Consider the following 56,956-nt stretch of genomic DNA (forward strand, 5'->3'; position numbering starts at 1 on the left):
ATACGGAAGTGGCTCGCGAGTCTGGCCTGAAGTTTCGGGGTGGCGGAACTGATCGAGAACATTTTGCCCGCCGGTGTGGCGTCGGCTGAGCTGCTGGAGTATCCGGAGGACCTGAAGGCGCATCCGGCCGAGGAGCATCTCATCGCGAAGGCGGTGGAGAAGCGGCGGCGGGACTTCATCGGGGCCAGGTATTGCGCGCGGTTGGCGCTGGCGGAGCTCGGTGAGCCGCAGGTGGCGATCGGCAAGGGGGAGCGGGGCGCGCCGGTGTGGCCGCGCGGCGTCGTCGGCAGCCTTACGCACTGCGATGGGTATCGGGCCGCCGCCTTGGCGCACAAGATGCGTTTCCGTTCGATCGGGATCGATGCCGAGCCGCATGCGGCGCTGCCCGAGGGTGTGCTGGATTCGGTGAGTCTGCCGCCGGAGCGGGAGTGGTTGCAGTCCACCGGTTCCGCGCTGCACCTGGACCGGCTGCTGTTCTGCGCGAAGGAAGCGACCTTCAAGGCATGGTGGCCGCTGACCACACGCTGGCTCGGCTTCGAGGAAGCGCACATCACCTTCGAGATCCAGGACAGCTCAGGCACTTCCGGTCGGGGCACCTTCCACAGCAAGCTGCTGGTGCCCGGGCAGACGAACGACGGTGGGGTGCCGCTGCTTTCGTTCGACGGCCGCTGGCTGATCACCGACGGCTTCATCCTCACCGCGATCGTGCTCGACTGATGAACGGTCTCGGCGGACTGCTGATCGTCGACAAGGACGGCGGCTGGACCAGCCACGACGTCGTCGCGAAGTGCCGGAAGCTGCTGCGCACCAAGAAGATCGGCCACGCGGGCACCCTCGACCCGATGGCGACCGGGGTACTGGTGCTCGGCGTGGAACGCGCCACCAAACTGCTCGGCCTGCTCACGCTCACCACCAAGGCGTATACCGCGACCATCCGCCTCGGTCAGGCCACCACCACCGACGATGCCGAAGGTGAGGTGCTCTCGACCACTCCGGCCTTGCACCTCGTCGACACCGACATCGCCGCGCACACAGCGAAACTCACCGGCGACATCGAACAGGTGCCCGCCACCGTCAGCGCGATCAAAGTGGATGGCGAACGCGCCTACGCCAGGCACCGCGCAGGCGAAGACGTGCAGCTGGCCGCCCGCCCGGTCACGGTGTCCCGCTTCGACATCCTCGCCCGCCGCGACATCCAGGACGGTGCGTTCGTCGACCTGGACGTGCTCGTCGAATGCTCCTCCGGCACCTACGTGCGCGCTTTGGCCCGCGACCTCGGGGCCGCGCTCGGCGTCGGCGGCCATCTGACGGCGTTGCGCCGCACCAGAGTCGGTCCGTTCACCCTCGAACACGCCCGCACTCTGGACGAATTGGCCACCGCCGCCGAATCCGAGGCCTCCCTGCTCAGCCTCGACATGGACGAGGCGGTCCGAACCGCCTTCCCGCACAGGGAGATCGACGAAAACCAAGCCAACGACCTCCGCAACGGCCGCTGGCTGGACCCCATCGGCCTGCCCGGCGTCTACGCCGCCATCGACCAGGAGGGTCGCGCGATCGCCCTGCTCCAGGAGAGCGGTAAGCGCGCGGCATCCGTCATGGTCGTCCGCCCGTCCAACCTGTAGGCCGCGACTCGGCCGGTTCGGCATTCGGCGCGAATCCGCGCGTCGCGGAGTGGTCGGGGCGACGGATGAGCCGGTCCACGGCTACGTCGGCAGGGCTGGTCGAAGCGGCTCGCTGATCCCGACCACGGCCGCCGGCCTCGATACCCGCAGCAACCTGTATGCGCTCGGTGGTGATGGTGCCGGTTCTCTGCTGGGCGCATCGGTCGATTCGCGGCCCGATTGGTTGTCCAGGCAGGGCGGGGGCTGGCGGCCGTGGCCTGCCAGTGGCTCCGGGGTTGGTTGGTTGACGGCGGCCCGGTCGTTGCCGCAGCCCGTCGTGGTAACCGCGACCCGGCCTGAGCGGACACTTCTCTCGCGAGCCGGTCGAATTCGCGGCTTCGGGAGCCAAAAGTGGTAGCTCAGGCCGGGTTCTCCGCATCGAGCTACCTGCCCGGCGGGCTGGTGGCCGGCCTGCCGACGACTCCGAGGGTCGGTTGGTTGTCGGCGGCGCGGTCGTTGTGCCGCCCAGCCCGGCCTCGGTCTGAGTGGCCACTATCCCAGCGAGACCGGCGAATTCGGGGCCTCGCGAGCGAAAAGTGGTGGCTCAGGCCGGGTTCTCACCTACCTGACCGGCGCAAACTCTTCCCCCAGGATCGGTCGCAGGGCACCGAGGAGTGCGCCGACGCTGATGTCGAGCAACTCCGTGCGGGAGAAGTGCTTATTCTCCAGCCATTCGACGGTGAGTACGCGGACGAAAGTCAACCAGCTCATCAGGATTGAGGACACCTGGGTGCGGGTGGTGCCTTCGACGCCCATGACGTCCAGCAGCCGGTGGCGGAGTTCGCCGAGTTCGCCCGCGATGATCGCCTGAATGGTGGGATCGCCTGCGAGCACGCGATTGGCCGCGAGCACGCTGTGGGCGTTGGCTTCGAAGTAGTCGAAGTGCGTGTTGAGCCCTGCGGCGAGTTGCTCGGCGAGGGGTCGTTCGGTGTCGAACGTCGTCGCGACCAGCAGCTGGTCGGCCGCCTCTTCGTAGACGCCCGCGAAAAGGTCCCGCTTGCTGGGGAAGTGGCGGTAGAGCAGTGCGCGCGAGACTCCGGCGGCCGCCGCGACGTCCTCCATCAGTACCGCGTCGTAGGAGCGTTCGGCGAACAACCGCGCACCGGCTTCGAGCAGCACCTTGCGGCGCTCGTCGGGGGAGAGGCGGCGGCGAGTACTCATTCGGAAAAGCCTAGTTGACGTTTGTCTACTAAGCGTCGTAGGGTCTCTTAGTAGACAACCATCTACTAGCGGATGGCTGGCGGAACGCACTGCGCACCAGCGGTATTCGCACACCCACGGGGAGAAACACATGGCTGCAACACTTAAATGGCTATCCATGGTGATGGGAGTCGCCTGCGTGGCGATCGGCTTCCTGCACATCGCGCTCGGCAACGACGCCGTCCCCGACATGGGCGATTTGGGCGCCACCGCCGACAGTCAAAGCCGCTTCTTCGGCGCGATCTTCGTCGGCTACGGCGCGGCCTGGATCTGGGCGGCCCGCGAATCCCCGATCCCCTCGACCGTGATCCGCTGGCTGGCCGGCATCTTCCTGCTCGGCGCCGTCGGCCGCGCCGTCTCCGTGGCCGTCTACGGCTGGCCGCACTGGTTCCAGATCGTCCTCACCGCCGTCGAAGTAGTCCTGCCGCCGATCTTCTGGCGGCTGGCCACCGCCGACGAAACCCGCACTCCTACAACCCGATCCGCCCCCACCTATGCCTGATCGAACCGACGGCAGCGCTGCCCGCCACCGAACGGGGCCGGTGTCCCGCTCGGTGGTTCGCCTGGCTGGTCGTGCTCCTTCTTGCTGGTCGTGCTCCCTCTTGAAGTTTCGCTCTTGTGCGAATCCCCCTCTTGCGCAAAGCAGCTCACGCAGAAACGGTCGGCGCTCGCTCGAACGGGCACCCATCCGCCGTCATGCGGGACTGGACCCAACGGTGCGGTCGGCCTGATTCGCCGGATCAAGTCCAGGGGCGCAGGCACCGCGCGACGACACACCAGGCCACCCGCACTCTCGGCGGCGAGTGGCACATGGCTGCGGCAAAGTGCGAGAACAGGTCTCCGCCATGTGCCACTCGACGTGACCGGAACGATTTCGAGTCCAAAGCGGGTATGAGGATTTACCTGGGGTAACCATGGCGTGGGTTACGGCGATAGGTCGAGTATCTGGTGGCCTGATCGGGAGGTGAGGGCGATGGTTGTCCGCAGAATGGTGCAGCAGGGGTTAGCGGTCATCGCGGTGGCGGTGCTGGCGGCGGCCTGTGGTGGGAATGGCGACGAGCCGACGACTCCGGCGCCCGATCGGTCGACGACCGTGCCGACTGCCACGTCGGCGTCGAACGTACCCACCACCGCACCCACCCAAATCGTGCCGCCGCCACCCGGCAATCCACCGCAGGGCACCGGCACCGTGGTGATCCGGACGCGAACCCTCTCGGGCACGCCGGTCCCGAACGTGCCGGTCAACCTCAGCTTGATCCAGCCTTGCGACCCGGCGAAGCGCGACATCCCCCTCGGCAGCACCGAAGTGCTCCGCCGCGACGCCATTACCGACGGCAACGGTGCCGCCACCTTCTCGGTCCCGATCGGCTGCTACCACTTCGGCATGGGCACCCCGCCACCCGGCACGACCCCGGTCCCCGAGGGCATGCACAGCCTCTTCCTCGTCCGCGACGGTGAGCTCGCCGCAGGCGAACTGCGCTTCCAAGAACCAGACCTGCCCGCCCCGTGCGCCGCGCAAACGATCGTGCACGACCTCGACGACATCGGCGAACTCGGCAGCCACAACGCCACCGTCACCGAATGCGACGGCAACTGGGCGATCATCGCCTGGGACGCCCCCGGCGACACCCAGCGCATCGTCCGCCGCACCCCCGACGGCTGGGCCACCTACGTCTACTTCCCCCACAACGTCTGCTGGACAAAGGCTTCCACCGACGGCGTCCCCACCCGCCTGCAGAAGTACTTCAACTGCTGACCGCGCCATCGAACGGGACACGACGGCGCGAAACTGCGAGTAGCCGCTCCCCCACGTCCCGTTGGGCGGCTAGGCAGTGAGCCAACGGGACATTGCGGCGCGAAACCGCGAGTAGCCGCTCCCGTATGTCCCGTTGGGCGGCTAGGCGGTGAGCCAACGGGGCATGGCGGTTTGAACGTGCGGGTGGTCGCTCGGTGGTGTCCCGTTGGGTGGCTGGGTGGTGAAGCCGACGGGACGTGGCGGCGTGAACGTGCGAGTGGTCGCTCCGTGGTGTCCCGTTGGGCGACTACGGGGTAAGCCAACGGGACATGGGGCGGCGCGGACGTGCGAGTAATCGCTCCGCAGGTCCCGTTGGACGGCTAAGTCGTGAGCCAGATGGCTTCGGCGGCGGGACTACCGAGGTCGGTGGGCGGCTAGGTGGTGAGCTGACGGGACGTGGCGGCGTGAACGTGCGAGTAACCGCTCCCTCACGTCCCGTTGGGCAGCTAGGCAGTGAGCCAACGGGACATAGCGGCGCGGAACCGCGAGTAACCGCTCCCGTATGTCCCGTTGGGTGGCTGGGTGGTGAGCGGACGGGGCATGGCGGCGTGAACGTGTGGGTATCCGCTCCCGCATGTCCCGTCGGACGGCTAAGCGGTGAGCCAGATGGCTTCGGCGGCGGGACTACCGAGATCGGTGGGCGTCTCGGTGGTGCCGATCCGAATCGCCATGGTGCCGGCGAAATCTCGGCGTTCCAGCACGGTGATGGCGGTGTCCAGCGCAATACCGACGGAGTCGAAATAGCGGAGCATGTCGGGGTCCGAGTCGGAGATGCGGGCCACCCGGCCGGACTCGCCCGCGCGGAAGTCGCTGAGCTGGCGGGCCGGTGGGGTGGGTACGGCGCCGTCGACGGACGGGATGGGGTCGCCGTGCGGATCGCGGTCGGGGTAGCCGAGTTTGGCGTCGATGCGGGCCATGAGAAGTTCGGAGACGGCGTGCTCGAGCACCTCGGCTTCGTCGTGCACCTCGTCCCAGCCGTAGCCGAGCTCGTTGACCAGGAACGTCTCGATCAGCCGATGCCTGCGCACCATGGCGATCGCGGCGCGGCGCCCGCCCTCGGTGAGGGTGATCGAACCGTAGCGGGCGTGCTCGACCAGCCCTTGGTCGGCGAGCTTGCGCACGGCCTCGGAGACGGTGGACGCGGACACCCCGATGCGCTCGGCGAGCAGCTTGGTCGACACCTTCTCCTGTGACCACTCCTGTGCGGTCCAGATCACCTTGAGATAGTCCTGGGCGACCGAGGAGAGCACCGGCGCGATCGTCGCGGTGCCGCTGGTGGCCGGGGTCGGCGCGGCAGCGTCGGCTAGCTCACGGCGGGTGGCGATGTCTCGTTTACCGGGCACATACCCGAGCTTAAGCACATGCCTGCCGATTGACACAGCTCGCCGCACGGGGAAACTCGGGATTCACCACGCGTACACACCCCTGGAAGCGTGGCGTGACCTAGGCGGCCGCACCCGGGCTTCGGTCGAACCCCGTTCAGCTGCGCGATATAAGCTGCCGACTGTGCAGAGATGGCGAGGTCTGGACGACGTGCCCGCGGACTGGGGTCGGTGTGTGCTCACGATCGGTGTGTTCGACGGCGTGCACCGCGGTCACGCACAGCTGATCAGCCGAGCTGTGAAATCGGCGGCGGCGCGCGGTGTCCCGGCGGTGCTGATGACGTTCGATCCGCACCCGATGGAAGTGGTGCGCCCCGGCTCGCACCCGGCGCAGCTGACCACGCTGACCCGCCGGGCGGAGTTGGCCGAGGAACTGGGCATCGACGTGTTCTGCGTGATGCCCTTCACGCAAACGTTCATGAAACTGACCCCGGCGCGCTACGTGCACGACCTGCTGGTCGAGCGGCTGCATGTGGCCGAGGTCGTGGTCGGCGACAATTTCACCTTCGGCAAGAAAGCTGCGGGCACCATCGAAACCATGCGTGAGCTCGGTGGCCGCTGGGGCTTCGAGGTCGACGGCGTCAAGCTGCTCGGCGAGCACGCGGTCACCTTCTCCTCCACCTACATTCGCGCCTGCGTCGACGCGGGCGACATGGCCGCCGCGGCCGAGGCGCTCGGCCGTCCGCATCGGGTCGAGGGGGTGGTGGTGCACGGCGACGGTCGCGGCCGCCAGCTCGGCTTCCCGACCGCGAACGTCGCGCCGCCGATGCACGCCGCGATCCCGGCCGACGGCGTGTACGCGGGCTGGTTCACCGTGCTCGGCCCCGGCCCGACCATCGGCACCGTCACCCCGGGTGAGCGGGCGATGGCCGCCATCTCGGTCGGCACCAACCCCACCTTCTCCGGCCGCGCCCGCACCGTCGAGGCCTACGTGCTCGACGGCGAGGCCGATCTCTACGGCCAGCACGTCGCGGTCGATTTCGTCGACCACGTGCGTGGTCAGCGCAAGTTCAACTCGGTGGACGAGCTCATCGAGCACATGCAGCGTGACGTGGAGAAGGCCCGCAAGATCCTCGCCGCCGTGGACGACCGGTAGCCGGCCAGGCCGAGCCGTTGTGCGCCGCGGCTGAGCAACGCAGGCGCCGTAGCCGGTGCGAATCCGATCGGCCCGGCCTCCATGACCGGCGATCACCTAGCCGATTCGGCCCAGCGATTGCGATCCGGTAAGGTAGATCCTCGGGTTTGCTGCGGTCCGCGGTGGCACCCATCCCGGGTAACCGGAAATTCGAGCGCGGTACTGAAATAGGGAGTGGATGCCTCATGGCTCTGACCACTGAACAGAAGTCGGCGATTCTCAAGGAATACGGCCTGCACGAGAAGGACACCGGCTCGCCGGAGGCCCAGATCGCGATGCTGTCCAAGCGGATCTCCGACCTCACCGAGCACCTGAAGGTGCACAAGCACGATCACCACACCCGGCACGGCCTGCTCGCGCTGATCGGTCGTCGTCGTCGGCTCTCGAAGTACCTGGCCGCCAACGACATCCAGCGCTACCGTTCGCTGATCGAGCGTCTCGGCCTGCGCCGCTGATCGCTCCACACGCCGGCTACCCGAGGTAGCCGGAGACCCGGCCAGCGGGGAGACGTACAATCTCCCCGTTGGCTATTCGTGTATATGGGCGACCGCATTGGCATAGGCGGTCCGATACACGACAACATTGCACAGCCGTATGCACCCGCCTGCGTGGCGTCGGTCTTCGGTAGTGGCCTCCCGGCAGGGGATATACCGCCGGCGGGCTTCGATCGATGACCGCCTCCGCGTCGCCGTGATCCAAGGGGATTCGGCCGGGTGTGCGCGCCGCGGCCAGGATGGTTGCCGCGCGTCCGTACCAGGTATGGCTGACGAAGAGTCGGATCGCGCCGTTGGGCGCTCGATCCGGCGAAGACGAGAGGTTGAGAGAAGAGAATGTCCGAAACAACTGAACGCAAGTCCTCGGCCGTAGAGGTCGAGCCCGGTGTGTTCGAGTCCGTCGCGCTGATCGACAACGGCAGCTACGGCACCCGCACCATCCGCTTCGAGACCGGCCGGCTGGCCCGTCAGGCCGCAGGCTCGGTCGTCGCTTACCTGGACGACGAGACGATGCTGCTGTCCGCAACCACCGCGGGCAAGCACCCGAAAGACCAGTTCGACTTCTTCCCGCTGACGGTCGATGTCGAAGAGCGCATGTACGCCGCCGGCCGCATCCCCGGCTCGTTCTTCCGTCGTGAGGGCCGTCCGTCCACCGACGCGATCCTGACCTGCCGCCTGATCGACCGCCCGCTGCGCCCGTCGTTCGTCGACGGCCTGCGCAACGAGATCCAGGTCGTCGTCACGGTCATGAGCCTTGACCCCAACGACCTGTACGACGTGGTGGCGATCAACGCCGCGTCCGCGTCCACCCAGATCTCCGGTCTGCCGTTCTCCGGCCCCATCGGTGGCGTGCGTGTCGCGCTGATCGAAGGCCAGTGGGTCGCGTTCCCGACCGTGGAGCAGCTCGAGGGCGCCGTGTTCGACATGGTCGTCGCGGGCCGCGTGGTCGAGTCCGGTGACGTCGCGATCATGATGGTCGAGGCCGAGGCCACCCTCAAGGTCATCGCGCTGGTCGAGGGCGGCGCGCAGGCGCCGACCGAGGCCGTCGTGGCCGAGGGCCTGGAAGCCGCCAAGCCGTTTATCGCCCGACTGTGCAAGGCGCAGCAGGATCTGGCCGAGCTGGCCGCCAAGCCGGTCGGCGAGTTCCCGCTGTTCCCGCCGTACCAGTCCGATGTCTACGAGGCCGTCGAGGGCACCGCGAAGCGTGAGCTGAGCGAGGCGCTCGGCATCGCCGACAAGCAGGAGCGCGAAGCGAAGATCGACGAGATCAAGCTCGACGTGCTGTCCCGGCTCGGCGACGACTTCACCGGTCGCGAGAAGGAACTGGGTGCCGCGTTCCGCTCGGTCACCAAGAAGCTGGTGCGCCAGCGGATCCTGACCGACGGCTTCCGCATCGACGGCCGCGGTCTCGCGGACATCCGCGCGCTGTCGGCCGAGGTCGCCGTGGTGCCGCGGGCGCACGGTTCGGCGCTGTTCGAGCGTGGCGAGACGCAGATCCTCGGCGTCACCACCCTCGACATGGTGAAGATGGCCCAGCAGGTCGACTCGCTCGGCCCGGAGACCAGCAAGCGCTACATGCACCACTACAACTTCCCGCCGTACTCGACCGGTGAGACCGGTCGCGTCGGCTCGCCGAAGCGTCGCGAGATCGGCCACGGCGCGCTCGCGGAGCGGGCCCTGATGCCGGTGCTGCCGAGCCAGGAAGAGTTCCCGTACGCCATCCGTCAGGTGTCGGAGGCGTTGTCCTCCAACGGTTCCACCTCGATGGGCTCGGTCTGCGCCTCGACCCTGTCGCTGCTGAACGCCGGTGTGCCGCTGAAGGCGCCGGTCGCCGGTATCGCCATGGGCCTGGTGTCGGACACGGTCAAGAACGACAGGGGCGAGGACGAGGTGCGCTACGTCGCACTGACCGACATCCTCGGCGCCGAGGATGCCTTCGGCGACATGGACTTCAAGGTCGCGGGCACCCGTGACTTCGTCACCGCGCTGCAGCTCGACACCAAGCTCGACGGCATCCCCTCGCAGGTGCTCGCCGGTGCGCTGAGCCAGGCGCACGACGCGCGCACCGCCATCCTGGAGGTCATGGCCGAGGCCATCGACACCCCGGACGAGATGAGCCAGTACGCCCCGCGCGTCACCGCGATCAAGATCCCGGTCGACAAGATCGGCGAGGTGATCGGGCCCAAGGGCAAGGTGATCAACCAGATCACCGAGGAGACCGGCGCCAACATCTCCATCGAGGATGACGGCACGGTCTACGTCGGTGCGACCAGCGGCCCTGCGGCGCAGGCGGCGATCGACCAGATCAACGCCATTGCGAACCCGCAGCTGCCGAAGGTCGGCGAGCGCTTCCTGGGCACGGTCGTCAAGACCACCGCCTTCGGCGCGTTCGTGTCGCTGCTGCCGGGCCGCGACGGCCTGGTGCACATCTCCAAGCTGGGCAACGGCAAGCGCGTCGCCAAGGTCGAAGATGTGGTGAACGTCGGCGACAAGCTGCGCGTCGAGATCGCCGATATCGACAACCGCGGCAAGATCTCGCTGGTCCCGGTCGAGGAGAACGCCGAAGAGCCGGCCGAAGCCGACACCGTTGATGCGGGCGCGGCAGCGACCGAGTAGTACTTGTCTTTGTGACGACGAAGAAGACGACAGCCCCTCTGCTCCGACGCGAGCAGGGGGGTTCGTCACTGGAGCTGCGAGCCAACATGACCGACCCCGGCGTACAGCGCACCGTGCTACCCGGCGGGCTGCGTGTGGTGACCGAACATGTGCCGGGCGTGCGCTCGGCCTCGATCGGCGTCTGGGTGGGTGTCGGCTCGCGCGACGAAGGCCCCACCGTCGCCGGTGCGGCCCACTTTCTAGAACACTTGCTGTTCAAGGCGACACCGACGCGCACGGCGCTGGACATCGCGCAGGCGATGGACGCCGTCGGCGGTGAGCTCAACGCGTTCACCGCGAAAGAGCAGACCTGCTACTACGCGCACGTGCTCGACGAGGACCTGCCGCTGGCCGTGGACATGGTCTCCGACGTGGTGCTCAACGGGCTGTGCCGCGCCGAGGACGTCGACCTGGAACGTCAGGTGGTGCTGGAAGAGATCGCCATGCGCGACGACGACCCGGAAGATCTGGTCGGCGACGCGTTCCTGTCCGCGCTGTTCGGTGACCATCCGATCGGGCGGCCGGTGATCGGCTCGATCGAATCCATCGAATCGATGCACGCCGGACAGTTGCGCGGTTTTCACCTGCGGCGCTACCGGCCGGACCGCATGGTCGTCGCGGTCGCGGGCAATGTCGAACACGAGCACACGGTGGAGTTGGTGCACCGCGCGTTCGAGAATCGGCTCGACCCGGCGGCCACGCCCGCCAAGCGTCGCGAGGGGCGGTTCCGCCCGGCCAGCGATCCCGAACTGCACTGGAGCCACCGCGAGAGCGAGCAGGCGCACCTGGCGTTCGGGGTGCGCGCCTTCGGGCGGCACGAGGGGGAGCGGCGCTGGCCGCTCTCGGTGCTCAACACGGTGGTCGGCGGCGGGCTGAGTTCCCGGCTGTTCCAGCGGATCCGGGAGGAACGCGGGCTGGCGTACTCGGTGTACTCCAGCGTGGACACCTTCGCCGATACCGGCGCGTTCTCGGTGTACATCGGCTGTCAGCCGGAGAACCTCGGCAAGGTTGCCACTTTGGCGCGCGGGGTGCTCGAAGAGGTTGCGGCCAACGGCATTACGGATGCCGAATGTGCCCGGGCCAAGGGGTCGCTGCGTGGTGGGCTCGTGCTGGGGCTGGAGGATTCCGCGTCCCGGATGAACCGCATCGGGCGCAGTGAACTCAGTTACGGAAACCATCGGAGCGTGTCGGAGACGTTGGCGCGGATCGACGCGGTGACCACCGACGAGGTGTCGGCTATTGCCAGCACGCTGCTGGGACGTCCGTTTGCGGCGTCGGTTGCGGGGCCGTACAAGCGGACCCGCGAATTGCCTGCCGCGGTGCGGAGATTGGTCGAGGGCTGACGCGTCTCCTGCGGAGTGCCGGGTTGTCGTTGCGTCGATCCGTCACCTGCGGAGCCGCCAGGATGTCGTCGCATCGACCCGTCGCTGATCACCTGCCGTCTGCGGCTCGGCGCCCGAACTCGGCGAAGCGGAGTCAGTCTGTAGTCGCGCGGTTGGCGGCCTCGACGACCGCGGACACCACGCCGGGGAGGGCGGTTTCCAGGTCGCGAGCCCGTAGCCGCTGCCAGATCTGACCGTCGACGATCACCCGTTCGATGACCCCTGCCTCGCGCAGGATCTTGAAGTGGTGGGTCGCGGTCGACTTGTTGATCACGTCGTAGAGCTCGTTGCAGCGGACCGCGGTGCCGGCATTGCTCAGCCGCCGCACCATCTCCAGGCGGATGGGGTCCTGTATCGCGCCGAGCACGGTGGACAGCGCCGCCACCGGCGGGGCCTCGACTGCCGCTTCCTTAGCTTCGGTCATGATCTACCTCACTCCATGGTTTGATGATCGTCATACCAGCTGTAGTGTCGTACGCGGTTCGATCATCATCAAACCTACCGGATCGGAGTTTCGATGACAGCGACAGTGCTGCCCGCCGCCGACGAGCAGACCTCACAGCGCTGGGCCTACGGCCTGGTGCTGGCCGCGGGCGGGGTGGCGCTCGGCGTCTCCGGGGTACCGGCCCCGCTGTACGGCATGTATCAGCAGGAGTGGCATTTCTCGCCGCTCACGACGACCTTCGTGTTCGCCGTTTACGCGTTCGCGGCCCTGGGCGCGGTGCTGGTGTCCGGCAAGATCTCCGACGTGGTCGGCCGCAAGCCGGTGCTGCTCGGTGCCTTCGTGACGATGATCGCCGGACTCGCGGTCTTCCTGCTGGCCGACAATGTCGCGATGCTGTTGGTGGCGCGCGCGTTGCACGGCTTCGCGGTCGGCGCGACGGTGGTCGCCGGTGCGGCGGCCCTGCTGGATCTGCGACCCAAGCACGGCGCGCGATCCGGTCAGCTCACCGGTGTGGCGTTCAATGTCGGTATGGCAGTGGCGATTCTGGGCTCGGCCCTGCTCGCGCAGTACGCGCCGCACCCGCTGCGGCTGCCGTACGTCGTCATCACCGTCATCTGTCTGCTCATCGGCATCGGCGTCATCGCGTTGGAGGAACCGCACACCGGCCGCATCCCGGGCCGGATCCGGATCGCGAAACCCTCTGTGCCGCCGGAGATTCGCGGCGACTTCTGGTTCTCCGCGCTCGGCGTGATGGCGGCCTGGTCGGTGCTCGGCGTGCTGCTGTCGCTGTACCCGTCGCTCGCCTCGGCCGAAACCGGCATCCACAACTTGGTTTTCGGCGGCGCGGTGGTCGCGTCGACCGCACTGGCCGGCGCCACCTCGCAGCTGTTCGCGACCAAGATTCCGGCCCGCCGCGCGGCCATCGGCGGCGACACCGGGATGGCGGTGGCGCTGCTACTCACCGTGCCCGCCCTGCACACCGGCAACTGGGTCGTGGTGCTGCTGGCCGGTGTCTTGCTCGGCGCCACCTTCGGACTCGGCTTCGGCGGATCGCTGCGCCACCTGTCCGAGGTTGTGCCGCAACACAAGCGGGGCGAAACCATGTCGGCGTACTACCTGCTCGCCTACACCGCGATGGCGTTGCCGACCATCCTGGCCGGCTGGGCCGCCACCACCTGGAGCCTGAGCGCGGTGTTCCCCTGGTTCGTCGTGGTCGTGTCGCTGGCCTGCCTGACCGCCGCCGGACTCGGCCTGCGCCGCAACCCCGCGGCCGCCGAACAGGCCGCATGATCGCGGATTGGCATTTTCCGCCGCGCATCGGCTAAAGTTCCATCTCGCATCACCGAGTATTCGAGATGCGAACGCGGATGTAGCGCAGTGGTAGCGCATCACCTTGCCAAGGTGAGGGTCGCGGGTTCAAATCCCGTCATCCGCTCTTGTCGAAGCCCCGGTCACTCAGCTGACCGGGGCTTTCTGCATTCCTGAGAGGCCTGCGGGCTGGATCAGTCGGCGAGCATCCTCGCGACCTCGCGGGCGCTGCCCCATGAAAGGCTGACACCCCATCCGTCGTGGCCGTAGTTGTGCACGATCCTGGACGCACCGATGCGCTCCTCGTCGAGCCTGGCTTCGGCGCGACCGGGGCGGAGGCCGACCTCATGGCCGATCACGTCCGCTGCGGCGAGTTTGGGTTCGACGGCGATGCAGCGGCGCAGGATCTGGTCGGCCACCTCGGGGTCCGGGTCGAGGCTCCACTCGCCGCGTTGGCGCACGCCGCCGAGGATCAAACGGTCGCCGTGCGGGAAGAATCCGGCCCATTCGGTGGGAGCGCCGAGCTCGACGTAGAAGTCGGTGATGCCGGGGTTGCGGACGATCACGTGCTGTCCGCGGACCGGTTGCACGGCGTCGTCGCCGGCGAGTACGGCCGCTGCCACGCCGGTGCAGTTCACCACGATGGGCGACGCGGCCGCGGCCTCGGTGAGATCGCGCACCGTCCGCTGCTCGATCGTGACGTTCTGTGCCGCCAGCCGACCGGTCAGGTAGCGCAGGTAGCGCGGCAGATCGATCAGCGGGGCGGTGCTCCGGAACCCGATCAGCATGCCGTCGGGCAGTTCGTCGGGGGCGCACATTTCCAGGTCGGCCAGCTCGCCGATCCAGGCGGGCGGTTCGGACCAGAACCGTGAAACCTGAAGTCCGCGTTCGAAATGCAGGCCGGACGCCGGATCGTCGGCCAGTCGGGAGAACTCGGTGAACGTGACGCGGCTCCACGCCAGATCCCGTGCCGTGGCGCCGGGTCCCCACAATCCGCTCGCCACCGCCGAGGTTGTTCGCTCCGGCGGCAGTTCCGCCCACACCCGAACCTGATGCCCCTCCTCCGCCAGGCACACCGCGGTGGTCAGTCCGATGACTCCGGCCCCCAGTACCAACACATCATTCGCCATGATCGCGACCGTACCCACGAACCATGGTCTGCGGCTCGGAAAGCAGGAACGTGCAGGTGTCAGAGCGCTATTCGGCACCGATGGGTTGTCAGCCTCTCGAAGCGACTGTGACCGAGGCGAGCGGTGCCTGTTCGATGACGACGTCGCAGGTATGTCCGGCGAGGTCGGCGAAGAACCGGTCTGCCTCGAGGATCGCCTCGGGAGGATGCACCCCCGGACGTGTCGCCACACCGTCGACCAGCTGAGAAAGCCCGAGCGCCAACGGAATTCCGGTGGCTTCCGCCATGTCGTCGATCAATGCGGAGCCCACATGGGCCAGGATCGACAGCGGCACACCGTCTTTGGTACCGGTGGCGACCGCGAAGAACGGCGGCAGATTCCCCGGTGCGGCGAAGCGCCGGGACCGTGCCATCGACCGCAGCCCACGCCACAGGGTGGGCGCGGCCAATTCGGCGGCCGCGGTTTCGTTGGTGAGCGCGCCCTTGTCGATGTCGGTGCGCACCACGTCCAGGAAGGCTGCGGTGCCGGGCGTGACGATCATCAGATTCGCCACGCGTCCGGCCGGTTGCAGAGTCCAGTGCAGGGTGACCGGTTCGGGATGGCCGACGGTGTAAGCGGTGCCACTCCGCCCACCGGGCAGGGTCAACGGCACCGGCCGCAACGGCGGTTCCTGGACCAGCTGCCCTGCGCGGACCACCGTGATCGTTCCGCTGATCTGCTGCATCCAGTGCACGGCCGCCGCGCTCGGTAACCCGTTCGGGCCCGTGAGCTCGAGGCCGTCCGAGCTGCCGGCACCGGGCACATCCACCGGCCAGGCGGTGTAGATGTCCTCGACACGGTCGAGTTCGCGAGCGGCGCGGGCCGCCAGCAGATTGCTCACCCCGGGACTCGCGCCGATCCCGACGATCGCGCAGACGCCTGCGGCGCGCGCATCGCCGTCGTATTCGAGCATCTGCATCGTGGGTTCCCAGTCGTCGCAGATGTCGAGGTAGTGCGTCCCGGTATCGATCGCCGCGCGCAGCACCGTCAGGCCGAAACGGTAATACGGGCCAACGGTATTGAGCACGACATCGACTTCACGGAGTGCGGCGTAGAGCGCTGCGCGGTCGGTCACATCGACCCGGCTGGCCCGCAGTTCAGCGCCCGAACCGGACAACCTGTCGACGACATCCTGTGCCGCGACCACATCGCGGTCGGCCACGATGATCTCCTGCACGCCGGGTAGGCCTGCCGCGGTCCGCACCGCCACCGACCCCATCGCGCCCGCGCCGCCCAATGCCAGAACCCGCATGCCATCCTCCTTCGACTACGCAATACTGTTCATTACGTCTACGATCGACGGTAACATGAACGATTCAGAATCAAGGTCGCTGCGCGAGACGCCGATCGGGCCGGTGCGGCGGCTCATCCTGATCGAGGCTGCGGGCGGCGTCGCCTTCGCGTCGGTTGCGCTGCCGCTCAGCGGGCCCGACGTCGAGCTCCCGGACTGGATTCAGTTGCTCGGCTTGGGATTGCTCATCGCGATGTGGTTCCTGACGCTGCACACCTGGCGAGGCGTAGTAGGCCCGCGAGCATGGACGGGCGCGACCGCGCTCCGGCAACAGCTCCGGTGCGAGCGACGCCTATGCAGAGGTGTGGTGATCTACTCGGCGTTGCTGGTGCTGCTCACGCCGGTGCCGCCGACGTGGACGCGATTCTGGTTCGCGACAACCGTGCTGACCGCCGCGGCGTCGGTACTCGCACTGACGGTTTCGGTTGCTACGAAATATATTGGGGGGCAGCGTGTTCCGCGATACGGCTGAGGCCACCGGCGTAGGCCCGGAAAAGCCGAGGCGGCGTGGACGTCTAGACCGTGAGCACTCGGCCCGGTCGATACCGATGCGCTCAGCATGCAAACGATGGCTTTCAGAACGAACGATTGGAGTGGATATGTCCTCGGAAAGCTCGCGGGCTCAGCCCGGAGTCTCCCGTGCCGAACCGGGAACATCGCGCGCTCAACCTATTTCGCGACGCCGCCGAATGCTGTTGTCGCTCACCGTGGTCCTGGCGCTGATCGGGGCGGCCGGTGGCTGGGTCGTGTATCAGAACAGCTACGACCTGCGGGAACAACGCGTCACCATTCCCGGCGGCGCGCAGCCGCTGCATGGTGTGCTCGCGCTACCCGAGGAAGGCACGGCACCGTTCGGGTTGGTAGTTTTTGTTCACGGCGACGGGCCGATCGACGCGACGCACGACACGTTCTACCGCCCGATCTGGGAGTCGTTGGCGCAGGCGGGGTATGCGTCACTGTCCTGGGACAAGCCCGGTGTGGCGGGAGCGCCCGGTGACTGGCTGAACCAGACCATGGCTGACCGGACCGCCGAGACTCTCAACGCGATCGCCTGGGCCAGAACGCGTTCCGAGATCGATACGGCACGGATCGGGCTATGGGGTGCGAGCCAAGCGGGCTGGGTCTTGCCCGCGGTAGCCGCACGAGATCCGGGCTTGCAGTTCATGATCGCCGTTTCGCCTGCCGTGAATTGGCTCCAGCAAGGTCGCTACCACACGATTGCCAAGCTGACCGCCGAGCACGCCGGCCCAGCGCGGATCGACGCCGCGATCGCCGACAGCGAACGCCCCCGCCAACTATTGCGCGAGGGCGCGACCTTCGAACAAGCCCGTGCGGCAGGCGCCGTCACCTCGGACATGACCGCACAGCGCTGGCACTTCATCCAGCGGAACTACGCCGCCGACGCCTCCGCCGACCTCGCCGCGGTCCGTATCCCCGTGCTGCTCACCCTGGCCGACTACGACATCAATGTCGACGTCGCCGACACCGAAGCGCGCTACCGCCAACTGATCCCGGCCGATCTGCTGCGTATTGAGCATTACCGCAACGCCACGCACTCCTTGGTACGCAAGGACATCGAGGACAGCACGATCAAGACGATCGTTGTTGCCATCTCCGCGCCCCGATCATTGTTCGCCGCAGGCTTTCTGGACGATCAGTGCCGTTTTGTGCAGGACGTCGACGGCTCGAGGTGATCACGTTCCGCTTCGAGCTCAGCCGATGACGCCGACCTCTAGAGGTGCGCCGGTTCTGCGCTCGATCGCTGTGGTCAACAGTGCACGGCAATCACGAACCAGCTTGCCGCTCAGTAGCTTCGGCGGCCCCGGTGATATTACGAACCATCCCCCCGAACACGACGCGATGAAATGGAGAGATCGCCTTCCAATACGCATGCCCGGACAACCCGCGCGGTTCGAAGATGGCGCGCTGGCGATACATCGTCCCGCCACCGGCATCCGGCTCCGCCGACAGCTCCAGCCAGGCATCGCCCGGCACTCGCATCTCGGCGCGCAGCCGGAGCAGCCGCGGTCGTTCGATGTGCTCGACGCGCCACCAGTCCAGCGCTTCTCCCGCCCGCAACCGGTGCGGATCGCGTCGCCCGCGCCGCAGCCCGGCGCCACCCGCAACCCGGTCGATCCACCCGCGCACCGACCAGGCCAGCGGGAATGAATACCACCCGTGCTCACCGCCGATGGATTCGATGACCTGCCAGACGGTGGCGGGGTCGGCGTCGGTGTGGCGTTCGCGCACATCCTGGTACAGCGAGCCGCCGGACCAGTCCGGGTCGCTGGGCAGCGGGTCCGACGGTGCGCCGGGGGTGTCGGCGTCGGACCAGCGGGTCGGCACATCGAAGTCGCGGATCCGGGCCAGCGCGAGTTCCACCGCGCGCTCGAACCCGGTCAGACCGTCCGGCGGGTCCGGGATGTGGTCGGCGATGTCGTGGTCGCCGCAGACGACCTCGTGCACCAGTGACTCGATCAACGGCACGGCGATCGCGCGCGGCACCGGCGTGACCAGGTTGACCCACTGCGCCGACAGCCAGGGTGTCAACACCGGCACCGGCACCACCGCGCGGCGCGGCAGCTTGGCGATCACCGCGTATCTGCGGAGCATGTCGAGGTAGGTCAGGACGTCGGGTCCGCCGATGGCGAAGGAGCGGTTCACCTCCGGGCCGAGGGCGCCGGCGTGGGTGAGGTAGTAGAGCACGTCGCGGATCGCGATCGGCTGAATGCGGTTGTGCACCCAGCGCGGCGTGATCATCGCGGGCAGCCGTTCGGACAGATAGCGCAGCATTTCGAAGCTCGCCGACCCGGACCCGATGATCACCGCGGCCCGGAACTCGACGGTGGGCACGCCCGAGCCGAGCAGGATTTCACCGACCTCCGCCCGCGAGGACAGATGCGGCGACAGCCGCTCGCCCTGCGGAATGATGCCGCCCAGATACACGATTCTGGACAGTCCCGCGGTGGCGGCTGCGCTCGCCACGATGCGCGCGGCCCGGCGATCGATGTCGACGAAGTCGCGCTGGATCAGCGAATGCACCAGGTAGTACAGAATCTCCTGGTTCTCCAGGGCGGCGGTGACCGACGCCGCATCGGTGACATCACCGGTGACGATCTCCACGTCGTCGCGCCACGGGACCTCGTCGAGTTTGCCGGGCGTGCGCACCATCAGCCGCACCGAATGACCCGCCGCCAAGAGTTCCGGGACCAGTCGTCCGCCGATGTAGCCGGTCGCGCCGAACACAACACATCTCATGGACAGCCTCCGAGTCGCGGTGCGAGGGGTGGTCCGAGGCACGCCGGGTGCCGCACATCATGTCTACCGGACGGGGGTGACAGCGCAGGCGCGTCAGTCGGTGGGGGCTGCCGTTTCCTGCAGCACGCGCCAGCTGTAGCGGGGCGGGTTGCCCTCGGTGGTCAGCACCACGGTCGACCAGCGGTCGGCGTGCTTTCCGTCGCGATGATGGCGCTCCATGAAGCGGACCACCGTCACATTTCCTTCGTTGAGCAGCACCTCCGCCTCGGAGATCTCGATATCGAGCCCGGGCGCGGAATTGCGGGCGCGGCGCAGCCCCGACAGCAGCTCCGAGCTACTCACCCGGGTGCCCGCCATGGTCACCATGGAGAACGTGGCGTGCTGGGTCGCGGCGAAACGTTCCAGGACATCGGGCTCGGCGTCGGTCCCCAGCCAGGTGGACAGCAGCGCGTGTACGGTCTCGACCTCGGCGATCGGATCCAGCGAATCGTCAGCGGACATGTCCGCAGACTACTCGAGGAGCCCGGCCGAGCGGTCCAGCGACGCGGCTCGCACCTGTTGTCCGCGTTTGCCCGGCCGACGCAAGTGCGCCGTCGTCCGGTGGCCTCGGTCGAGTGCGGCTCTTCACGATGTGCGCCGCATGGATAGAGGACATTTGAAAGAGTTTGGGGCGCAGGGATAGCCGATCTTGTCCGGTAGTCGACGGGCGGCAATGCGGCTACCATGCGCTAATGCGATGGGGGCGGTTGGGCGACCGACTGCACCGCCAGGCGTTACTGCTTGCGGTGCTGGCGGCGGTGGTCTGCGGCCTCGGTATCGCGGTGCTCACCTGGTGGCTGCTCTGGCTGGCGATGGGCGCGGAGGCCGAGACGCCGAATCAGTTGGAGCTGACCAAGATCGCGTTGGCGGTGGTCGCCGGAGTCGGTGGCGCCGTCGCGCTCGTGGTGGCCTATCGGCGGCAGCGCGACCTGGAACGCGGACGCTTCGCCGATCTGTTCGGCGCCGCCTCGCGGCAACTCGGCGATGCCGACGTGGCGGTGCGGATCGCCGGGGTCTACGCGATGGCCGGGGTCGCCGACGAGTTCCGTTCGCCGAGCAGGCGTCAGCAGTGTGTCGACGTGCTCTGCGGTTACCTTCGTCTGCCCTACGATCCGGTGGCCGGTGCGAATCACCTTGTGTCGCAAGCGGAAACAGTGGACGAGTCGGGTCTCAAGGTCGAGCGGGTCTACCAGTTTCGGCAGAACGACCGGGAAGTGCGCCGCACCATCGTGCAGGTGATCGCCGCGCATCTGCAGCGGTCGGCCGAGATCTCCTGGTCGGACTGCGAGTTCACCTTCACCAACGCGGTCATCGAACGCGGCGACTTCCGGTACGCGGTCTTCCGGGGACGCAACATCTCGTTCGCCCGCGCGGTCTTCATCGGCCGCACCACGTTCGAGCACGCGCTCTTCGCCGGCCCGCACGTCACCTTCCGCGACGCGGTGTTCGAAGGCGGTCCCGTGCTGTTCGAGCACGCGCGGTTCGGCCCGGCTCGGCCCGAGAAGGTCGAAAGCGCTGGTTACGGCACCACCTTCGACGGCGCGATGTTCGACGGTTCGGTGTCTTTCGAGGACGCCGTCTTCACCGGCCCGCGGACGACGTTCAGCGGCATCCGCTGCACCGGCGCCCGAACCTCGTTCCAGGACACGAAGTTCCACGCCGACCTCACCTCGTTCGAACAGGCCATCCTGGACGGGCAGCACCTCGCCTTCACCGGCGCGGATATCTCCAGCCCACGAATCACGTTCGCGGGCGCCCAGTTCGAGGCGAACGCCGTTGCTTTCGACGACACCCGCATCGGCGCCCCGGCCCGCATGCGCAACCGGGGTACCCGCGAAACGGACTTCAGCGGAGCCGAATTCCACGGCACCACCACGTTCGCGGGCACTACGTTCGCCGGCCGCTCCGTCGATTTCACCGAGGGCGACTTCTTCGGCGACATCTCCTTCGTCGATGCCCGCTTCACCGCCACCGAAGTCACCTTCGACCGTCCGAAGGCCTGGGTCGGCACGCACTTCGACTGGGACGACATCCCGACCCGCAAACCGGCCAATATCAAACCCAACCCGTGGCCGCCGGAGCAGCCCGGCGAGTGACGGTTGCGCGAAGGAAGGGCGGCGTCCGGGTGGGACGCCGCCCCTCGATCGATCAGCTGGGCCAGCCGCCGTACGGGACGGTGATCAACTCCATGAAGTGGCCGTTGGGATCCAGGAAGTAGACGCCGCGGCCGCCGTCATTGTGATTGATCTCGTTGACGCCGTGCTGACGCGGGTCGGCCCAGTGGTCCAGTTTGTAGCGCTGGATCTTGGCGTAGGCCGCGTCGAATTCGGGCTCGGAGATCAGGAATGCGTAATGCTGCGGCTGAATTTCGGTGACATGCGGCGGCACATTCGCGAAATCGAAAGTGACCGAATTATCCAGCGGGAGCGGAATGAACGGGCCCCATTCGGCCCCGAGTTCCGCGCCCAGAATGTCTGCCCAGAATTCAGCGGTCACTCGACTATCGTGGCAACCGACAATGGTGTGATTGAACTGTACTGACAGTGGAATTTTCTCCTTGTGCGGTGACGGTCCCGACCCCGGGCTCGGTACAAGGCGGCCAACGGGAGCACCGTCACGGTCGAAGACGCTAGCAAACATTCCATGGATGTCGCCAGTATCCAGTGACAGAGACCATGTTTCGGGTCAGCGCGGCAGACGCAGCGCGACGCGATAGCCTCGATCGGCGGTCGGACCGGATTCGAAACTGCCACCGAGAAGTTCGGCCCGCTCGGCAAGCCCGACCAATCCGTGCCGTGAGCTGGGCAGGGACACCGCAGGCCGGGTCGGCTCGGTATTGCTGACCGTGACGCCGAAGTGGTCACCGTCGTGCCAGAGCTCGACGGTGGCGGCCGCGCCCGGTGCGTGCTTGCGGACGTTGGTGAGCGCCTCCTGCACCGTGCGATAGACGGTGCGCTGGCCCGGCGCGCTGAGCTCGTCGGGCAGCTCGCCGCGCAGCTCGACCCGAATGCCGCTGGAGTCGAGCAACTTTCGCAGATCGGCGAGCGTCGGCTGCGGGGTGAGCTCGGTGCTCTGGCCGCCCGCGGCGCGCAGCAGGGTGACCATGTGGCGCAGTTCGTCCAGTGTGTCGACGCTGAGCCTGCGGATGGTGCGCGCCGCCTCGGCCGCGTCGGCGTCGGTGGCCGCGACCTGGAGCGCGCCCGCGCGCACGGCGATCAAGCTGACCTGGTGGGCGACCACGTCGTGCATTTCGCGGCCGATCTGCGCGCGTTCCCGGGCCAGCACCGCTTGGGCGTGCAGTCGCCGTTCGTGGTCGCGCGCCTCCTCGATCTCGACCAACCGGGCGGACAGATCGCGGCGGGTCCGCACGAGTTGGCCGAGCAGCACCGGGACACCCGCCCAGGCCAGCGCGTAAGCGAAGGAAGTGACGATGTCCCGCTGGGCGACGGACTCGCCGGGCGGCCACGGCATGGACACGGCGATCGAGGTGGCGAGCACGGACGCGAGCAGCAGCGTGCGGTTGGTCGTGCGTTCGGCCAGCGAGTACAGCGCGATAGCGGGCGCGGCGAGAATGGCGAGCAGCAAGCTCGCGGGCAGCGTCAACGCGAAGACCACCAGGGGAAAGCGGCGGCGCAGCAGCAAGGCCGCGCAGGCGATAGCCGCCGCGACGAGCTCGACGCGCGAGGTGACTTCGCCGTCGGCGAGGACGTCGGCCACCGCCACCGCGACCAGTGCGAGGTCGATCAGCCACGGCGGACGCCGGTTCACGACAGCAGTCCCGCTCGTTGCGCGAGCAACGCCGCCTGCACGCGGCTGCTCACTCGCAACTTGGTGAAGATCGCGCTGACGTGATCCTTGATCGTGCCGACGCTCAGGTGGATCCGCTGACCGATCTCGGCATTCGACAGCCCCTCGGCGATCAGCACGAGCACCGCTCGTTCCCGATCGGTGAGCCGTTCGACGCGCGCCGCGTCCGCGTCGATATCGGCGGCGGTGGCGGGTTCGGCGTTGCGCAACAACGCGGCCGAGGCCTTGGGGGACAGCACGACGCCGCCCGCGGCGAGAGTGCGGGTCAGCTGGGCCAGTTGCTCGGGTTCGGTGTCTTTGAGGATGAAACCCGCTGCGCCGGAACGCAATGCGGACAGAATGTAGTCGTCGGCATCGAAGGTCGTCAGCATCGCGACCGCCGGCGGGTCCGACATGGCGCGCAACTGACGCAGCACCGTCAGCCCGTCGACGTCGGGCATCCGGATATCGAGCAGCACGACATCCGGCCGCGCCGCCGTGACCGCCGCCACCGCCGCCGCACCGGTCGCCGTCGCCACCACCTCGATGTCGGCGGCCGCATTCAGAATCAGCTCGAAACCGGACCGCACCAGCGCCTCGTCATCCACGACCACCACCCGAATCACCCGCCACACCTCCTCCGTCACCGCACCTGCCCGTGAGCCTAGATCCGGGTGCCGGGCACACCCGACCGGGAGGGGTCCGGGTAGCCGATCGGCGGGGGCCGTCCAGCCGGTCGGCGGGTGGCACGCCGCCGACCAGGGGAGATGGTCCGGACTCGTGCCGGATACCGGACAGGCGCGCTGCCCTCGACGCTGAAGCGATGGGACACAACGTGATTCCAGCACTGCCTGCTGCGTCGATCGGGGATGCGGTCGGGCAATCCGAGGGCGCGGCGCGGACGGGCGCAGCATTGCGGGTCGGCGATACCGCGCGGGTCGAAGGGGCGGTGGGCGCAGGAGGAGTGGGGGATACGGTGCGGCCGGGGGCCACGGTGCTGGTGAGTGACCACGTCCGGGTCGGCGTGCGGTTGGTGGGGGTGGATCTCGCGCGAGGGCTGGCGGTGCTGGGGATGTACGCCGCGCACGTGGGTCCGGAGCCGGGGCAGGGTGGTGTCCTCGGGTTCGCCATGGAGGTGACGCATGGGCGGTCTTCGGCGTTGTTCGCGTTCTTGGCGGGGTTCTCGATTCTGCTGATCACCGGGCGCCGGGTGCCGAAGACGGGGCGGGCGGGTCGGCAGGCGCGGGTGAAGATCCTGATCCGGGCGGTGATTCTGCTGGTGCTCGGCACCGCGCTGACCGCTTCGGGGACCAAGGTCGAGGTGATTCTGGCCTACTACGGGCTGTACTTCCTGTTGGCGCTGCCGCTGGCCCGGTTGCGCGCGGGCACGCTGGCGGTGCTGGCGGCGGTGAGCGCGCTGGTGCTCCCGCAAATCATGGCGGTCGTGACGGCCACGGACTCCGGTTGGACCGCCGCTGTCACCCGGTTCGATCCGCTCGCCTGGTTGAGCGGGCGCGGTGATCCGGGCAGCAGCAATGACGGGGTGGTCGGGCTGCTACTGACCGGCAGCTACCCGGCGCTCAGTTGGCTGCCGTTCGTCGTCGCGGGTATGGCTGTCGCACGACTCGACTTGGCCGACAAGGTGATTCGCGTTCGGCTCGCGGCCACCGGTCTTGGCTTGGCGACGCTCGGCTACGGCGGATCCGCGGTGGCGCTGCATTTCGCGTCCGATGCGACGGCGCCGGGAATCATGCACGCGCCCTGGTGGTCCGACATGGCCGAGGATCCGGCAGGCTGGCAATATCAGCTGAGCGCCATGCCGCACAGCGAAACCACCCTGTCGATCGTCGGCAACACCGGCGTCGCACTCACGGTGCTCATCGCCTCCTTGGCGGCGTGTGACGGGTCCCGGCGTTTCCTGCGGGTGGCCACACCCTTGATCGCGGTCGGCAGCATGTCGTTGACCGCCTACGTATTCCACGTCGCCGCGATCGCCGCGCTCGGCTTCGAGGTGCTGCCCGCTGGTTCGCTCCCGGTGCTGCTCGGACTGAGTGCGATCATCATGATGTTCGCGTACTGCTGGTCCCGCTTCTTCCACCGCGGACCCCTGGAATGGTTGCTCTACCGCGCCACCAGGGTCGCCGAGCGGGTGCGATAGCTCGGCCCCTGTCGCCGCCGTCCGCGTGGCCGCTGCGCAGGCGGTTGCCCGCTGATTCGGGCGGCGGCGGCCCGAAACGCGCGCGAGGGTGTGCTTCGGATCGGAACCCTGTGCCTGGGACAGCGTGGACGGTAGCGTCGGCGGAATGAAGATTCGTGGGGCGATCCTGGAGCGGATCGCGGCGCCCGTGCCGTTCGCCGAGTCGGCGCCGATCAGTGTGGGTGAGTTGGAGCTCGGCGAGCCGGCGGCGGGGGAGCTGCTGGTGCGGATCGAGGCGGCGGGGCTGTGCCATTCGGACCTGTCGGTGGTCGACGGTAATCGGGTGCGGCCGGTGCCGATGCTGCTCGGCCACGAGGCGGCGGGGCGGGTCGAGGCGATCGGCCCTGGCGGCAGCGATCTCGCGATCGGGCAGCGCGTGGTGATGACCTTCCTGCCGCGCTGCGGCGAATGCGCGGGATGCGCGACCGACGGCCGGACGCCGTGTGTACCCGGCAGTGTCGCCAACAACGCGGGCGAACTGCTCGGCGGCGGGCGGCGGCTGAGCCGCGACGGTGCCGAGGTGCACCATCATCTCGGGGTGTCCGCCTTCGCGACGCACGCGGTGGTGGATCGCAGGTCGGTGGTGCCGGTGGACGACGACGTGCCACCGGAGGTGGCGGCCGTGCTCGGCTGTGCGGTGCTGACCGGCGGTGGCGCACTGTTGAATTCGGCGAAGCCGGGGCCGGGGGACCGGATCATGGTGGTCGGGCTGGGTGGGGTCGGCATGGCGGCGGTGCTGGTCGCGGTGTCGTTGGCGGCCGACGGTCACGAGGTCATCGCGGTGGATACCGTCCCGGAAAAGCTGGCTCTGGCAGAGGAATTGGGCGCCACCGCGGCATACACGCCGGCGCAGGTGGCCGAGTCGGGTGTGCAAGCGGAGATCGTGGTGGAGGCCGCGGGCAACATCCGGGCCTTCGAAACCGCTGTCGCCGCAACGGCTCCCGGTGGCACCACGGTGACCGTGGGTCTGCCCGCCCCGGACGCTCGCGCCAGCATTTCACCGCTGGGCCTTGTCGCGCAGGGACGTTCGATCGTCGGCAGCTATTTGGGCTCGGCCGTCCCCGCCCGCGACATTCCGGCCTATGTCCGGATGTGGCGCGAAGGCCGACTGCCCGTCGAACGTCTGGTGTCCGCACACATCGGCCTCGACGACATCAACCGCGCCATGGACGAACTCGCCGCAGGGCACGCCCTGCGACAGGTCATCGTCTTCGACTGACGCCCCCACCAGGCCTGGCGCCACAGCGACCCGATAGGTACGCTGAACTGACCAGAATAGTCAAAGTGGTCGAAACGGGTGATCAGATGGCACGAAAGCGGTCGGAGCGACCAGACGTCGCATGGCCTCTCGCCGACGCGAAGGCCAGGTTGTCCGAGTTGATCGACACGGTGGAACGGGAGGGACCGCAGGTGATCAGCAAGCATGGACGTGAAGTCGCCGTTGTCGTACCGATCGACGAATGGCGGCGCCGGAACGCGCGCCAGGGCAGTCTGGCCGAGTTCTTCGCCGACTCGCCACTACGCGACCCGGAGCTGGTCGTGACTCGGGACAGGACGGATCCGCAGCACCGCGACGTGATCCTGTGAGGGCCATCGAGGACGAGCCGATGGGCTACCTCCTGGACACGAACGCCGTCTCGGAATGGATCAAGCCCCGACCGGATCCCGGACTCATCGAATGGCTGCACGACGCCGACGAGGAACGAATGTTCCTGAGCGTCATCACGATCGGGGAGATCCGCCGAGGCGTCGACCGGATGTCCAACGGGCGGCGCAAGGCACGCTTGACCACCTGGCTGTCCGACCAGATCACCGACCGATTCGACGCGCGACTACTGCCGATCGACCTCGGTGTCGCGCAGGCCTGGGGCCGCATCCGCGCCAGAGCCGAAGGCGTCGGCCATCGGGTCGACGCCGTGGACGCGCTCATCGCGGCCACCGCGGAAGCCCACGGACTCGCCGTCGTCACTCGCAACGAGAAGGACTTCCGCGGCACGGGAGTGCAGGTGCTCTGTCCATGGCGGGAATAGCTAAATGCGGCTGAGGAATTCGGTCACCGTGGCGACGTAGTCCGCAGTTCGACTGATCAGCAGGGAATGGCCGCCTTCCGTGAAGGTGCGGAATTCACAGCCGGGGTGCAGATCGCGCAAGCGTCCGGTGTGGGTGCCGGTGATCAGCGGATCGTCGTCCGCTCGGAAGATCAAGGTGGGCCCGGACCAAGCGGAACCGTGCATGAGCTCGTCCACCCCCTCGGCGAGCTCCAGCAACAGCCGATAGGAATTGGCGGCACCCGCACTACCCGCCGCATCGGTGGCCGCCACCACCTGCTCGATCCAGAACTCGGCCTCCTCGGAGTCCGCCCAGGTGCTGCGCAACGCGGTACGAATCGCCGCCTGCGTCTCGGGCCACGGCGTCGCCACGGTGATGTCGACCCGCATCCGCAGCCGGTCCACATCCTCCGGCCCGTACAACCCGGTACTCGACAAGGTCAGCGACCGGACCCGATCCGGCGCCCGACGCGACAGGAGTTCTGCGAACATGCCACCCGCCGACTGCCCGACCACATGCGCCCGATCGACCCCCGCCGCATCGAGCACCGCGACCACACCGTCGACCAGCTCGGCGACGGACCCGACACCCGACGGATAGTCGGGAGCGATGGTCCGGAACCGCGGAATCAGCGCGCTCGCCACATCGAGCCAGCTGATACCGATGCCCGCCCCACCGCTGAGCAGCAGCACCGGATCCCCCGCGCCACCGGTGTAGTACCGCCAATCATGCTGCCCGACACCAAGGTTCTTACTGTCGTGCGTCCGTAGAAAATCCGCTGCCCGCTGATGAATCGAAGTCACGCCCGCGACGGTAGGGCAGCGGGTGCACCATTTGCAAACATGCGCATATAGCAATGTGAATCACAGAGGTCAGCGGACCGCCGCCCCGGCACGGTCGATAGGCTGACACCGACGAAAGCGGAAAGAGGAGGTGCGGTGACCACACGGGTCGGAGTGCTCGGAGCGCGCGGCAAAGTCGGACAGGCGATCTGTGCGGCCGTGGAAGCGGCGGCCGATCTGGAACTGGTCGCCGCCGTCGACAAGGACGATTTGCTCGACGCGTTCACCGCGGCGAACACGCAGGTAGTGGTCGACTTCACGCATCCGGATGTGGTGATGGCGAACCTGAAGTTCCTGGTGCAGCACGGCATCCACGCGGTAGTCGGCACCACCGGCTTCGACGCCGCCCGCCTCGACGAGGTGCGCGGCTGGCTGGCCGACCGCCCCGACACCGGCGTGCTGATCGCACCGAACTTCGCGATCGGCGCGGTGCTGTCCATGCGCTTCGCCGAACAGGCCGCCCGGTTCTTCGAGTCGGTCGAGGTGATCGAGCTGCACCATCCGAACAAAGCCGACGCGCCGTCCGGCACCGCATACCGCACTGCGGGCTTGATCGCCGCCGCCCGTGAGCAGGCAGGCGTCGGCCGCAGCCCTGATGCCACCAGCACCGAACTGGACGGCGCCCGCGGCGCCGACGTCGAGGGCGTCCGGGTGCACTCGGTGCGCCTGGCCGGCCTCGTCGCCCACCAGGAGGTGCTGTTCGGCACGCAAGGCGAGACGCTCACCATCCGGCACGACTCCATCGACCGGTCGTCGTTCGCCCCCGGCGTCCTGCTCGGCGTCCGCGAGATCGCCAACCGCCCCGGCCTGACCGTCGGCCTCGACCCCTTCCTCGACCTGTGAACGAGAACGCGGGCCAGGTGCACGCGTGAACGCCGCGGACTCCGCCGCCGACGGCGGCGGCGGACAGAACAGGGAAGTCGTCAAGGTCGTCGCGCTGCTCGCGGCCCTCGTCCTGGTGCTCGGCTTCTACTTCCTGTTGCTCGGCCGAATCTCGTTCAGCCTCATCGGGTCCGGTGGGATCGCCGCGATCCTCATCGGCATCGGCGTGCTCATCCTGCCGTTCGTCGGCGTCTGGGTGGTCGTGGCCACCGTCCGCGCCGCCCTGGCCCACCAGCACCTGGCTCGCCGCATCCACGAGGAGGGCCGCGAACTGGACACCACCGATCTGCCCCGCCGCCCGTCCGGCCGGATCGAACGCGACGCCGCCGACGCGCTGTTCGCCCAGGTCAAAACCGAATGGGAAGCCGACCCCGACAATTGGCGCGTCTCCTATCGCCTGGCCCGCGCCTACGACTACGCAGGCGACCGCACCCGAGCCCGCGCCACCATGCGCCGCGCCGTCGCGCTGGAGAAACTCGAACGCGACCAAGCGCGGTAGACCCGCACCGCTTGCCGGCTCCAGTACGCACGACCGCTCCCGCTTCGCGAATTCAAGCGACGAGTCGCTGTGTTCGGCGCAATAGAAGGTGTGCGGGCCAGCGGATCCGGCGGAATTCGGCGCAAACCGCGCGGTACACCGCTCGCCGAATTGTCCGGGTCAAGGCCGGTGAACAGGTGAAATTTCTCTCACCCGAGGATGTTTCACGCCAGGCGTTCAGTGGACGGCCGAGCCATCATGCGGGATTGCGAATACTTCGACCGCAATCCGCGCGCCACTCGACGCGCCGATTCGAGCAAAGATTGGCAGCCCGCCCCGGACCGGCCGCGCCGACCGGTGGCCACCGGCGCACCGCATGGCGCGCACTAAGATCCTCGTGTGGCGCAGTTGCTGATCATCCATCACACGCCGTCCCCGCACATGCAGGCGATGTTCGAGGCGGTGGTGTCCGGCGCGACCGATCCGGAGATCGAAGGCGTGACCGTCGTGCGTCGCGCGGCACTGTCCGTCACCGCGTCGGATGTGCTGGCAGCCAATGGTTTTCTGCTCGGTACCCCGGCGAATCTGGGCTACATGTCCGGTGCGCTGAAGCATGCGTTCGACACGTTCTACTACCCCTGCCTCGATTCCACCCGCGGTCGGCCGTTCGGTTGCTATCTACACGGAAACGAGGGCACCGAAGGCGCTGAACGCGGCATCGAACGCGTCACCACCGGCCTCGGCTGGGAGCAGGCGGCCGCACCGGTTATCGTGTCCGGCGCGCCGACCAAGGACGACATCCAACGGTGTTGGGAGTTGGGCGCAACCATTGCCGCACACGTGATGGGTACCTGACAGTTTTTGTCCCCGAAATAGCTGGCAGTGACAATCTCTGCCGAGGTCGAATGTGGAACGGCCCCGATTTCTGGTGTCTGACCATTCGGTGCTTCGGCCCGGCATACTGGCAGAACGTTGTTGCGGTGGGGATGTGACGAGTTTGCTCGGGAATGGAGATTTCAGGTGACGTTGGCCGAAGGGGGCAATAACGCACCGCGCCGGATCGGAGTGGTCGAAGACCACGAATCAGTAGCGATCGGACTGGCCGCAATGCTCGCGCCCGAACCCGATCTCGACCTGGTACTGACCGCGGGCACGGTGCCGGAATTATTGGCCGCCGCTCAGGATCTACCGCAACTGGACCTGGTCGTCCTCGATCTGCGATTGGCCGATGGGTCGACACCCGAGGACAACGTGCGCGCACTGCGCGACCGTGGCATCGAGGTGCTGATCTTCACCGGCGCGGACAACGCGTTCCTCGTGCGCTCCGCCGCGCGGGCCGGTGTGCTCGGTGTGGTGCGCAAGTCCGAGGACGTGCAGACCGTGGTCGCGGCCGTGCGCCGCGCGGCGTCCGGCGAACAGGTGGTGACAACCGACTGGGCCGCCGCCATCGACGGCGACCCGCAGTTGTCCGACGTGGGCCTGAGCCCGCGTCAGGAAGAGGTACTCACGCTCTACGCGTCCGGCGAGAAAGCCTCCCGGGTCGCGCGATTGACCGGTCTGTCCGAACAGACGGTCAACGACTACCTCGGCCGCATCCGCCAGAAGTACGCCGACGCGGGACGTCCGGCGCCGACCAAGACCGACCTGTACAAGCGGGCTGTGGAGGACGGCTGGCTGCCCGTGCCCGAGCGGCATCCACGCGCATGAGCGCCGGCGAGGCACAATCGTGATCGCGTCCAGCATGCTGGACACCTCGAATGCTCCTGTGACACTCGACCGCATCGCGCCGAGTCGTTGGCGCAGGGGAGCGGCTCCGGTGCCGAAACGGAGCGCGTACGAGGGTGCGTCCGATCGAATTCTGCGCCGCTTCGGGCTGGCGATCGGCATCGCCGGAGTGATCGTCGCGGTGGTGGAACTGCCGGAGATCGCGGACCAGAGCCGGTTCATCGCGGGCGGCTGGACGATCCTGATGGTGGTGCTGGCGTTCGGGTTGTTCCCGGTGCTCGGCGCGGTGTCGATCGCGTCGAGCAGGCAGCTCATCCAGCTGGTTTCGGGTGCGGCGGCGGTGAGCTTCCTCGCGGCGATGATCGTGATCCCGTTCGCCTATCCCGATCCGGCGCCGGCCACCGCCTCGGTATGGCTGTATCGCGTGCTCGCACTCGGTGTACTCGCGGCCGTGCTGGCGTGGCGGCCGCTGTTCGCGGTCGCCTACCTGGTGGTCGGTGCGGCGCTGTCGGCGTTCGCCAAGTCGCTCGTGGTGCCGGATGCGACACCGGTGGTCACCTGGGCCGGCGACTTCGTGCGAGCGGCGGGCTTGTGCGCGCTGTTCCTGTGGTGCGCCATCTACGCCAAGGCCGCCGCGGACCGGGTCGACCGGGAGTCGGCGATCGAGAGCAGACGCGCGGCTGCCGTGGCAGGTGCGGCGGCCCGCGATCGCGAACGGGCACGCTTCGCCGCGCTGATCCACGATGCGGTGCTGTCCACGCTGCTGGACGCATCACGGGCGGGCACCGACTCGCCGGTACTGCGCAGACAAGCCGAGCGAACGCTCGAACAGCTCGATGAATGCCGCGTCGGCGAGGTGGAGCCGAATCGGCTCGACGCGCAGTCGGCCACCGGTTTCCTGCGTTCGGCCGTGCACGAGGTCAATCCCGGGATCCGTTTCATCGCCCGGCGGTGGTCCGGTTTCGACGACCTCCGGCTGCCGGTGGACGCCGCGGGCACCATCGCCGCCGCGCTCACCGAGGCGGTGCGCAACAGTTTGCGGCACGCCACCGTGCCGGGCCGCGAGGTGCAGCGCACCGTCACGGTGACGATCAGCGCGGGCGGTATCCGCGTCGTATTCCGTGACGACGGCGCGGGTTTCGATTTGAGTCAGGTGCCCGCCGATCGGCTCGGCATCTCGGTGAGCATTCTCGGGCGGATGCGTCAGCTGGCCGGCGGCGCGGGCTTCGTGGAGTCGCAGCCGGGCGAGGGCACCACGGTGACATTGGTGTGGGGTAGCGATGGCTGATACGGATACCGAATTCGGGCTGCGCGATCTACTCGGCCTGCGGGATCCGGCAGCCGGGCTGTTCCTGCTCATCCTGCAGGCGACGATCGTGCTGTACATGGTGCGCAACTTCGGCGACACACCGCTGCTGGCCGCGGTGGCCGCCCTGGTGCTGCTGGCCGCGGCCGGGGTGCTGGTGCTGGTGGTCCCGATCGATCCGTTGCCGCTGCCCGCAACGATTTTCGTGGCCGCCTCCGGGCCGGTGGCGACCGCGCTCACCTCGTTCGATGTCGAGAACGGGTGGTCGGAGCAGGTGTGGACGGCGTTCGCCTCGTCCTATGTGCTCGCGGTGCTCGTGCTGCGCGGGCGGTTGGGCGCGGCGTGGCTCGGTGTCGGCGGTGTCGCGGCGGTGATCGCGACCGTCGGCGTGGTGAACGGGTTGCGCGGTGGTGTGGTGGCCGGATCCATCGTGCCGATCTCCACGGTGGCCGGTGTCTCGCTGTTCGCGGTGATCATGCGTCCTACCCAGCGGTCGCTGCGGCTGCTGCGCGAGGAGTCGACGATGCGCGCCGCCGCCGAGGCCACCATGGCCGCGGAGAACGGGGAACGCGACCGTCAGCTGGCCCGCCTCGACAAGGTGGCCAGGCCCATCCTGGAGCGCATCGCCGACGGTGTCGAACTCACCGCCACCGAACGCGAACAGTGCAGGCTGCTGGAAGCCGAACTACGCGACGGACTACGCGCACCCCAACTCGTCACCGACGAGCTCAGCAGTGCCGCCCGTGGCGCTCGCTCGCGCGGCGTGGAGGTGGTCCTGCTCGACGACGGCGGTTTCGCCGGCGTCCCCCGCTGGGTCCGCCAACAGGTGATCGAAGCCGCGACAAAGGAATTGGACGCCGCCAACGCAGGTTCGGTCACCGTCCGAGTCCTGCCCATGGGCCGCCGCATCCTCGCCACCGTCCTCGCCAACGCCCCTCACCAAGACCGCCGCACCGAGATAGACGCCGCCGGCAGCATCAAGGTCTCCACCTAGACGCCCACCCTGTCCCGCCGGGCGGCCATGTCCTGGCGAGGTCGCACGCGAACGGGCCTAGCCGTCGCGCCTGGCTCGAACGGGACACGGTGGCGGCGAATGCCGAGTGATCGCTCCACCCTGTCCCGCCGGGCGGAAGATTGTCGGACCCCCGTGGCATTGTTCGGTTATGCGGAAGATTAGTGCGGGGGTCGCGCGGCGGGTGGCGCTGGCGGCGCAGGGGTTTGCGGCGCGGAAACCGGTGCGGGCTACCCGGCGGTCGGTGCTCGGGGTTGTCGAGAAAACGCAACTGTTGCAGTTGGATTCGGTGTCCGCGGTGGTGCGGGCGCATTACGCGCCGGTGTTCAGCCGGATCGGGTCGTACGATCGGACGCTGCTCGACGAGGCCGCGTGGAGTCATAACGCCCGGCGGCCGCGCCGGCTGGTCGAGTACTGGGCGCACGAGGCCGCGCTGATTCCGGTGGAGGACTGGCCGCTGATGGGGTGGCGGATGGCGCAGTTCGAGCACGGCCGCTGGTCGGGGATGCGCAAGGTGGTAGAGCGCAATCCCACACTGGGCAAAGACATTCTGGATGTGATCACCGAGGTGGGTGCCTGCACCGCCGGTGAGGTCGAGCGCCATCTCGAACTGGACAAGCCGCGCGCCAAAGGCTCCTGGTGGAACCTCAGCGACACCAAGATGATCTGCGAACAACTCTTCGCCGCCGGTGCCCTGTCGGTGGACAAGCGCGTCAGCTTCGCCAGGCACTACGACCTCACCGAACGCGTGATCCCACCGGATATCTTGGCGCGCAAGGTTTCCGAGGAAGACGCGGTGCGCGAACTGGTGCGCCGCGCGGCCACCGCACACGGCATCGGCACCGAAACCGACCTACGCGACTACTACCGACTGAACCGCAAGCAAACCGAACCGGCCATCGCCGACCTGGTCGACGCGGGCGAACTGCTCCCGGTCGAGGTCGAAGGCTGGGACAAGCCGGCCTACCTGCGCGAGGGCACCTCGATCCCGCGCCGCGTCGAAGGCGCGGCCTTGCTGTGCCCGTTCGACCCGCTGATCTTCTTCCGCGCCCGCACCGAACGCCTCTTCGATTTCCACTACCGCATCGAGATCTACACCCCGGAACCCAAACGGGTGCACGGCTACTACGTCTTCCCGTTCCTCCTTAACGGCGAACTGGTCGGCCGAGTCGACCTGCGCGCCGAACGCGCGGCAGGCCGCCTCTCCGTCCCGGGCGCTTTCGCCGAACCCGGCCACGACACCTCAGCCACCGCGCACGCCCTCACCGAGGCCCTCCGCGACATGGCCGACTGGCTGGAACTCGATAAGGTCGTGATCGGCTCGCGCGGCAACCTCGCCGCGCTCCTCTAGGTCGGTGCGCCTATGCGTCAGATGTCCCGTTTAGGCCCATAGCCACGCATCTGATCACGCAAAGCTCCCGAAACAGCGCCGGAAAGCCACGAGTTCAGCGACTGCCCGCTCTGCGCGGCCGCCTCCTCGGCCTTGGATTTCATCTGTTCCACCAGGCGCAGCGTGACCCGGCTGATGTCGCCGGTCATCTCCTCGAAGGTGGGGTGGTCGTCGGTGGACGGTTTCTTGCGCAGGTCGACCTTGGCCTCGGTGCCGTCGAAGGAGAGCTGCACGGTGCGATCGCCCAGCTCAGCGCTGAGTTCGGCGGCCAGGTCGGACAGCGCGGCAAGTAGCACCAGCCGGGCCGAACTCTCCGTCGCCGCGGCCAACGCCGCCGCGGTGGCCTGGGTCTTCTCGTCGCCGAGAGCGGCGGCCGCGATCAGGTCCTCGCGCAGGCGGGCGGTGTACTTGTTGAGATCCATGACATCAGCATGACGCCATATTTGATGTCACGCAAGGACGGGAATGACATCATCACCACCCGGTGGGCCTCGACCCGGACAACCGGCCGGTCCGTTCGGTGGCGACGGTGTCGAGGGCGTTCCCTCGACCGGGTAGCCTTTCTGACCATGACGAACGGTGAATCGGCGCCAAGCGCGCGCTGCGTGCGCGCGGCTCGGAGGCGGCAGCATGTCTAACCACGGAGGCCCCGCCGATCAGGCCCAGCTGCGTGCGTCCGGCACCGTAGGCGTCGCGATGGTGACCCCCTTCGGTACCGACGGCAAGCTCAACGTCGATGCCGGAGTAGCGCTTGCGGCGCGTCTGGTCGACCGCGGCGTCGATCTGCTCGCCATCTCCGGCACCACCGGCGAGTCACCGACCACCACCGAGCAGGAAAAGGCGGACCTGCTGCGCGCCGTCGTCGATGCCGTCGGCGACCGCGCCACCGTGATCGCGGGCGCGGGCACCTACGACACCGCCCACTCCATCGAATTGGCCCGCAACGCGCAGCGCGCGGGTGCGCACGGCCTGCTGGTGGTGACGCCGTACTACTCGCGTCCCTCGCAGGAGGGCCTGCTCGCGCACTTCACCGCGGTCGCCGACGCGACCGACCTGCCGGTCACCCTCTACGACATTCCGCCGCGCTCGGTGGTGCCGATCGCCACCGAGACCATCCGCCGGCTCGCCGAGCACCCGCGCATCGTCGCGGTGAAGGACGCCAAGGGCGATATCAATGCCGGCGCCGACCTGATCGCGAACACCGATCTGGCCTTCTACTCCGGCGACGACACCCTGAACCTGCCCTGGTTGTCGGTCGGCGCGGCCGGATTCATCAGCGTCATCGGCCATCTCGTGCCCGAGCGCCTGCGTGAACTGCACACCGCTTACACCGCGGGCGAGGTGGCGCGCGCCCGCGAGATCAACGCGAGCCTGGTCCCGCTGAACGCCGCGATGTTCCGGCTGGGCGGTGTCGCGATGAGCAAGGGCGGCCTGCGCCTGCTCGGCGTCGAAGCGGGCGAGCCGCGGTTGCCGCAGTTGATGCCTAATCCTGAACAACTCGAGTTTCTCGCTGCCGATCTACGGGCAGCCGGGGTGCTCGAATGAGAGAGCGGAGCAAGCGAATCACCACACAGCGGAGCGAACGAATCACCAGCGCGTGCGCCTCACGCATGACGGCAACGAGCGTCATCGAGGTGCCCATGAGCAAGCGCGGCGACCGAATCTTCGGCACCGCGACCCTTGTCCGGCCGGAACCTAGTCGCAGCGAGGTGCAGGCATGACAGAACCAGTGGCCCGTCGGCCCCGCCGTACCGCGTCCCGCACCGCGGGTCCGCCGCCGCCTGCTCCGATCGAGCAGCCCGTGCGCACCGAAAAGCCTTCGGCACAGCCCGAAGCCGCGGCCGCACCCGCCGCCGCGGCACCGTCCACCACTGGTGCGCAGCCCGAAACCGCTGCCCAGCCGGACGTCACGGTGCAGTCGGAGGTCGTCGTCGTGCAGACCGAGGTGCCCGCGCAATCCGACCAGCCGGCGCAGACTTCGCAGCCGAAGAAGTCGAACGCGGCGAAGAAGTCCGCACCGGCGAAGAAGTCACCTGCCCGCGCCGAAGCGCCGCAGAACAACCAGCAGGCCCGGAAGTCCGGCCGTGGCCGCCAGCAGTCCGGCCGGGGTCGCGCCGAACAGTTCGCGCCGCAACCGGATCCGCGCGCCGCCGCCCTGGCCCACGATCGCCTGGGTGCCCCGCCGAAGCTCGCCAAGAACGGCCTGCGCGTCTTCGCCCTCGGCGGCATCGGCGAAATCGGCCGCAACATGACCGTTTTCGAGTACGGCGGCAAGCTGCTCATCGTCGACTGCGGCGTGCTGTTCCCCGAGGACCAGCAGCCCGGCGTCGACCTGATCCTGCCCGACTTCCGCCCCATCGAGCACCGGATCAACGACGTCGTCGCGGTGGTGCTCACGCACGGCCACGAGGACCACATCGGCGCGGTGCCGTTCCTGCTGCGGCTGCGCTCCGACATCCCGGTCGTCGGCTCCAAGTTCACCCTCGCGCTGGTCGCGGCGAAGTGCCGCGAGCACCGCCAGCAGCCGAAGCTGATCGAGGTCATCGAGGGCCAGCACACCACGCACGGCCCGTTCGACTGCGAGTACTTCGCCGTCAACCACTCGATCCCGGACGCGCTCGCCGTCGCCATCCGCACCCCGGCCGGCGTCGTGCTGCACACCGGCGACATCAAGCTCGACCAGCTGCCGCTGGACGGCCGCCTCACCGACCTGGCCGGTTTCTCCCGGCTCGGCGACGAGGGTGTCGACCTGTTCCTGGTGGACTCGACCAATGCCGAGGTTCCCGGCTTCGTCACGCCGGAACGTGAGATCGGCGGGGTGCTCGACACGGTGATCGGCAAGGCGCGCAACCGCGTCATCGTCGCCTCCTTCGCCAGCCATGTGCATCGCATCCAGCAGGTGGTCGACGTCGCGCAGAAGTACGGCAGGCGGATCTGCTTCGTCGGCCGTTCGATGGTGCGCAACATGCAGATCGCGCAGGACCTCGGCTATCTGACGGTGCCGGAGAGCGTGGTCGTCGACCTCGACCAGGCCGCGACGCTGCCCGGCGACCGGCTGGTGCTGATCTCGACCGGTTCGCAGGGCGAGCCGCTCTCGGCGCTGTCCAGGATGGCCCGCGGCGATCACCGACAGATCAACATCCGCGAGGACGATCTGGTGGTGCTGGCCTCCTCGCTCATCCCCGGTAACGAGAACTCGGTGTTCGCGGTGGTGAACGGCCTGGCCAGGCTCGGCGCCACGGTGATCACCCAGCAGAACGCCAAGGTGCACGTCTCCGGGCACGCGTCCGCCGGCGAGCTGCTGTACCTGTACAACGCGGTGCGGCCCACCAATGCGATGCCGGTGCACGGCGAATGGCGACACCTGCGCGCCAACGCCGCGCTCGCCATCGCGACCGGGGTGCCCGAGGACCGGGTCATGCTCGCCGAGGACGGCGTCGTGGTGGACCTGGTCGACGGGATCGCCTCGATCGTCGGGCGGGTGCCGGTCGGGCACGTGTACGTCGACGGCCTCTCGGTCGGTGACGTCGGCGAGTCGACGCTGTCGGACCGCCTGGTGCTCGGCGAGGGCGGGTTCATCTCGATCACCGTCGCGATCGACGAGACCACCGGCAAGGCGGTGAGCGCGCCGGAGGTCAGTGGGCGCGGGTTCTCCGACGATCCGGGCGCACTCACCGACGCGGCCGAACTGGTCGAGGCGGAACTGCTGCGGTTGGCCACCGAGGGTGTCACCGACATCCATCGGATCGCGCAGAGCGTGCGGCGCGTGGTGGGCCGCTGGGTCGCCGACACTTACCGTCGTCGCCCGATGATCGTGCCGACCGTGATCGGCGTCTGATCCTGAGATAGCGAAAGCGCCGGATGCCTTGGCATCCGGCGCTTTTCGGCTGTATTTGGTCGACCCTTGGCAGGAGCGCTGGTTCACCCTCGAGGGGTGCTGGTTCACCAGCGGCAGGCGGGCCGGCTCATTCCTGGCAGGCCGCGGATTCGATCTTCGCGCTCTTGACGATGTTGCACGCGAAGGTGTGGTCGACCTTCCACTCGCCGCCCTCGGAGACGAAGGAGACGAACGCGTCATCGACCGGGGTGCCGTTGATGGTGACCTTGGCGTCGGCCTTCAGCTTGCCGTCCGCCGGCTCGCCGACCTTGGTGATCTCGACCTGGACGCCCTGCTTCTTGGCGGCGTCGACGAGGTTGGCGACCAGGTACGGATCCTGCTCAGCGGCTTGGATCCAGCTGATCTTTTCCTGGTTCGGCACGTTGGGATCGAACGCCTTGGTCAGGCGGTCGTTCAGCTGCTGTGTGGACGGCTTGGCCAGCACCGGCGAGGACGGAGTGGTCGGCGCGGAGCCGGTCTCCTTCTCACCCTTGTCGCTGCCGCCCTGAAGTTCACCGGCTTCCTTGGCGGCGTTGGCGGTGGTGCTCGGCGACGAGGAGTCCTTGTCGCCGGAGGCACAGGCGGTGAGCGTGCACGCGGCGGCGGTGAGCGCGAGGGCCACGGCGGTCCGGAAGGTGCGGTGTTTCACGATGTTTCCCCTGAATCGATGCGCGGACATCAGCCGTGGTTGGATGTGCAGTTCCAGTGCACGATGTAGGCGTCGGAGTTGTTGAGAGACAACGCCTTACTCTGCGCACGACCACGGGAGGCGGCGTAGGCCCAGCTGTAATTGCCGGTGCGGTTGGAATAGGACACTGCCCCACAGCCGTTGGCGAACCAGACCACCGTCTCGCAGTCGCTCGCCCCGCAGCTGCGGACCGCCCGCGCCTGCGCGGACGACGAATCCGGGTAGTCGTAGGAGTAGCCGATCAGCCCGGTGGATGTCGACAACGCGATCGCGCCGTAGTTGTACGCCTTGGCTTGAGCGGCAGGCGCGCTGATAGCCAGCGCACAACCAGCGGCGGCCACAATGGCCGCACCAGTAACAAACTTCTTCACAGGGAATTTGCCCTTCTTGTTCATGAGGTCCACGACCCGATGGACCGAGTGACAAGGTACATAGCGAACACTCATTGCGCTACCCAAGAATTCGGGGCCTCGTTTCTGGGGGATGCTGAAACCCCGTGCGGATCAGGTGTGCCGAGGCCGCTGCGGGCGCATCGGTGGGTATGTTCAGGGTGTGAGCATCGCGCAGCGGGAACGTCAGCAGCTCGTCGAGACGATGACGGCCGTCGGGCCGGAGGCGCCGACCCTCTGTGGCACGTGGACGGTGCGAGACCTGGCCGCGCACTTGGTGGTTCGCGAGCGCCGGTTCGACGCCTCGCCGGGCATCATGCTGAAGCCGCTGGCCGGGTATCTCGAAGGGGTGCAGGCAAAGGTGGCGAGCCAGCCGTTCCCCGAGCTGCTCGAGCAGGTCCGGACCGGGCCGCCGTGGTGGTCGCCGCTGCGCCCGCTCGACGCGCTCGTGAACCTGACCGAGATGTTCGTCCACCACGAAGACGTGCGCCGCGGCACGCCCGGCTGGGCGCCGCGCGAGCTCTCGCAGGCCGACGAGGACAAATATTGGACCCTGGTCAGCCGGATGGCGCGGCGGTCCTACCGTAAATCGCCGGTGACGGTGGTGCTGGCGACGCCGGACGGCAAACGGGCGGTTGTTCGTTCGAAGCCGGGCGGCGAGGTGACGTTGAAAGGTAAGGCGTCGGAGCTGCTGCTGCACTCGTTCGGCCGGGACGAGGTCCTCATCGAGAGCACCGGCGAACCCGAGGATATTCGCAGGGTATTGGGGCTGGACCGTTCCGTCTGACCCCGCGCCCGGCATGCACGATCGGCTCTGCGACACGCGGAAGCGGCTCTGAGCGGGGGATTGATCGCGCCGCCCGGGATCGGCGGCGACCTGGGCATCCGCACAGTTCGGCACTCGTGAGACCTGCGATACCAGTGTTGCGGATGGTCTGGAAGGGGCGTTTGCGGCTAGCCTAGGTCCATGGCAGGTAAGTCCCGCAGCACCACGACGAATACTCGGGCGCGGGCGGGATCGGCGCGGGGGCGGACCACGGCGGCTCGTTCCCGTTCGGCAACACCCCGCAGCACCGCGACCCCACGCACCCGCCGCCCACCCGCGCGCAGGCCGGTGCAGCGGCGGTCGAACACCGCGCCGCTCGCCGTCGTGAGCCGCGGGATCAGCAGCGGCTGGAACATGCTGGCGCGCGGCCTCGGCGCCACCACCCGAACCCTGAGCAAGGCCGGCGAGATCGAGCACGGCCACCGCCGCGACGGCATCGCGCTGGCGTTGATCGCGTTGAGCGCGGTGATCGCGGCCGCGGTCTGGCTGTCGGCGGGCGGTCCGGTGGGGCATTGGATCGGCGAAGCCATCCGCGCGGTGGCCGGATCGGCCTCGGCCGGGCTGCCGTTCGTGGCCACTGGGATCGCGGTCATCCTCATGCGCACCGAGGCGCACCCGGAGATCCGGCCGCGGCTGGTGCTCGGCGGGCTGCTGGTCGGTCTGCCGTTCCTCGGACTGTGGCACGTGATCGCCGGTGCGCCGACCGACCCGCACGGACGTTCGCGCGCAGCGGGTTTCGTCGGTTTCGTGGTGGGCGGTCCGCTCACCGACGGGCTCACCGCCTGGCTGTCGGTGCCGATCCTGTTGCTGGCCATCGTCTTCGGCGTGCTGCTGCTGACCGGCACCACGGTGCGCGAGGTCCCCGCCAGGCTGCGCGAGTACTTCGGCACGGGCAGCGGCGGTGACGAATACGGTGCGTACGAAGGCGAATACGGCGAGTACGACCCGGCGAAGTACGACGCCGATGGGTTCCCGCTGCACTCGGCCAAGCCGAAGCGCAAGGGTCGCACCCCGGTGGAGAACTACCCGCCTGACGAATTCGGCGATCCCGACGCGGTGACCGAGGTGATCGGCGAGCCGCCGCTGCGCGACGCCAAGCCGATCGACGCCGAAGAGCCGGTGGCCAAGCCGAAGCCGAAGAAGCAGCGCCCGGTCAAGGTCGAAGACCAGACGCCGCCGCCCCCGAAGCAGCTCGAGTTCGTCGCCGACCGGGAGGTGGAGGGCGACTACATCCTGCCGCCGATGTCGCTGCTGACCGACGGTGATCCGCCCAAGAAGCGCAGTGCCGCCAACGAATCGATGATCGAGGCGATCACCGAAGTGCTGGTGCAGTTCAAGATCGATGCCGCCGTCACCGGTTTCGTGCGCGGCCCGACGGTCACCCGCTACGAGGTGGAGCTCGGGCCCGGCGTGAAGGTCGAGAAGATCACCGCGCTGGCTCGCAATATCGCCTATGCCGTTGCCACGGAGAATGTTCGGCTGCTCGCGCCGATCCCCGGTAAGTCGGCGGTCGGCATCGAGGTGCCCAACTCCGACCGCGAGCTGGTCCGGCTCGCCGATGTATTGAAGGCGCCCTCGACCCGAAACGACCACCATCCGTTGGTGATCGGGCTCGGCAAGAACATCGAGGGCGACTACCTGGCGGCGAACCTGGCCAAGATGCCGCACCTGCTGGTCGCCGGTTCCACCGGTTCGGGTAAGTCGAGTTTCGTGAACTCGATGCTGGTCTCGCTGCTGCACCGGGCGACGCCGGACGAGGTCAGGATGATCCTGATCGACCCCAAGATGGTGGAACTCACGCCCTACGAAGGCATTCCACACCTGATCACGCCCATCATCACCCAGCCGAAGAAGGCGGCCGCCGCGCTGACCTGGCTGGTGGAGGAGATGGAGCAGCGCTATCAGGACATGCAGGCCAACAAGGTTCGCCACATCGACGACTTCAACAAGAAGGTGAAGTCCGGGGCGATCACCGCGCCGCTCGGCAGCGAACGGGTGTACCGGCCCTACCCGTACATCCTCGCCATCGTCGACGAGCTGGCCGACCTGATGATGACCGCGCCGCGCGACGTCGAGGACGCGATCGTTCGGATCACCCAAAAGGCCCGCGCCGCAGGCATTCACCTGGTGCTCGCCACCCAGCGGCCGTCCGTCGACGTGGTCACCGGCCTGATCAAGACCAACGTGCCGTCCCGATTGGCCTTCGCCACCTCGTCGCTGACCGACTCGCGAGTCATCCTGGACCAGCCCGGCGCCGAGAAGCTGATCGGCATGGGCGACGGCCTGTTCCTGCCGATGGGCGCGAACAAGCCGACCCGCCTACAGGGCGCGTTCATCAGCGACGAAGAGATCCACGCCGTCGTCGACTTCGCCAAGAACCAGGCCGAGCCCGAATACCAAGAGGGCGTCACCGCCGCCAAGGCGGGCGAGAAGAAAGACGTCGACCCTGACATCGGCGATGACCTCGACGTCTTCATCCAAGCGGTGGAACTCGTCGTCACCTCACAGTTCGGCTCCACCTCGATGCTCCAGCGCAAACTCCGCGTCGGCTTCGCCAAGGCGGGTCGCCTGATGGACCTGATGGAAACCCGCGGCGTCGTCGGCCCCAGCGAGGGCTCCAAGGCCCGCGATGTTCTCATCAAGCCCGATGAGCTGGAGGGTCTGCTGTGGACCATCCGCGGTGGTGAGGGCGAACCCGCACCGGAAGAGTCCGACTGACCGTCAAGGGCCACAGTGCTGGTCGGCGGCCGTGTCGCGCGAGTCGATCAGCGCTGCTGGGTGATTGGGCCGACTGGTCCAGGTGGAGCCGTCGTGGGGGACGACCTCAGTGTTCGGGGTGGCGGGCACCGACTATGCGCAGGGCCAGGTCGACGTAGTAGTCGCCGAGGTCCTCGGGGGTCCAGGCGCCGTCGTCGCGGTACCAGCGGGCGAGGTCGATGCCGAGGGACAGGATGGCGACCGCGGCCATGTGCGGGTTCGGGTTGTCGAAACTGCCTTCGGCGACACCGTGTTCGATCAGGGCGCGGACCTCGGCGTCGATGATGTGGCGGATGTCCTTGATTTCGCGCTGGTGCTCGGGGCTGAGCGCGGCGAGTTCGTAGTTGATGATGCGGGCGACGGTGTGGGCGCGGGCGTGGTGGATCGCGAAGTCCCGTACCAGGGCGATGAGTTGCTCGCGGGGGTTCGTCGACGAGGCGAGGGCCGCCCTGATGCGGGCCAGGGTGTCCAGGTGACCGCTACGCGAAATCTGGTACAGCAGTTCTTCTTTGGAGCGATGGTGCACGTAGATCGCCGCCGTGCTCAAGCCGGCGATCGAGGTGATATCGCGGGTCGTGGAGCCGTGGAAGCCGCGTTCGGCGAAGGCGACCACGGCGGCATCCAGCAGCCGCGCCCGAGTTTCGTCCGCGCGTGAGCGGTCCTCTGATTCGACCACGTGACAAGTCTCCCATCCATTCGGGCCGTCACCTGCCAGGCAGCCTGGCGGGTGCTGCGCCCTGACCCGGTACGGGGGACAGGGCGCAGCGGGTTCAGACCGCCAGCACGAGCTTGCCGGTGTTCGCACCGGTGAACAGCATGTTCAAGGTCTCGCCGAAGCGGGCGAGCCCGCCTTCGACCACATGTTCGCGGCTCTTGATCCGCCCTTCGGCCAGCCACTGCGCCAGCTGCGCACCGGCTTCGGGGTAACGGTCGGCGTAGTCGAAGACCACGAACCCGGCCATGGTGGCCCGGAAAACCAGCAGCGACATGTAGCGCGACGGCCCCGGCGGCGGCTTCTGCTCGTTGTAGGCCGAGATCGCGCCGCACAGCACGACGCGCGCACCGCGGCGCAGGTTGGCCAGTGCGGCATCGAGGATCTCGCCGCCGACGTTGTCGAAGTAGATGTCGATGCCGTCCGGAGCCACTGCACGCAGCTGCTTCAGCACGTTGCCCGCGCGGTAGTCGATCGCCGCGTCGAAACCCAGCTCCTCGGTGAGCATCCGGCATTTCTCCGGCCCGCCCGCGATCCCGATCACGGTGGCGCCCTTGGCTTTCGCGATCTGCCCGGCCACACTCCCGACCGCACCCGCGGCCGCCGACACCAGCACGATGTCGCCTTCGCTCAGTTTCCCGACGTCGAGAAGGCCGAAATACGCTGTCATGCCGGGTATTCCGAGCACACCGAGCCAGGTCGGGCCGGCGGCGGCGTTCAGATCGACCCGCTGCACGCCGCGGCCGTTGCTGATGGCGTACTCGGTGACACCGAAGGTGCCGCTGACCGTGTCGCCGACCGCGAAGTCCGGGTGCGTCGACTCGACGACCGTGGCGATATCGAGGGATCGCATCACCTCCCCGATACCCACCGGCGGCAGATACGAGCGAACATCGTTGAGCCAGCCCCGCATTGCCGGATCCAGGGAGATGAAGTTGACCTTTACCAGGATCTCGCCCGGCCCGAGGTCGGGCAGTTCGGTGGTCGTCAGGTTCCAGGTGTCCGCGGTGGGTAGCCCGGTCGGCCGTTCGGCCAAGCGGACCTGCTGGGTTTTCGTCATGGCGAACTCCTTCTGGAAGTAGTCGAATTCATCGGTGCGGCTCAGGCTTTCCGGCCCCAGGACGGGTCCCGGCGGCGCAGTTCCCGCTGCGCGATGGTGCGCTTGTGCACCTCGTCCGGACCGTCGGCCAGCCGCAGCGTGCGTACATGCGCGTACATGCTGGCCAGCGGGAAGTCGTCGGAGACGCCACCGCCGCCGTGCACCTGGATGGCCCGGTCGATCACCTTCAGCGCCATCTGTGGCGCCGCGACCTTGATGGCGGCGATCTCGGTGCGCGCGTTCTTGTTGCCGACCGTGTCCATCAGATACGCGGTCTTCAGGATCAGCAGCCGGGTCATCTCGATCTCGATGCGGGACTCCGCGATCCAGTCCTGGATATTGGCTCGGCTGGCCACGGGCTCACCGAAGGTCGTGCGGTTCTGTGCTCGATCGATCATCAGGTCGAGGGCTCGCTCCGCCATGCCGACGGCGCGCATGCAGTGATGAATGCGACCGGGGCCCAGCCGGGCTTGGCTGATCATGAACCCGTCGCCTTCGCCGGCCAGCAACGCGGTCCGCGGCACCCGGACGTTGTCGAACACCACCTCCGCGTGGCCTTCTCGATCCTGATAGCCGAACACCGACAGCCCACGCACCACGGTGACGCCGGGCGTATCGAGCGGGACCACCATCATGCTCTGCTGGCGATGCACCGGCGCGTCGACGTCGGTCTTGCCCATGACGATGAGCACCCGGCAATTCTTGTGCAGCGCATTGGATGTCCACCACTTGCGGCCGTTGAGCACGTAGTCGTCGCCGTCGCGGTCCATCCGCAACTGGATATTGGTGGCGTCCGAGCTCGCGACCGCGGGTTCGGTCATGGCGAAGGCCGACCGGATCTCGCCGGCGAGCAGCGGTGCCAGCCATTCCCGCTTGTGCTCCTCGGTGCCGAACAGCGTCAGCACCTCCATGTTCCCGGTGTCGGGGGCGCTACAGTTGGTCGCTTCCGGCGCGAGATGTGCACTCCGGCCCATGATTTCGGCCAGCGGCGCGTACTCGGAGTTGGTCAGGCCGGGACCCCACTCGGGATGCGGATGGAAGAGGTTCCACAGGCCACGCTTCTTGGCCTCGGTCTTGAGTTCCTCCAGGATCGGCGGATGGTGGTGCGGGTCACCGGATTCCGTCATCTGCGCGTGGAAGATCGGTTCCGCGGGATAGATCTGCTCGTCCATGAAGGCCAGCAGATCGTCGCGAATCCGGCGGGCCCGGTCCGAGAGCTCGAACATCTCTACTCCTGATCGTCGTTTGTCATGCGGGTTCTCGTCACGGCACCAGGATCGCGACGCTCTCGCCCACGCAGGCCGGTTTGCTCGCGCCCTCGATCTCGACGGTCACCGAGCTCACCGCCTGGTACCCGAGCTTCGCCGCGGTGAGCGAGACCAGTTCGACGCCCGCCCGCAGCCGGGAGCCGACCGGGACCGGGGTGGGAAACCGAACCTTGTTGGTGCCGTAGTTGATTCCCATCGACAGGCCGTCGACGCGGTAGATCTCACCGGCCAGCATCGGCAGCAGCGACAAGGTGAGGAACCCGTGCGCCACCGTCGTGCCGAAGGGTCCGGCGGCCGCCTTCACCGGGTCCACATGAATCCACTGGTGGTCTCCGGTCGCATCCGCGAAGCGGTCGATCTGCTCCTGGGTGACGGTGTGCCACTCGCTGTAACCGAGATGGGTGCCGACCGCTGTCGCCAGGTCGTCCAAACCATCGAATGTCCGCATTGCCTTGGCTCCTTCGGCGATTCAGTTCCTGGGGCCGCCGGCCACATAGATCACCTGGCCGGAGACGAATCCCGCGCCCTCGCTGGTGAGGAACGAGATGGTGTGCGCGATGTCCTCGGGCTGCCCGGCGCGGGCCACCGGAATCGTCGCCACCACCGCCTTTTTGAAATCCTCGAAGGGAACGCCCATCCGCGCTGCGGTGGCCGCGGTCATATCGGTCTCGATGAAACCCGGAGCGACGGCGTTCGCGGTGACACCGAACTTGCCCAGCTCGAACGCCAGCGTTTTGGTGAAGCCCTGCAAACCGGCCTTGGCCGCAGCGTAATTGGCCTGACCGCGGTTACCGAGCGCGGAGGTGCTGGACAGGCTGACGATGCGGCCCCACTTCTGCTCGATCATGTGCCGCTGCACCGCGCGCGACATCAGGAACGAACCCCGCAGGTGCACGTTCATAACCGTGTCCCAGTCGTCGACGGACATCTTGAACAACAGGTTGTCGCGCAGCACACCCGCGTTGTTGACCAGCACATTCGGCGCGCCGAGCTCAGCGGCGACGCGTTCCACGGCTTGCTCCACCGCTGCCTCGTCGGATACATCCGCACCGACCGCGAGAGCCCGCCCGTCAGCCTTCTCGATCTCGGCTACCACTGCGCCGCAAGCGGTTTCATCCAGATCCAGCACGGCGACCGCCATCCCGTCGGCAGCCAGTCGACGCGCGACAGCCGCGCCGATGCCGCGCGCGGCCCCGGTGACAATCGCGATCCGCTGTGCGTTGCTCATGTGTTGTTCTCCTCGCCAGTGATTGTCCGTGCGTATCGAAAGTCCGCGCCGCCGCCGATCGGCGTGCCGACGTCGCCGACGACCACCGGTTGCCGGTCATCCAGCGAGAGCGGGAACGCCACCGATGTCGTCGGGTACGCCAGCCGTTCGAGCGGGAACGCGACTTACTAAGCGCTTGCTAACCTCATGCCACCATGCGTGACGCAGGCCTCGAAGGTCAAGAGGTGTCCGCCGACAATCGGAATGTGACTCGCGACACATACCGGGTGCCCTAATGCTCCCACCAGGCATTACGAAGGGGCCGGTTAGGTCAGCGTGGTGCCACAGGAGGACTCGAACCTCCAACCCCCTGGTTCGTAACCACTTGTCGTCTCGCGAAGGCCCCTCGCCGTCAGAGCTGCCGCCCAGCCTCGTTCGCTCGCTGGGCTGCCGCGAGACTCTCGCGTACCTCGCCGGCCAGTGGATGATCGGGACCGACAGCCAGCGTGACGTGCTGGTACAGGTTTTCGAAGAGTTCGGCGGCTTCGGCGAACCGGCCCGTCGCGTGGTAGGCGAGCGCAAGTCCGTTGATCGAACGCGCCGTGGAGGTATCGGTGGGGTCGAGTTCCTGTTCGGAGCTGATGTTCGTTTCGTACAACGCGATGGCTTCGGCGAACCGGCCCGCTGCTCGAAGCGTGTCGGCGAGTGCGGCGCGCGTGCTGCGTAGTCGGGGGCTGCGGGGTAGGGCGCGGTGGTATTCGCTGAGGTTCGTCTCGAAGAGCTCGATCGCCATGTCGAGGTGGCCCGCGGACCGATGCGCGGCGGCGAGCAGGTCGCGGGAAGCCATGGTGGCGTGGTGATCCGGTCCGAGGATGCGTAGCCGGTCGGCCAGATTCTCCTGCAGATGAGCAAGGCCGACATCGAGGCGGCCCGCCGCGATATAGGCGGCGGCGAGATTGTGCCGACACATCAGGCTATCGGGATGGTCCATCCCGAGTTCGCGGGCGGTGGCGACGAGGTTCGCCTCGAACAACGGAATGGCTTGCAGCGGTTGCGACACCGCCACCGCATCGGCGAGGTTGTTGCGCGCGTGTCTCGTGTGGGGGTGGTCCGGGCCGAGAACCCGAATGCGGTCCCGCAGGGTGGCCTCGTTTATGGCGATCGCCTCGTCCCGGCGGCCGGCCATACTGTAGACGTTGGCGAGCCCGCCTCGAGTCAGCATCGTGAGCGGGTGGTCGGATCCGAGTATTCGTTGGAAATCGGCAGAATTCATTTCGAACAGGGTGGTGGCTTCTGCGCGCTGCCCGGCCGTGTCCATGGCGCAGGCGAGATTGTGGCGCGTGACGAGGGTGTCCGGGTGTTCGGGCCCGAGTACCCGTAGTCGCTCTACCAGGTTGGCCTCGCCGAGGCGGACTGCGTCGGCGGACAAGCCCGTGGCCTCGTAGATCTCCGCGAGGTTGTTGCGGCAGGCGAGCGTGACCGGATGATCGTTGCCGAAGGTCCGCAGGGCATCGTCGAGGTTCTTGCGCAGCAACGGAACAGCCGCATCGGCTCGTCCGGCCGCTCCGTAGGCGCGGGCAAGTTTATGCAGACAGAGGAAGGCATCGAGGTGGTCATTACCCAGTGCCCGGACATAGGCGGGCAGCAACGCCTCGAACACCTCGATGGCGTCCGCGAAGTGGCCTGCTGATAGGTGGGCCTCGGCGAGGCCACTGCGAAAGTTGAGGGTTTCGTGCGCGTCCGGACCGAACACCGTCGTACTGTGCGCGATGTTCTCGGTGTACAGGGCGATGGACCGGTCGAGTCGACCTGCTGCGTGGTAAGCGGCCGCGAGGTGAAATCGCAGGATGAGCGCGGTGGGATGGGCGGGTCCGAGAACCCGCACGGCGTGGGTCAGCGATGCTTCGAGCTGCTCGGCAGCCTCGTCGAGCCGCCCGGCGATCAGGTGGGCCCGCCCGAACAGATTGCGCGCGAGGAAAGTACGGGGGTGGTCGGATCCGAGGATCCGTTCATGGGAGACGACGACGTCCTGCGCCGATGCCAGCGCTCTGGCGGTATCTGCGGCCTCGATCAGCTGCTCGACAGCCCAGCTGCGGGCGGCGAGCGTCGCCACCAAGTGCTTCCTGGTGCTGATATCCGGCATTTCGGTGTCCCACAACGCATCGATCTGGTCGACGAGATGGGCTCCCTCCTGCCGTCGCGCCCAGGCTTGCGCCGGCGGAAACGTATTCGCCATGATGATGGCGAGCGCGGACCGCACGAGTTCGACCGTTCCGCGCGGAGCGGGGCCCTGCCCACGGAAAGCCCTGCGCGCGCGCCGGAGTTACACTCGCCCGCTGGGTATTTCGACCGCGCTCGCGCAGTACCCGGCCGACGAGTCGGTGCATGGTGAGGGCCTCACCCGAGGTCGACCACGACAGCAACGAACCTGCCACGCACCGGTCCAGCGCCTCATCGATCCTCCTGTTGCTCGTGGCGAACAGGGACCTGTGCACACCGCCGGGCGAGAGCATCGCCATGGCCCCCAGCAGCCAAGCGACGTCGACGTCGAGCTGGTAGTCGTCGGTGGCCGCCTCGGTCGTATTGACACACAACAGGATCGCCTGAACGACCGAACGCGGGTATTCGTGACCAGCCCCGCGCCGCAATGCCGTAGGCAGCGGGCTGTGGTGCAGCAGTTGCCGGTACTCCGCGTAGCCGAGGCGGCGACCGACGATGGTCGCCGCCGCGGCAGACACGGCCAGCGGCAGGTCACCCAAGTCCTCGGCGACTTGATCGGCGCCATCGTCCGCATCGAGACCAGTCGACTCGGCGAGGTAGCGCACCGCTTCAGGGCGAGTGAAGCAGCCGAGGTCGACGGCCGCACCGAGGGCCTTGAAGGAGTGGTCGACGCTGGTGATGAGTATTCGGGTGCGACCACCGGTGGGCAGCAGATCTCGGAGACCGTCGGGATCCGCCGCATTGTCGAACACCAGCACAGCGGGATCGGCGCCGCCGGAGAGGTGATCGCGCAACCGTCGGGCCGACACGGCCGAGTCCCCGTCGCGGTCGGCGACGCCGAGCCGCTCGGCGATATCGGCAAGTCCGGACAGCGTACTGCCGGGCGTTTCGGCGTCGACCCACCCGACCAAGCCGTGCCCGGAATCGAACATCGAACGTGCGTACGCGGCCGCGAGATGAGTCTTGCCCACCCCGCGCAGTCCGGTGACCACGATCGCCACCGTGGACCGCTCCAACGCTCGATGTAAACGCGCCAGCTCGTCACGCACGACGAAATGCGTTGGCTCCCTGGGGATCCTGCCCACAACCACCAGGCTCGTGGCTGGCGACGAAACAGGAACGCGTTCAGTGAAATAGATGTCGCGAGCGTGAACGTCGGAGAGCTGGAAGACGATCCGCGCGGGGGTCTCGTCCGAGGCACCCGCGCTCAGTCGGGGTGTGTCGAATCACCGTGCCTGGCGTCGATGTTCGCGATGTCGATATCGCCACTGAATCGGCCACCACGTACCCGCACACCGGTGCCCGTCGCCGTGACGTGGCTGATCCGCAGCGCGGCGGCCTCCACCGCTGCCAAGTCGACCCCGACGATGCCGTCCACCGCCGCGCCCGCCCGCACCGCGGCGACGAGATCCCGAGCGGCGGCAAGTAATTCGTCGTCTTCGGCGGCGCCGCGCGCGTGCAGGAGGTCGGCGAGGGATTCGCGTTCGGCGGGGGAGTCCGGAGTGGTCTCCACCTGGGTCAGGTCTACATCGCGGTATCGACGAGCGAGCAAGCCCTTCAATGCGGTGTAGGCGTCGGTCACGGATTGCTTGGTGGTGTCGGAGACGCCTGCCGCAGCACCGACAGCGATTGCGGCGGCAATGATGGTGACGGGATCCATTAGAACCTCTCCCACTCTGCGACCGCTTCGGACTCCGATCAGTAGATCAAGCGCGAAGGGACGTGACAAGGGGCGTATGTCGCGGCGAGCGCGCGAGCCCGCGAGTGCGGGCTGGTTCCCTCGGGGTTGAAACTGAGAAACGTTGGCACCAAGTACGTCTCTACTGGCGTCGCAACCGGCGGAAAGCGCGACGCAGACGGCTGTTACCGTGCTGTCCGGCCTGTCGAGGCGATCCTTGATCTGGCTGATCGGTGGAGTCCAACTGGATGACGATCCCGCCGAAACGAGCCTCCTGCATGGTCGCTGGGCGCCCGTCGATGAAACACCTGCCGGTTCGGCTGACCTCGACGCATTCTTCGTATCCGGAGCCGTCCGATACCTCTACCGTGTCGGCGTAGTAGGCGATCATTCCGCCGCTCATACTGATGTTGAACCCGGTAACGCGGCGCCCGGAGCGATCAGTAGTGCGGCGGCCACACTGCTGGCAGACCGCACGAGGATAGCGTTCCTCGTAGAACGTCGGCCGTCGGCAGTGGGGGCAGGGCTGGGTGTATCGGCGTCCGGGTGTCGGATCTTTCAGCAGGAAATCGTTGTGGGCGAGGATCTTACGCCCGGAGTCTCCCTGGTTGTGGTTGCGCCGCAGGACCAGCAGAACGTACTCGGCGTAGTCGGCCCGCTGCGCATCGAGCGCCCGGCGACCGGGCATCTCGTCGATGCGGGTGAGCCCGGCATCGTATGCCTCCAGCGCCACGCGGTGCGCCGTTGAAAGTTCGCTGTCCGGGATGTCCCTGTTCTCGTGTGCTGCCTCGGCCAGGTGTTCGGCGATCACCTCATCGATGGTGCGTTCGGCCATCGACAGCACCCCGCTGACACGACGGGTCGTGGTCACCAAGACATAGGCATCCCTATCGCCGCTGTCGGTCCTGATCGTCTGCAAGAAGGCGAAACCTCGCCCGTATCGGGCATTCTCGAGCCCCGGGTGGGGATAGTGGACGAGCGTGCCGGCATCCTGCGCCAGATCACGCGCAATTCTCAGCGCTTCGTCGAAGGGCGGGGAATTCGAGTCCGGACGTTCCATGATTGTCACCCTATCGAGCCGGATAATTCTGGCTTGCTTGCTACGCTCACGGCTCATCGCATCAACGTGGAGGACCTCTTGTACCGTCCCATGCTGAATGTCATTGCCGGCGGCGCGCTTGCTGTAGCGCTCGCCCTGCAGCCTGCGCTCGCCGCGGCGGCGCCGAACGAACTCTCGGCGGCACCATCGACCACCGCCTCGATCCAGATCACCGCGCCGTTCGACCCCATCTGCCCCCTCTGCTTCATCCGTGAATTCATCGAAAGCGGTTCCGCGCGCTGATAATCCGTCAGGCGGGCGAGTAGGACTCGCCCTGCTGGGGATCACCTGACGGCGTCGCCGTCGGCAGCGCCACCCTATTCGACCGAACCGGCCCCTTCGGCACCTGCGTAGTCACCGCCCTGTCGAACGCCGACCGCCAGGTCGACATCACCAACGGCGACATCATCGCCGCGAAGGCTGGTATCCGCTAACGCCGACCGTGCTGTAATGGGCTGGCTCGTGTTGTCGTCTGCTGTGTGATCGATCGATCCCCGTCGGGCATGTGGGGGAGCCCGATATCCGGCGTGCCGAATGACGGGATGTGGTTGGCATGAGTTGGTCCACGCCGGCGGCTCAGATATTCCTCGGCGTTGTCGCCAACGTCGCGTCGCTGATCGTGATCACCGTGGTGGCCTTGGGCCTCATTCACGCGGTCGGTACGCGGCGCAAGCGTCGGCTGCGCGCGTTCTTCGGTAGTCGCCGGGATGGTTCGGCGCACATCGAGGTCGTGGTCTCGAATATCCAAGTGCGCCCGGGCGGAACGGTCGGGCGGCACACCGGAAGCTACTACGGCACCACGATCACCGAGGGCGAATACCGGGCGGCCACCAGGCTCCGCGCGGTATTCCAGCCGCGCACCTCGATCACCAGCAAGTTGTTCACCGCCCTCGCCGGTCAGCTCGGCCTGCAAGGACCGGATGTGGTGTTGCGCAGCGACATCAGCGTCAGCCCGCCGTACACCAAGGTCAACCATCCGGACGCCGAACTAGAGCTGCACACCGACGCCACCATTCGCGAGATCGCCCAGGCCGCACTCGCCCAACCCTGCACGTACGTACTGATCGGCGGTCCGGTCTACAACCCGCTCACCGCCTACGTCGTGCAGCGCCAGACCGGCATTCGAGGAACCATCCAGATGGTGCCCCGGCGCGCCCCGGACGGCACCCCGACCTGGTGCGCGGTGGTCTGCGGCGAAGAAGACCGGCCGTTCGAACGCCGCGAAGACCGAGCCGCCGACGGCACCCCCTTCTACACCGAGCTGTTCTACATCCAGAAGATCAAGAACTTCGGCAACTGCCCCGCCGTATTCCTCTGCGTCGGCAGCACCATCGCCGCCACCTCCGCCGCCGTCGAAATGCTGACCTCCTGGCCAAGACTCGTCGCCAAGTTCGGCTTGGACGACTTCTCCGTCCTCTTCCAACTGGAAACCAGCGACCAGGCCGCCTTCGCCGACCCCGACCACCGCCCCACCCGCTTCAACGTCCGCCAACTCTGGCCACCGGACGTCATGTAGCCGGTCAGTGGTTGGCCCGGCAGCTTGGTGCGCCCGGAAGGATTCGAACCTCCAACCCCCTGGTTCGTAACCAGGTGCTCTATCCGTTGAGCCACGAACGCGTTGCCCGCACGCGCGGGCTGGTTCCCTCGGGGCGGTTCGAACAGCATCCACACCAACGCCTACCCGTCGTGAACTGCAGATTTCCGCCGAAATCGAGATGATTCGACGGCGTCGCCGTGATCGAAAAGGCGAATCGCCATGAACCTTCGGGCTGTGGAACGGTGCGGTCGGCTGGTTGAACTTGGTCGCACGTTCGTTACGGTCGGCGGGGCAGATCGAAGGTGGGAACGCAGTCGATCTGGGAGCTCTGCCGGGTCAACTGGTCGTCGAAGCGGATTCGCGCTTGGCCGAGCGGATACGCGGTGTTCCGCAGCCACCGAGCGGAGGTGGCGTTATTCCATGGCCGCACGACACTGGTCACATCAGGTCGGGTCATCTCCGTTGGTTCGTGCCCTGTGCGGAGGCCGGGCGCGGCGCACCTCGTAGGCGGCAAATGCTCTTCGGCCGCTGATCGACAGGTCAGTCTGGATGACCGTGGATGGGTCGTCGAACCCGCTCAGATCCAACTCATCGTCTGGAACTACTTTCGAGAAGTAGTTTTCGTGGAAGTGATCCATGACCTGCATTCCCGATTCGATCGCCCGCGAGGTGCTGACAAACCGTGCCGCGATGTCCTGCTGGGAAATCCCGCTGCCCTGCAGATTTGCGCGGAGCTGCGCCCACATTGCGTCGTCCATTACTCTGACGAACGCCAGAAGCTGTTCCTCGGGTGGTACCGACGGCATGCGCAGGTCGTGTAGACATGCCTGCACCACTCGATCGCGGATACCGCGTACGGCGACGGACAGTCGGTCATTAGAGGTCGCTGCCACAACGCGGGCATGGATCAGTATCGGTGCGGTCTGAATGAGGCCGAACTCGTCGCAGTAGTCACTGAGGATGCGGCTAGCTTCCTGGTCCGACGGTGCGGTCGCTACCGCATAAGTAAGGATGCCGAAGATCACCGAGCCCCAGCCGTAGTAGAGGTCCGCCGGATGCATGCCGGTCAACTGCCGTGTGACCCAGCGGGAGGCTGCTGCGCCGGTGGCCGATGGGGATTCTTCGACGACATCGAGGTTGTTGTACAGCTTTGTCATTAGTTTGCGCCATTGAGGACCGCGCTTGGTGATGTATTTACTGATGATTGAGGCCTCGTCGAGTTCGCCGAGCCAGACGAGCTGTCGGAACGCTTTGCGGACTTCTACGTCGCTCAGATCGTCTTCGGGTATCGCGAACTGGAAATAACGGGCGAAGTAGTCCTGATCGCTGATCCGGCAAGCAGCGGCTCGTTCTGTCCATACCGCGTCTTGGGCGTGAGGCAGGCGCGGGAATAGTGCGACCAGCATCCGATAGACCGCAGTCACGGCCTCACTGCTGGCGCCGGAGGCAAAGGTAGTGCCAACTCGGGCGAGCCAATCCTCCGCTGTGCCCGTGGCACGGGTGTGAGGGACGAGCAACATGGTCCGCCAGGTCTGGATCCGCTCGTAGAGGTCGGGGCAGTTCAAGCGGATGTAGGTGAGGACTGCCGCGTCGAACAGATCGATCTCGTCGGGACCGACCATCGAACACAGCACATCGGTCTGGAGGCAGAGCTGCTTGATGCTCCGCAAGGTCAACCCGTCCGGATCTGGCAGCACGTCGATCAACTGCTCCACCGCGTACTTGGTGGCGAGCGCGTCGAGGTCGAGGCCGAGATTCCCGGCAACGTTCAAGAGCCCGTCGTGCAGTTCGGCCTCGATGTGGACTCGTTGGATCGGGGGAAGAACGAACGGGTATTGGACGATCTTCTCGAGGTATCGGTGGGCGCGGTCTCGATTGTCTCGAGCCAGGTCTGAGGAGGTGAGTAGGTCCAGCACCGTGGTCTTGTCGTAGGCGAGCAGGTAGTGCACGTTCGGGAATCGCCCGAGCAGTCGCACCGCCTTCATGACAGCCAAGAGTTCGTCGGTGTGCAGGCGATCGAGGTCGTCCACGACGACGAGTACCCTCGTGCCGGCTTCCTGGATAGCCTTGGAAATCTTGTCGAATCTGACCTGGAAAGGGTCCTCGGATACCTTGACTGTGCCGAGCTGATCGGCCAGTGCGTCAGTACCTGCCTGCATTGCGGATTCAAAACCGCCAGGCGCGATCTTGTTTACGACTGCGGCCGCGAATGCCTTGCCGACCGCTGTTGCGACGGGTGTTGCGGCCTTGAGCAGATCCCGTGCTTCTGTCGCCTTTTCCGGAAGGGCGGACGCGATAGCGGTGTAGAACTCGGTGATGAGCGAGTCGATGTCTGATGCGGCCCATGGCGTGAAGTGCGCAACCGACCAGCGAGTGTCGGTGTCGGCTTCGGCTGAGATGTTCTCCAGCGCTTCGCCGATCATGCTCAGCATCGAGGTCTTGCCGCTTCCCCAAGGTCCGGCGAGGCCGAAGACGACACTGGGTCCGGTGCCTGTTCTCGCAATGCGCTGCGCAATCCGGTTCGCAAACGCGGCCCGCGCTAAGCGATCCTCGCTCATTGTCTCGATCGCTGCATCGCTACCGTTCTCACGGCCCGGTCGCTCCTGGCTCATAGGCCAGGGATCGTACTTGCTGATTCCGGGCGCGTGCGCAAATCGTCGGCATCACGGGCGATTCAGCAAACCGTGGGAGCACTTCGCGAGTGTCGTTCCGCCCGCA

The 56,956-nt window shown here is 67.4% G+C and carries 54 protein-coding genes and 2 tRNA genes; 30 read left to right on the forward strand and 26 right to left on the reverse strand.

Translation table 11 applies throughout. The annotated features are described in order from the left end of the window. Window positions 1-48: 48 nt before the first annotated feature. Complete coding sequence (npt, locus tag IBX18_RS18495) at window positions 49-717, forward strand: 4'-phosphopantetheinyl transferase Npt (protein WP_194834960.1); 669 nt, start codon at window positions 49-51, stop codon at window positions 715-717. Then, window positions 717-1,622 (forward strand): tRNA pseudouridine(55) synthase TruB, encoded by a 906-nt coding sequence (gene truB / locus IBX18_RS18500; RefSeq protein WP_194834825.1) that lies wholly within the window; start codon window positions 717-719, stop codon window positions 1,620-1,622. Before npt ends, truB begins: the two co-directional genes overlap by 1 nt. A gap of 600 nt (window positions 1,623-2,222) precedes the next feature. Here truB and IBX18_RS18505 read toward each other — a convergent pair. Next, complete coding sequence (locus tag IBX18_RS18505; RefSeq protein WP_194834826.1) at window positions 2,223-2,822, reverse strand: TetR/AcrR family transcriptional regulator; 600 nt, start codon at window positions 2,820-2,822, stop codon at window positions 2,223-2,225. A gap of 130 nt (window positions 2,823-2,952) precedes the next feature. On the opposite strand from IBX18_RS18505, the gene IBX18_RS18510 reads away from it, so the two are divergent. Together IBX18_RS18510 and IBX18_RS18515 are read left to right on the forward strand one after the other, a co-directional pair. Further along, window positions 2,953-3,363 carry a DUF4345 domain-containing protein gene (locus IBX18_RS18510; RefSeq protein WP_194834827.1) on the forward strand — a complete coding sequence of 137 codons (411 nt, stop codon included), beginning with the start codon at window positions 2,953-2,955 and terminating at the stop codon, window positions 3,361-3,363. 471 nt (window positions 3,364-3,834) lie between these two features. Continuing rightward, window positions 3,835-4,617 carry a hypothetical protein gene (locus IBX18_RS18515; RefSeq protein ID WP_228541282.1) on the forward strand — a complete coding sequence of 261 codons (783 nt, stop codon included), beginning with the start codon at window positions 3,835-3,837 and terminating at the stop codon, window positions 4,615-4,617. A 629-nt stretch (window positions 4,618-5,246) separates the two neighbouring features. Here the strand turns inward: IBX18_RS18515 and IBX18_RS18520 are convergent. Next, window positions 5,247-5,915 (reverse strand): metal-dependent transcriptional regulator, encoded by a 669-nt coding sequence (locus tag IBX18_RS18520; protein WP_194834962.1) that lies wholly within the window; start codon window positions 5,913-5,915, stop codon window positions 5,247-5,249. 247 nt (window positions 5,916-6,162) lie between these two features. Between IBX18_RS18520 and IBX18_RS18525 the strand changes: the two genes are divergently transcribed. The 4 genes from IBX18_RS18525 (at window position 6,163) to IBX18_RS18540 (ending at window position 11,665) form a co-directional block, all read left to right on the forward strand. Then, a complete protein-coding gene (locus IBX18_RS18525; protein WP_107658273.1) occupies window positions 6,163-7,134 on the forward strand; it encodes a bifunctional riboflavin kinase/FAD synthetase in 972 nt (323 codons plus the stop codon). Window positions 7,135-7,358: 224 nt separating this feature from the next. Continuing rightward, window positions 7,359-7,628 (forward strand): 30S ribosomal protein S15, encoded by a 270-nt coding sequence (gene rpsO / locus IBX18_RS18530; RefSeq protein WP_194834828.1) that lies wholly within the window; start codon window positions 7,359-7,361, stop codon window positions 7,626-7,628. Window positions 7,629-8,003: 375 nt separating this feature from the next. Further along, window positions 8,004-10,283 (forward strand): polyribonucleotide nucleotidyltransferase, encoded by a 2,280-nt coding sequence (locus tag IBX18_RS18535; RefSeq protein ID WP_194834829.1) that lies wholly within the window; start codon window positions 8,004-8,006, stop codon window positions 10,281-10,283. A gap of 86 nt (window positions 10,284-10,369) precedes the next feature. Then, window positions 10,370-11,665, forward strand: coding sequence for a pitrilysin family protein (locus IBX18_RS18540; protein ID WP_228541283.1), 1,296 nt, complete (start codon window positions 10,370-10,372; stop codon window positions 11,663-11,665). A gap of 133 nt (window positions 11,666-11,798) precedes the next feature. On the opposite strand, the gene IBX18_RS18545 is transcribed toward IBX18_RS18540, so the two are convergent. Continuing rightward, on the reverse strand, window positions 11,799-12,128 hold the full coding sequence (locus IBX18_RS18545; RefSeq protein ID WP_194834830.1) for a helix-turn-helix transcriptional regulator: 330 nt from the start codon (window positions 12,126-12,128) through the stop codon (window positions 11,799-11,801). A 93-nt stretch (window positions 12,129-12,221) separates the two neighbouring features. Here IBX18_RS18545 and IBX18_RS18550 point away from each other — a divergent pair, with 93 nt between their 5' ends. Both IBX18_RS18550 and IBX18_RS18555 read left to right on the forward strand, forming a co-directional pair. Next, entirely contained in the window at window positions 12,222-13,439 is a 1,218-nt protein-coding gene (locus IBX18_RS18550) for an MFS transporter (RefSeq protein WP_194834831.1), read from the forward strand. Window positions 13,440-13,512: 73 nt separating this feature from the next. Beyond that, window positions 13,513-13,584, forward strand: a tRNA-Gly gene (locus tag IBX18_RS18555). A gap of 67 nt (window positions 13,585-13,651) precedes the next feature. Here IBX18_RS18555 and IBX18_RS18560 read toward each other — a convergent pair. Then, entirely contained in the window at window positions 13,652-14,587 is a 936-nt protein-coding gene (locus IBX18_RS18560; RefSeq protein ID WP_194834832.1) for an FAD-dependent oxidoreductase, read from the reverse strand. Window positions 14,588-14,675: 88 nt separating this feature from the next. Continuing rightward, window positions 14,676-15,878, reverse strand: coding sequence for a saccharopine dehydrogenase family protein (locus IBX18_RS18565; protein WP_194834833.1), 1,203 nt, complete (start codon window positions 15,876-15,878; stop codon window positions 14,676-14,678). 55 nt (window positions 15,879-15,933) lie between these two features. Here IBX18_RS18565 and IBX18_RS18570 point away from each other — a divergent pair, with 55 nt between their 5' ends. Next, a complete protein-coding gene (locus IBX18_RS18570; protein WP_194834834.1) occupies window positions 15,934-16,389 on the forward strand; it encodes a hypothetical protein in 456 nt (151 codons plus the stop codon). A gap of 217 nt (window positions 16,390-16,606) precedes the next feature. Next, the gene (locus tag IBX18_RS18575) at window positions 16,607-17,611 is read left to right on the forward strand and encodes a S9 family peptidase (RefSeq protein WP_194834835.1); all 1,005 of its coding nucleotides are present in this window, start codon (window positions 16,607-16,609) and stop codon (window positions 17,609-17,611) included. A gap of 91 nt (window positions 17,612-17,702) precedes the next feature. Here the strand turns inward: IBX18_RS18575 and IBX18_RS18580 are convergent, their stop codons facing one another. Then, a complete protein-coding gene (locus tag IBX18_RS18580) occupies window positions 17,703-19,175 on the reverse strand; it encodes an SDR family oxidoreductase (RefSeq protein ID WP_194834836.1) in 1,473 nt (490 codons plus the stop codon). A gap of 93 nt (window positions 19,176-19,268) precedes the next feature. Next, window positions 19,269-19,676: a hypothetical protein gene (locus tag IBX18_RS18585; protein ID WP_194834837.1), complete on the reverse strand. Its 408-nt coding sequence runs from the start codon at window positions 19,674-19,676 to the stop codon at window positions 19,269-19,271. Between the two features lie 230 nt (window positions 19,677-19,906). On the opposite strand from IBX18_RS18585, the gene IBX18_RS18590 reads away from it, so the two are divergent. Beyond that, entirely contained in the window at window positions 19,907-21,310 is a 1,404-nt protein-coding gene (locus IBX18_RS18590; RefSeq protein ID WP_228541284.1) for a pentapeptide repeat-containing protein, read from the forward strand. A gap of 52 nt (window positions 21,311-21,362) precedes the next feature. Here the strand turns inward: IBX18_RS18590 and IBX18_RS18595 are convergent, their stop codons facing one another. The 3 genes from IBX18_RS18595 to IBX18_RS18605 all read right to left on the reverse strand — a co-directional run bounded on the left by IBX18_RS18595 (window position 21,363) and on the right by IBX18_RS18605 (window position 23,647). After that, complete coding sequence (locus IBX18_RS18595; RefSeq protein WP_194834965.1) at window positions 21,363-21,758, reverse strand: VOC family protein; 396 nt, start codon at window positions 21,756-21,758, stop codon at window positions 21,363-21,365. A gap of 141 nt (window positions 21,759-21,899) precedes the next feature. Beyond that, window positions 21,900-22,982, reverse strand: a complete 1,083-nt coding sequence (locus tag IBX18_RS18600; RefSeq protein WP_194834838.1) for a sensor histidine kinase — start codon at window positions 22,980-22,982, stop codon at window positions 21,900-21,902. Continuing rightward, complete coding sequence (locus IBX18_RS18605; protein ID WP_306796314.1) at window positions 22,979-23,647, reverse strand: response regulator transcription factor; 669 nt, start codon at window positions 23,645-23,647, stop codon at window positions 22,979-22,981. Before IBX18_RS18605 ends, IBX18_RS18600 begins: the two co-directional genes overlap by 4 nt. Window positions 23,648-23,823: 176 nt before the next feature. Between IBX18_RS18605 and IBX18_RS18610 the strand changes: the two genes are divergently transcribed. The 4 genes from IBX18_RS18610 (at window position 23,824) to IBX18_RS18625 (ending at window position 27,227) form a co-directional block, all read left to right on the forward strand. Continuing rightward, a complete protein-coding gene (locus tag IBX18_RS18610) occupies window positions 23,824-25,158 on the forward strand; it encodes a DUF418 domain-containing protein (protein WP_194834839.1) in 1,335 nt (444 codons plus the stop codon). A 145-nt stretch (window positions 25,159-25,303) separates the two neighbouring features. Continuing rightward, window positions 25,304-26,416, forward strand: a complete 1,113-nt coding sequence (locus IBX18_RS18615; protein ID WP_194834840.1) for an alcohol dehydrogenase catalytic domain-containing protein — start codon at window positions 25,304-25,306, stop codon at window positions 26,414-26,416. A gap of 86 nt (window positions 26,417-26,502) precedes the next feature. Continuing rightward, window positions 26,503-26,784: a type II toxin-antitoxin system Phd/YefM family antitoxin gene (locus IBX18_RS18620; RefSeq protein WP_107658261.1), complete on the forward strand. Its 282-nt coding sequence runs from the start codon at window positions 26,503-26,505 to the stop codon at window positions 26,782-26,784. Then, window positions 26,781-27,227: a type II toxin-antitoxin system VapC family toxin gene (locus IBX18_RS18625; protein ID WP_306796315.1), complete on the forward strand. Its 447-nt coding sequence runs from the start codon at window positions 26,781-26,783 to the stop codon at window positions 27,225-27,227. Before IBX18_RS18620 ends, IBX18_RS18625 begins: the two co-directional genes overlap by 4 nt. On the opposite strand, the gene IBX18_RS18630 is transcribed toward IBX18_RS18625, so the two are convergent. Then, window positions 27,228-28,049: an alpha/beta fold hydrolase gene (locus tag IBX18_RS18630; protein WP_194834841.1), complete on the reverse strand. Its 822-nt coding sequence runs from the start codon at window positions 28,047-28,049 to the stop codon at window positions 27,228-27,230. It lies immediately after the preceding gene. A 135-nt stretch (window positions 28,050-28,184) separates the two neighbouring features. On the opposite strand from IBX18_RS18630, the gene dapB reads away from it, so the two are divergent. From dapB to IBX18_RS18665, 7 genes are all read left to right on the forward strand, one after another. After that, on the forward strand, window positions 28,185-28,931 hold the full coding sequence (gene dapB, locus IBX18_RS18635; RefSeq protein ID WP_194834842.1) for a 4-hydroxy-tetrahydrodipicolinate reductase: 747 nt from the start codon (window positions 28,185-28,187) through the stop codon (window positions 28,929-28,931). Window positions 28,932-28,956: 25 nt separating this feature from the next. After that, window positions 28,957-29,469, forward strand: a complete 513-nt coding sequence (locus tag IBX18_RS18640; protein ID WP_194834843.1) for a hypothetical protein — start codon at window positions 28,957-28,959, stop codon at window positions 29,467-29,469. 378 nt (window positions 29,470-29,847) lie between these two features. Further along, window positions 29,848-30,303, forward strand: a complete 456-nt coding sequence (locus tag IBX18_RS18645) for a flavodoxin family protein (protein WP_194834844.1) — start codon at window positions 29,848-29,850, stop codon at window positions 30,301-30,303. 165 nt (window positions 30,304-30,468) lie between these two features. After that, window positions 30,469-31,155 carry a response regulator gene (locus IBX18_RS18650; RefSeq protein WP_107658256.1) on the forward strand — a complete coding sequence of 229 codons (687 nt, stop codon included), beginning with the start codon at window positions 30,469-30,471 and terminating at the stop codon, window positions 31,153-31,155. A 109-nt stretch (window positions 31,156-31,264) separates the two neighbouring features. Next, window positions 31,265-32,461: an ATP-binding protein gene (locus IBX18_RS18655; protein WP_306796316.1), complete on the forward strand. Its 1,197-nt coding sequence runs from the start codon at window positions 31,265-31,267 to the stop codon at window positions 32,459-32,461. Next, window positions 32,454-33,473, forward strand: a complete 1,020-nt coding sequence (locus IBX18_RS18660) for a hypothetical protein (protein ID WP_107658254.1) — start codon at window positions 32,454-32,456, stop codon at window positions 33,471-33,473. The genes IBX18_RS18655 and IBX18_RS18660 overlap by 8 nt, the downstream gene beginning before the upstream one ends. Before the next feature lie 169 nt (window positions 33,474-33,642). Beyond that, window positions 33,643-34,842 carry a winged helix-turn-helix domain-containing protein gene (locus IBX18_RS18665; RefSeq protein ID WP_194834846.1) on the forward strand — a complete coding sequence of 400 codons (1,200 nt, stop codon included), beginning with the start codon at window positions 33,643-33,645 and terminating at the stop codon, window positions 34,840-34,842. Window positions 34,843-34,859: 17 nt separating this feature from the next. Here IBX18_RS18665 and IBX18_RS18670 read toward each other — a convergent pair whose 3' ends face one another. Further along, window positions 34,860-35,303 carry a hypothetical protein gene (locus IBX18_RS18670; RefSeq protein WP_194834847.1) on the reverse strand — a complete coding sequence of 148 codons (444 nt, stop codon included), beginning with the start codon at window positions 35,301-35,303 and terminating at the stop codon, window positions 34,860-34,862. Window positions 35,304-35,511: 208 nt separating this feature from the next. Between IBX18_RS18670 and dapA the strand changes: the two genes are divergently transcribed. After that, a complete protein-coding gene (gene dapA / locus IBX18_RS18675; RefSeq protein WP_135232311.1) occupies window positions 35,512-36,426 on the forward strand; it encodes a 4-hydroxy-tetrahydrodipicolinate synthase in 915 nt (304 codons plus the stop codon). A gap of 172 nt (window positions 36,427-36,598) precedes the next feature. Next, a complete protein-coding gene (locus tag IBX18_RS18680; RefSeq protein WP_228541286.1) occupies window positions 36,599-38,719 on the forward strand; it encodes a ribonuclease J in 2,121 nt (706 codons plus the stop codon). Window positions 38,720-38,846: 127 nt separating this feature from the next. On the opposite strand, the gene IBX18_RS18685 is transcribed toward IBX18_RS18680, so the two are convergent. Together IBX18_RS18685 and IBX18_RS18690 are read right to left on the reverse strand one after the other, a co-directional pair. Next, window positions 38,847-39,407, reverse strand: coding sequence for a hypothetical protein (locus IBX18_RS18685; protein ID WP_194834848.1), 561 nt, complete (start codon window positions 39,405-39,407; stop codon window positions 38,847-38,849). Window positions 39,408-39,436: 29 nt separating this feature from the next. Then, window positions 39,437-39,841 carry a DUF4189 domain-containing protein gene (locus tag IBX18_RS18690; protein WP_194834849.1) on the reverse strand — a complete coding sequence of 135 codons (405 nt, stop codon included), beginning with the start codon at window positions 39,839-39,841 and terminating at the stop codon, window positions 39,437-39,439. 157 nt (window positions 39,842-39,998) lie between these two features. On the opposite strand from IBX18_RS18690, the gene IBX18_RS18695 reads away from it, so the two are divergent. Then, window positions 39,999-40,622, forward strand: a complete 624-nt coding sequence (locus IBX18_RS18695) for a TIGR03085 family metal-binding protein (protein WP_194834850.1) — start codon at window positions 39,999-40,001, stop codon at window positions 40,620-40,622. A gap of 167 nt (window positions 40,623-40,789) precedes the next feature. Here the strand turns inward: IBX18_RS18695 and IBX18_RS42125 are convergent, their stop codons facing one another. Beyond that, entirely contained in the window at window positions 40,790-41,017 is a 228-nt protein-coding gene (locus tag IBX18_RS42125) for a hypothetical protein (protein ID WP_228541288.1), read from the reverse strand. Here IBX18_RS42125 and IBX18_RS18700 point away from each other — a divergent pair. Further along, window positions 41,016-43,379 (forward strand): DNA translocase FtsK, encoded by a 2,364-nt coding sequence (locus tag IBX18_RS18700; RefSeq protein WP_228541289.1) that lies wholly within the window; start codon window positions 41,016-41,018, stop codon window positions 43,377-43,379. The genes IBX18_RS42125 and IBX18_RS18700 overlap by 2 nt on opposite strands. Before the next feature lie 106 nt (window positions 43,380-43,485). Here IBX18_RS18700 and IBX18_RS18705 read toward each other — a convergent pair whose 3' ends face one another. The 9 genes from IBX18_RS18705 to IBX18_RS18745 form a co-directional block, all read right to left on the reverse strand. Continuing rightward, window positions 43,486-44,094 carry a TetR/AcrR family transcriptional regulator gene (locus IBX18_RS18705; protein ID WP_194834852.1) on the reverse strand — a complete coding sequence of 203 codons (609 nt, stop codon included), beginning with the start codon at window positions 44,092-44,094 and terminating at the stop codon, window positions 43,486-43,488. Window positions 44,095-44,188: 94 nt separating this feature from the next. Then, window positions 44,189-45,190 carry an NADP-dependent oxidoreductase gene (locus IBX18_RS18710; protein ID WP_194834853.1) on the reverse strand — a complete coding sequence of 334 codons (1,002 nt, stop codon included), beginning with the start codon at window positions 45,188-45,190 and terminating at the stop codon, window positions 44,189-44,191. A 41-nt stretch (window positions 45,191-45,231) separates the two neighbouring features. Beyond that, window positions 45,232-46,455, reverse strand: coding sequence for an acyl-CoA dehydrogenase family protein (locus IBX18_RS18715; protein ID WP_194834854.1), 1,224 nt, complete (start codon window positions 46,453-46,455; stop codon window positions 45,232-45,234). 37 nt (window positions 46,456-46,492) lie between these two features. Next, on the reverse strand, window positions 46,493-46,945 hold the full coding sequence (locus IBX18_RS18720) for a MaoC family dehydratase (RefSeq protein ID WP_194834855.1): 453 nt from the start codon (window positions 46,943-46,945) through the stop codon (window positions 46,493-46,495). 21 nt (window positions 46,946-46,966) lie between these two features. Continuing rightward, entirely contained in the window at window positions 46,967-47,725 is a 759-nt protein-coding gene (gene fabG / locus IBX18_RS18725) for a 3-oxoacyl-ACP reductase FabG (protein ID WP_194834856.1), read from the reverse strand. A 391-nt stretch (window positions 47,726-48,116) separates the two neighbouring features. Beyond that, window positions 48,117-49,817: a tetratricopeptide repeat protein gene (locus IBX18_RS18730; RefSeq protein WP_194834857.1), complete on the reverse strand. Its 1,701-nt coding sequence runs from the start codon at window positions 49,815-49,817 to the stop codon at window positions 48,117-48,119. After that, window positions 49,714-51,009, reverse strand: coding sequence for an ATP-binding protein (locus tag IBX18_RS43125; protein WP_306796317.1), 1,296 nt, complete (start codon window positions 51,007-51,009; stop codon window positions 49,714-49,716). The genes IBX18_RS18730 and IBX18_RS43125 overlap by 104 nt, the downstream gene beginning before the upstream one ends. A 122-nt stretch (window positions 51,010-51,131) precedes the next feature. Further along, window positions 51,132-51,584: a hypothetical protein gene (locus IBX18_RS18740; RefSeq protein WP_194834859.1), complete on the reverse strand. Its 453-nt coding sequence runs from the start codon at window positions 51,582-51,584 to the stop codon at window positions 51,132-51,134. 160 nt (window positions 51,585-51,744) lie between these two features. Then, complete coding sequence (locus tag IBX18_RS18745; RefSeq protein WP_194834860.1) at window positions 51,745-52,662, reverse strand: hypothetical protein; 918 nt, start codon at window positions 52,660-52,662, stop codon at window positions 51,745-51,747. A gap of 33 nt (window positions 52,663-52,695) precedes the next feature. Here IBX18_RS18745 and IBX18_RS18750 point away from each other — a divergent pair, with 33 nt between their 5' ends. Next, the gene (locus IBX18_RS18750) at window positions 52,696-52,944 is read left to right on the forward strand and encodes a hypothetical protein (protein ID WP_194834861.1); all 249 of its coding nucleotides are present in this window, start codon (window positions 52,696-52,698) and stop codon (window positions 52,942-52,944) included. A 310-nt stretch (window positions 52,945-53,254) separates the two neighbouring features. After that, window positions 53,255-54,217 (forward strand): hypothetical protein, encoded by a 963-nt coding sequence (locus tag IBX18_RS18755; protein WP_194834862.1) that lies wholly within the window; start codon window positions 53,255-53,257, stop codon window positions 54,215-54,217. A gap of 25 nt (window positions 54,218-54,242) precedes the next feature. Here the strand turns inward: IBX18_RS18755 and IBX18_RS18760 are convergent. Together IBX18_RS18760 and IBX18_RS18765 are read right to left on the reverse strand one after the other, a co-directional pair. Then, window positions 54,243-54,318, reverse strand: a tRNA-Arg gene (locus IBX18_RS18760). Window positions 54,319-54,681: 363 nt separating this feature from the next. After that, complete coding sequence (locus IBX18_RS18765) at window positions 54,682-56,850, reverse strand: P-loop NTPase fold protein (RefSeq protein WP_194834863.1); 2,169 nt, start codon at window positions 56,848-56,850, stop codon at window positions 54,682-54,684. Between the last annotated feature and the right edge of the window lie 106 nt (window positions 56,851-56,956).

Source organism: Nocardia sp. XZ_19_369, assembly GCF_015355715.1.
Taxonomy (GTDB): domain Bacteria; phylum Actinomycetota; class Actinomycetes; order Mycobacteriales; family Mycobacteriaceae; genus Nocardia.

Bases quoted from the DNA above. Each gene is read 5' to 3' on its own strand.
- truB (WP_194834825.1), top strand. From the start codon at position 717: ATGAACGGTCTCGGCGGACTGCTGATCGTCGACAAGGACGGCGGCTGG.
- IBX18_RS18505 (WP_194834826.1), bottom strand. From the start codon at position 2,822: ATGAGTACTCGCCGCCGCCTCTCCCCCGACGAGCGCCGCAAGGTGCTG.
- IBX18_RS18510 (WP_194834827.1), top strand. From the start codon at position 2,953: ATGGCTGCAACACTTAAATGGCTATCCATGGTGATGGGAGTCGCCTGC.
- IBX18_RS18515 (WP_228541282.1), top strand. From the start codon at position 3,835: ATGGTTGTCCGCAGAATGGTGCAGCAGGGGTTAGCGGTCATCGCGGTG.
- rpsO (WP_194834828.1), top strand. From the start codon at position 7,359: ATGGCTCTGACCACTGAACAGAAGTCGGCGATTCTCAAGGAATACGGC.
- IBX18_RS18535 (WP_194834829.1), top strand. From the start codon at position 8,004: ATGTCCGAAACAACTGAACGCAAGTCCTCGGCCGTAGAGGTCGAGCCC.
- IBX18_RS18540 (WP_228541283.1), top strand. From the start codon at position 10,370: ATGACCGACCCCGGCGTACAGCGCACCGTGCTACCCGGCGGGCTGCGT.
- IBX18_RS18545 (WP_194834830.1), bottom strand. From the start codon at position 12,128: ATGACCGAAGCTAAGGAAGCGGCAGTCGAGGCCCCGCCGGTGGCGGCG.
- IBX18_RS18550 (WP_194834831.1), top strand. From the start codon at position 12,222: ATGACAGCGACAGTGCTGCCCGCCGCCGACGAGCAGACCTCACAGCGC.
- IBX18_RS18560 (WP_194834832.1), bottom strand. From the start codon at position 14,587: ATGGCGAATGATGTGTTGGTACTGGGGGCCGGAGTCATCGGACTGACC.
- IBX18_RS18565 (WP_194834833.1), bottom strand. From the start codon at position 15,878: ATGCGGGTTCTGGCATTGGGCGGCGCGGGCGCGATGGGGTCGGTGGCG.
- IBX18_RS18570 (WP_194834834.1), top strand. From the start codon at position 15,934: ATGAACGATTCAGAATCAAGGTCGCTGCGCGAGACGCCGATCGGGCCG.
- IBX18_RS18575 (WP_194834835.1), top strand. From the start codon at position 16,607: ATGCTGTTGTCGCTCACCGTGGTCCTGGCGCTGATCGGGGCGGCCGGT.
- IBX18_RS18580 (WP_194834836.1), bottom strand. From the start codon at position 19,175: ATGAGATGTGTTGTGTTCGGCGCGACCGGCTACATCGGCGGACGACTG.
- IBX18_RS18585 (WP_194834837.1), bottom strand. From the start codon at position 19,676: ATGTCCGCTGACGATTCGCTGGATCCGATCGCCGAGGTCGAGACCGTA.
- IBX18_RS18590 (WP_228541284.1), top strand. From the start codon at position 19,907: ATGCGATGGGGGCGGTTGGGCGACCGACTGCACCGCCAGGCGTTACTG.
- IBX18_RS18610 (WP_194834839.1), top strand. From the start codon at position 23,824: ATGGGACACAACGTGATTCCAGCACTGCCTGCTGCGTCGATCGGGGAT.
- IBX18_RS18615 (WP_194834840.1), top strand. From the start codon at position 25,304: ATGAAGATTCGTGGGGCGATCCTGGAGCGGATCGCGGCGCCCGTGCCG.
- IBX18_RS18620 (WP_107658261.1), top strand. From the start codon at position 26,503: ATGGCACGAAAGCGGTCGGAGCGACCAGACGTCGCATGGCCTCTCGCC.
- IBX18_RS18660 (WP_107658254.1), top strand. From the start codon at position 32,454: ATGGCTGATACGGATACCGAATTCGGGCTGCGCGATCTACTCGGCCTG.
- IBX18_RS18665 (WP_194834846.1), top strand. From the start codon at position 33,643: ATGCGGAAGATTAGTGCGGGGGTCGCGCGGCGGGTGGCGCTGGCGGCG.
- IBX18_RS18670 (WP_194834847.1), bottom strand. From the start codon at position 35,303: ATGGATCTCAACAAGTACACCGCCCGCCTGCGCGAGGACCTGATCGCG.
- dapA (WP_135232311.1), top strand. From the start codon at position 35,512: ATGTCTAACCACGGAGGCCCCGCCGATCAGGCCCAGCTGCGTGCGTCC.
- IBX18_RS18680 (WP_228541286.1), top strand. From the start codon at position 36,599: ATGACAGAACCAGTGGCCCGTCGGCCCCGCCGTACCGCGTCCCGCACC.
- IBX18_RS18690 (WP_194834849.1), bottom strand. From the start codon at position 39,841: ATGAACAAGAAGGGCAAATTCCCTGTGAAGAAGTTTGTTACTGGTGCG.
- IBX18_RS18700 (WP_228541289.1), top strand. From the start codon at position 41,016: ATGCTGGCGCGCGGCCTCGGCGCCACCACCCGAACCCTGAGCAAGGCC.
- IBX18_RS42125 (WP_228541288.1), bottom strand. From the start codon at position 41,017: ATGTTCCAGCCGCTGCTGATCCCGCGGCTCACGACGGCGAGCGGCGCG.
- IBX18_RS18710 (WP_194834853.1), bottom strand. From the start codon at position 45,190: ATGACGAAAACCCAGCAGGTCCGCTTGGCCGAACGGCCGACCGGGCTA.
- IBX18_RS18715 (WP_194834854.1), bottom strand. From the start codon at position 46,455: ATGTTCGAGCTCTCGGACCGGGCCCGCCGGATTCGCGACGATCTGCTG.
- IBX18_RS18720 (WP_194834855.1), bottom strand. From the start codon at position 46,945: ATGCGGACATTCGATGGTTTGGACGACCTGGCGACAGCGGTCGGCACC.
- fabG (WP_194834856.1), bottom strand. From the start codon at position 47,725: ATGAGCAACGCACAGCGGATCGCGATTGTCACCGGGGCCGCGCGCGGC.
- IBX18_RS18740 (WP_194834859.1), bottom strand. From the start codon at position 51,584: ATGGATCCCGTCACCATCATTGCCGCCGCAATCGCTGTCGGTGCTGCG.
- IBX18_RS18745 (WP_194834860.1), bottom strand. From the start codon at position 52,662: ATGGAACGTCCGGACTCGAATTCCCCGCCCTTCGACGAAGCGCTGAGA.
- IBX18_RS18755 (WP_194834862.1), top strand. From the start codon at position 53,255: ATGAGTTGGTCCACGCCGGCGGCTCAGATATTCCTCGGCGTTGTCGCC.
- IBX18_RS18765 (WP_194834863.1), bottom strand. From the start codon at position 56,850: ATGAGCCAGGAGCGACCGGGCCGTGAGAACGGTAGCGATGCAGCGATC.